Origin of the sequence: Geomonas paludis, from assembly GCF_014193585.1 — a bacterium.
In the GTDB taxonomy this organism is placed as follows: Bacteria; Desulfobacterota; Desulfuromonadia; order Geobacterales; family Geobacteraceae; genus Geomonas; species Geomonas paludis.
The window spans coordinates 1-41,011 of the sequence record NZ_BLXY01000020.1 but is presented as its reverse complement, the minus strand read 5'-3'; the positions used below and the strand labels follow the sequence as shown (position 1 = coordinate 41,011).

At 62.5% G+C, this 41,011-nt stretch carries 44 protein-coding genes; 31 read left to right on the top strand and 13 right to left on the bottom strand.

The features are described 5' to 3' along the window. The first annotated feature begins 149 nt into the window (after positions 1 to 149). Entirely contained in the window at positions 150 to 899 is a 750-nt protein-coding gene (locus tag H7687_RS21070) for a tRNA1(Val) (adenine(37)-N6)-methyltransferase (protein WP_183351115.1), read from the top strand. A 103-nt stretch (positions 900 to 1,002) separates the two neighbouring features. On the opposite strand, the gene H7687_RS21065 is transcribed toward H7687_RS21070, so the two are convergent. After that, positions 1,003 to 1,485, bottom strand: a complete 483-nt coding sequence (locus tag H7687_RS21065; RefSeq protein WP_246405049.1) for a DciA family protein — start codon at positions 1,483 to 1,485, stop codon at positions 1,003 to 1,005. After that, positions 1,472 to 1,735 carry a hypothetical protein gene (locus tag H7687_RS21060; RefSeq protein ID WP_183351113.1) on the bottom strand — a complete coding sequence of 88 codons (264 nt, stop codon included), beginning with the start codon at positions 1,733 to 1,735 and terminating at the stop codon, positions 1,472 to 1,474. The genes H7687_RS21065 and H7687_RS21060 overlap by 14 nt, the downstream gene beginning before the upstream one ends. A 93-nt stretch (positions 1,736 to 1,828) precedes the next feature. Between H7687_RS21060 and H7687_RS21055 the strand changes: the two genes are divergently transcribed. The 15 genes from H7687_RS21055 to rsmI all read left to right on the top strand — a co-directional run bounded on the left by H7687_RS21055 (position 1,829) and on the right by rsmI (position 12,292). Continuing rightward, on the top strand, positions 1,829 to 2,101 hold the full coding sequence (locus H7687_RS21055) for a putative Se/S carrier protein (RefSeq protein ID WP_183351111.1): 273 nt from the start codon (positions 1,829 to 1,831) through the stop codon (positions 2,099 to 2,101). Beyond that, positions 2,088 to 2,678 (top strand): sulfurtransferase-like selenium metabolism protein YedF, encoded by a 591-nt coding sequence (gene yedF, locus H7687_RS21050; protein WP_183351109.1) that lies wholly within the window; start codon positions 2,088 to 2,090, stop codon positions 2,676 to 2,678. The genes H7687_RS21055 and yedF overlap by 14 nt, the downstream gene beginning before the upstream one ends. Before the next feature lie 302 nt (positions 2,679 to 2,980). After that, positions 2,981 to 4,342 (top strand): signal recognition particle protein, encoded by a 1,362-nt coding sequence (gene ffh, locus H7687_RS21045; protein ID WP_183351107.1) that lies wholly within the window; start codon positions 2,981 to 2,983, stop codon positions 4,340 to 4,342. 106 nt (positions 4,343 to 4,448) lie between these two features. After that, positions 4,449 to 4,715: a 30S ribosomal protein S16 gene (rpsP, locus tag H7687_RS21040; protein ID WP_135869506.1), complete on the top strand. Its 267-nt coding sequence runs from the start codon at positions 4,449 to 4,451 to the stop codon at positions 4,713 to 4,715. A gap of 50 nt (positions 4,716 to 4,765) precedes the next feature. Further along, positions 4,766 to 4,996, top strand: coding sequence for a KH domain-containing protein (locus H7687_RS21035; protein WP_183351105.1), 231 nt, complete (start codon positions 4,766 to 4,768; stop codon positions 4,994 to 4,996). A gap of 3 nt (positions 4,997 to 4,999) precedes the next feature. Then, positions 5,000 to 5,518 (top strand): ribosome maturation factor RimM, encoded by a 519-nt coding sequence (gene rimM / locus H7687_RS21030; RefSeq protein ID WP_183351103.1) that lies wholly within the window; start codon positions 5,000 to 5,002, stop codon positions 5,516 to 5,518. Next, positions 5,515 to 6,342 carry a tRNA (guanosine(37)-N1)-methyltransferase TrmD gene (gene trmD, locus H7687_RS21025; protein WP_183351101.1) on the top strand — a complete coding sequence of 276 codons (828 nt, stop codon included), beginning with the start codon at positions 5,515 to 5,517 and terminating at the stop codon, positions 6,340 to 6,342. The genes rimM and trmD overlap by 4 nt, the downstream gene beginning before the upstream one ends. Next, a complete protein-coding gene (locus H7687_RS21020; protein ID WP_183351099.1) occupies positions 6,339 to 6,908 on the top strand; it encodes an RNA methyltransferase in 570 nt (189 codons plus the stop codon). The genes trmD and H7687_RS21020 overlap by 4 nt, the downstream gene beginning before the upstream one ends. Positions 6,909 to 7,004: 96 nt before the next feature. After that, a complete protein-coding gene (gene rplS / locus H7687_RS21015) occupies positions 7,005 to 7,361 on the top strand; it encodes a 50S ribosomal protein L19 (RefSeq protein ID WP_183351097.1) in 357 nt (118 codons plus the stop codon). Positions 7,362 to 7,563: 202 nt separating this feature from the next. Continuing rightward, positions 7,564 to 8,253, top strand: a complete 690-nt coding sequence (rnhB, locus tag H7687_RS21010) for a ribonuclease HII (protein WP_183351094.1) — start codon at positions 7,564 to 7,566, stop codon at positions 8,251 to 8,253. Between the two features lie 96 nt (positions 8,254 to 8,349). Then, positions 8,350 to 8,727, top strand: coding sequence for a YraN family protein (locus tag H7687_RS21005; RefSeq protein ID WP_183351092.1), 378 nt, complete (start codon positions 8,350 to 8,352; stop codon positions 8,725 to 8,727). Positions 8,728 to 9,090: 363 nt separating this feature from the next. Next, a complete protein-coding gene (locus tag H7687_RS21000) occupies positions 9,091 to 9,531 on the top strand; it encodes a DUF4149 domain-containing protein (protein WP_183351089.1) in 441 nt (146 codons plus the stop codon). A gap of 169 nt (positions 9,532 to 9,700) precedes the next feature. Further along, a complete protein-coding gene (locus tag H7687_RS20995) occupies positions 9,701 to 10,552 on the top strand; it encodes a nitrilase-related carbon-nitrogen hydrolase (RefSeq protein WP_183351087.1) in 852 nt (283 codons plus the stop codon). Further along, a complete protein-coding gene (locus H7687_RS20990; RefSeq protein WP_183351085.1) occupies positions 10,552 to 11,373 on the top strand; it encodes an NAD+ synthase in 822 nt (273 codons plus the stop codon). Before H7687_RS20995 ends, H7687_RS20990 begins: the two co-directional genes overlap by 1 nt. Before the next feature lie 88 nt (positions 11,374 to 11,461). After that, positions 11,462 to 12,292 carry a 16S rRNA (cytidine(1402)-2'-O)-methyltransferase gene (gene rsmI / locus H7687_RS20985; RefSeq protein ID WP_183351083.1) on the top strand — a complete coding sequence of 277 codons (831 nt, stop codon included), beginning with the start codon at positions 11,462 to 11,464 and terminating at the stop codon, positions 12,290 to 12,292. A 121-nt stretch (positions 12,293 to 12,413) separates the two neighbouring features. On the opposite strand, the gene H7687_RS20980 is transcribed toward rsmI, so the two are convergent. The 3 genes from H7687_RS20980 to H7687_RS20970 form a co-directional block, all read right to left on the bottom strand. Beyond that, positions 12,414 to 12,749 (bottom strand): tRNA-binding protein, encoded by a 336-nt coding sequence (locus tag H7687_RS20980; protein WP_183351081.1) that lies wholly within the window; start codon positions 12,747 to 12,749, stop codon positions 12,414 to 12,416. 1 nt (position 12,750) lies between these two features. Next, positions 12,751 to 13,770: a low-specificity L-threonine aldolase gene (gene ltaE, locus H7687_RS20975; RefSeq protein ID WP_183351079.1), complete on the bottom strand. Its 1,020-nt coding sequence runs from the start codon at positions 13,768 to 13,770 to the stop codon at positions 12,751 to 12,753. Positions 13,771 to 13,991: 221 nt separating this feature from the next. Then, positions 13,992 to 15,584 carry a glucose-6-phosphate isomerase gene (locus H7687_RS20970; RefSeq protein ID WP_183351077.1) on the bottom strand — a complete coding sequence of 531 codons (1,593 nt, stop codon included), beginning with the start codon at positions 15,582 to 15,584 and terminating at the stop codon, positions 13,992 to 13,994. Between the two features lie 383 nt (positions 15,585 to 15,967). Between H7687_RS20970 and H7687_RS20965 the strand changes: the two genes are divergently transcribed. The 7 genes from H7687_RS20965 (at position 15,968) to H7687_RS20935 (ending at position 21,598) form a co-directional block, all read left to right on the top strand. Beyond that, a complete protein-coding gene (locus H7687_RS20965) occupies positions 15,968 to 16,438 on the top strand; it encodes a hypothetical protein (protein ID WP_183351075.1) in 471 nt (156 codons plus the stop codon). 257 nt (positions 16,439 to 16,695) lie between these two features. Continuing rightward, complete coding sequence (locus H7687_RS20960; RefSeq protein WP_183351073.1) at positions 16,696 to 17,664, top strand: polyprenyl synthetase family protein; 969 nt, start codon at positions 16,696 to 16,698, stop codon at positions 17,662 to 17,664. Between the two features lie 237 nt (positions 17,665 to 17,901). Beyond that, positions 17,902 to 18,162 (top strand): hypothetical protein, encoded by a 261-nt coding sequence (locus tag H7687_RS20955; RefSeq protein WP_246405045.1) that lies wholly within the window; start codon positions 17,902 to 17,904, stop codon positions 18,160 to 18,162. A 384-nt stretch (positions 18,163 to 18,546) separates the two neighbouring features. Further along, positions 18,547 to 19,908, top strand: a complete 1,362-nt coding sequence (locus H7687_RS20950) for a sigma-54-dependent transcriptional regulator (RefSeq protein ID WP_183351072.1) — start codon at positions 18,547 to 18,549, stop codon at positions 19,906 to 19,908. Continuing rightward, positions 19,908 to 20,423: a TlpA disulfide reductase family protein gene (locus tag H7687_RS20945; protein ID WP_183351069.1), complete on the top strand. Its 516-nt coding sequence runs from the start codon at positions 19,908 to 19,910 to the stop codon at positions 20,421 to 20,423. The genes H7687_RS20950 and H7687_RS20945 overlap by 1 nt, the downstream gene beginning before the upstream one ends. Positions 20,424 to 20,483: 60 nt before the next feature. Next, complete coding sequence (locus tag H7687_RS20940; RefSeq protein WP_183351067.1) at positions 20,484 to 21,200, top strand: cytochrome c biogenesis CcdA family protein; 717 nt, start codon at positions 20,484 to 20,486, stop codon at positions 21,198 to 21,200. After that, positions 21,197 to 21,598 carry a VOC family protein gene (locus tag H7687_RS20935; RefSeq protein ID WP_183351066.1) on the top strand — a complete coding sequence of 134 codons (402 nt, stop codon included), beginning with the start codon at positions 21,197 to 21,199 and terminating at the stop codon, positions 21,596 to 21,598. The genes H7687_RS20940 and H7687_RS20935 overlap by 4 nt, the downstream gene beginning before the upstream one ends. 4 nt (positions 21,599 to 21,602) lie before the next feature. Here the strand turns inward: H7687_RS20935 and H7687_RS20930 are convergent, their stop codons facing one another. From H7687_RS20930 to lptF, 3 genes are all read right to left on the bottom strand, one after another. Continuing rightward, entirely contained in the window at positions 21,603 to 22,496 is an 894-nt protein-coding gene (locus tag H7687_RS20930; RefSeq protein WP_183351063.1) for a choice-of-anchor Z repeating domain-containing protein, read from the bottom strand. A 69-nt stretch (positions 22,497 to 22,565) separates the two neighbouring features. Further along, positions 22,566 to 23,648 (bottom strand): LPS export ABC transporter permease LptG, encoded by a 1,083-nt coding sequence (gene lptG / locus H7687_RS20925; protein WP_183351060.1) that lies wholly within the window; start codon positions 23,646 to 23,648, stop codon positions 22,566 to 22,568. Continuing rightward, on the bottom strand, positions 23,645 to 24,808 hold the full coding sequence (gene lptF, locus H7687_RS20920) for an LPS export ABC transporter permease LptF (protein ID WP_183351058.1): 1,164 nt from the start codon (positions 24,806 to 24,808) through the stop codon (positions 23,645 to 23,647). The genes lptG and lptF overlap by 4 nt, the downstream gene beginning before the upstream one ends. A gap of 98 nt (positions 24,809 to 24,906) precedes the next feature. Here lptF and H7687_RS20915 point away from each other — a divergent pair, with 98 nt between their 5' ends. The 7 genes from H7687_RS20915 to H7687_RS20885 all read left to right on the top strand — a co-directional run bounded on the left by H7687_RS20915 (position 24,907) and on the right by H7687_RS20885 (position 34,508). Next, entirely contained in the window at positions 24,907 to 25,590 is a 684-nt protein-coding gene (locus H7687_RS20915; protein ID WP_183351056.1) for a Crp/Fnr family transcriptional regulator, read from the top strand. Positions 25,591 to 25,901: 311 nt separating this feature from the next. Continuing rightward, a complete protein-coding gene (locus H7687_RS20910) occupies positions 25,902 to 27,524 on the top strand; it encodes a GAF domain-containing sensor histidine kinase (protein ID WP_183351054.1) in 1,623 nt (540 codons plus the stop codon). 1 nt (position 27,525) lies between these two features. After that, complete coding sequence (locus H7687_RS20905) at positions 27,526 to 27,900, top strand: response regulator (RefSeq protein ID WP_183351052.1); 375 nt, start codon at positions 27,526 to 27,528, stop codon at positions 27,898 to 27,900. 132 nt (positions 27,901 to 28,032) lie between these two features. Continuing rightward, entirely contained in the window at positions 28,033 to 30,543 is a 2,511-nt protein-coding gene (locus tag H7687_RS20900) for a mannose-1-phosphate guanyltransferase (protein ID WP_183351050.1), read from the top strand. Positions 30,544 to 30,579: 36 nt separating this feature from the next. Continuing rightward, positions 30,580 to 32,796 (top strand): glycoside hydrolase family 57 protein, encoded by a 2,217-nt coding sequence (locus tag H7687_RS20895; RefSeq protein WP_183351047.1) that lies wholly within the window; start codon positions 30,580 to 30,582, stop codon positions 32,794 to 32,796. An 83-nt stretch (positions 32,797 to 32,879) separates the two neighbouring features. Further along, the gene (gene glgA / locus H7687_RS20890; RefSeq protein ID WP_183351046.1) at positions 32,880 to 34,340 is read left to right on the top strand and encodes a glycogen synthase GlgA; all 1,461 of its coding nucleotides are present in this window, start codon (positions 32,880 to 32,882) and stop codon (positions 34,338 to 34,340) included. Positions 34,341 to 34,343: 3 nt separating this feature from the next. Beyond that, positions 34,344 to 34,508: a hypothetical protein gene (locus H7687_RS20885; RefSeq protein ID WP_183351043.1), complete on the top strand. Its 165-nt coding sequence runs from the start codon at positions 34,344 to 34,346 to the stop codon at positions 34,506 to 34,508. Between the two features lie 330 nt (positions 34,509 to 34,838). Here the strand turns inward: H7687_RS20885 and H7687_RS20880 are convergent, their stop codons facing one another. The 5 genes from H7687_RS20880 to H7687_RS20860 all read right to left on the bottom strand — a co-directional run bounded on the left by H7687_RS20880 (position 34,839) and on the right by H7687_RS20860 (position 39,605). Beyond that, positions 34,839 to 35,882 (bottom strand): hypothetical protein, encoded by a 1,044-nt coding sequence (locus tag H7687_RS20880; RefSeq protein WP_183351039.1) that lies wholly within the window; start codon positions 35,880 to 35,882, stop codon positions 34,839 to 34,841. A 73-nt stretch (positions 35,883 to 35,955) separates the two neighbouring features. Beyond that, positions 35,956 to 36,753, bottom strand: coding sequence for a peptidoglycan editing factor PgeF (gene pgeF / locus H7687_RS20875; RefSeq protein WP_183351037.1), 798 nt, complete (start codon positions 36,751 to 36,753; stop codon positions 35,956 to 35,958). Between the two features lie 32 nt (positions 36,754 to 36,785). Continuing rightward, entirely contained in the window at positions 36,786 to 37,745 is a 960-nt protein-coding gene (locus H7687_RS20870; protein WP_183351034.1) for an RluA family pseudouridine synthase, read from the bottom strand. A gap of 103 nt (positions 37,746 to 37,848) precedes the next feature. Beyond that, positions 37,849 to 38,112, bottom strand: a complete 264-nt coding sequence (locus H7687_RS20865) for a hypothetical protein (protein ID WP_183351032.1) — start codon at positions 38,110 to 38,112, stop codon at positions 37,849 to 37,851. A 59-nt stretch (positions 38,113 to 38,171) separates the two neighbouring features. Continuing rightward, positions 38,172 to 39,605 (bottom strand): DegQ family serine endoprotease, encoded by a 1,434-nt coding sequence (locus tag H7687_RS20860; protein WP_183351030.1) that lies wholly within the window; start codon positions 39,603 to 39,605, stop codon positions 38,172 to 38,174. 144 nt (positions 39,606 to 39,749) lie between these two features. On the opposite strand from H7687_RS20860, the gene H7687_RS20855 reads away from it, so the two are divergent. Further along, positions 39,750 to 40,370 (top strand): helix-turn-helix domain-containing protein, encoded by a 621-nt coding sequence (locus tag H7687_RS20855; RefSeq protein ID WP_183351029.1) that lies wholly within the window; start codon positions 39,750 to 39,752, stop codon positions 40,368 to 40,370. Positions 40,371 to 41,011: the final 641 nt, after the last annotated feature.

The following is a 41,011-nucleotide window of genomic DNA, read 5'->3' as shown; positions in this document are numbered from 1 at the left end:
GTGGCTATAACCGCTACGATGCGAAAGCTCCTGGTCATACTGAATGCAATGCTCAGAGATAACCAGCCTTGGAGCGATAGCCACGCTTTTGCTTGACAGAGAACACGGTTGCTTTGCGGCTTTGCGTGAGCAACTGGTTTGGACTTTAAATGCAGAACCTCAATTCTGATCTAGAAACCCTGGACGAATTGTCTGGGTATGACTTGCGCATCATACAGCCGCGGCATGGGTACCGGTTCTCGGTGGACCCGCTGCTTCTGGCGGACTTCGCCGGGGTGCGGGACGGCGAGTCCTGCGCGGACCTCGGCACCGGCTGCGGGGTGATCGCACTGCTCCTGGCACGCCTGGGTCAAAACTCATCGGTGACGGCGATCGAGTTCCAACAGGTGATGGCGGACATCGCCGCCCGCAATGTTGTGCTGAACGGCCTCACGGAACGGGTATGCATCGTCGAGGATGACGTCTTGTCGCTGAAGACGCATTTCCCGGTGGACAGCTTCGACCTCGTGGTCTCCAATCCTCCCTACCGCCGCCCGGGCACCGGCAAGATCAGTCCCCGCGCCGGGCGCGACGAGGCCCGCCACGAAACGAGCGCCACACTGGCAGATTTCCTGGCGGCGGCTAAGTACCTGGTGAAACCTTCGGGACGCATCTGCCTCATCTACCATACCTGCCGGCTGGCGGAGCTGATGGCGCAGGCAGCCGTGCAAAAGCTCGCGCCGCTGAGACTGCGCATGGTGCATGGCAACAGCTCGATGGATGCCAGGATGTTCATGATCGAGTTGGCGAAAGGGAGAGCGGGAGAGTTGAAGGTGGAGCCGCCCTTGATGGTCAGAGGCGAGGATGGCGGGTACAGCAGCGAGAAGTTGAGAATTTACCGTAAAGTCGAAGAGCATTAAACCGTTAACAAGGAGTTGGGGAGGAAATCTGAGAAAACCGTAAAACGGGGGTGAAACTCCTGCACTTCTCAGAAGTCCTCAGATGTTCTCCTTGTTAAAGGTTTTAGTCTTTTTTCTGGTGTTCCCGATCCTTCCGGATCAGACTCTCGAAGATGGCGCGCAGTTCGGGGTCGGCGGCGGACTCGGCCTGCTCCTTGGCCCAAGCCTGTTCCTCCGCACTCAATTCACGCCGCGCTGGCTTGTTTATCACGGTGCCGGAGGGCTTTCTGACTTTGCCGCTCTTGAGCTGGATCTCTTTTACCAGTTCCTGGTCGAGGGCCTCGTTCACCTTGGAGATCAACTCTTTCTTCAGGTAGGTGAGTTGCTGCAGCCAAGGAGGACTGTCGACGTGGAGGGTGAGGGTGCCTTCGCGGAAGGTGGCGGGCTGGGCATGGGCGGCGATCTTGTCGCCGACGGCCTCGTCCCAGACTTCCCAGATGCGCCCCTCCTTGAGCCTCAGCTCTGCCGGGGTGCCGCGCAACAGGGCGGTGAGGAGGTCGGTGACCGGCGCCGGCCTTTTCATCTTGGGGCGCTTATTGCTCGTCAACCGGGTGTCTCTTGCGGTACATCCTGCCGCCGATGATCTGGCCCAATACGGCGCTGGATATGCTGAAGGGGATGAAGCCCCAGCCGAGGCCGGTCTTGATCCTGAAGTAGATGATGGCGGGGATGGAGATGTGGACGTAGAAGTACCAGCCGAAGGAGAACTTCGGGTAGGACTGTCTCTGGTACCCCAGGGGGATGTTGATCAACGTGGCCAGAACTACGAGTGCCGCTGCGTAAAGCACTGTTTCCATGTTTACCTCTCGGGTGGGTAATACTATGGGTTTGACCTCTCTTTGTCAATGTGCTTCTATGGCTTTGCTTTTCAACGAGGATAAGGAGTTGCTGTGATAAAAGACGGTGATTTCGTGGCCATCTTCAATTCCATCCACCGCGTGATGGAGGCGGAGCGGCTCTTAAAGGATAAGCAGCTCAAAATACAACTCATCCCGGCGCCGCGCGCGCTCGCCGCCGACTGTGGCCTGGCCATCAGGTACGCGGAAGATGTCAGGGGCGAGGTGGAAGGGGCGCTTGCCGAGGCGGGGCTCTTGCCGGGCGACCTGTACAGAAAAAACGGAGACAGCTTCGTGAAGATAGGAGATGACAATGAACAAGCTTGACGTTAGGGGTATGGCCTGCCCGCTGCCGGTAGTGCAGGTGAAACGGGCGCTCGAGTCGGCGCAGGGTGAGTTGCACGTGCTTCTGGATGACGGCGCACCGCGCGAGAACGTGAAGCGCTTCGCCCAGGGGCGCGGCTACCAGGTGCACGAGGAGCCGCTGGAAGACGGCTTCGCCTTCACCATCACCGGCCCCGGCGCCACGGCCGCCAGGGAGGCGACACCCGCCCCTGCCGCTGTCGCCGGTCCGACCGTGATGCTGATCGGTTCCGACCGGATGGGGGACGGGCCGGAGGAGTTGGGGCGGCTTTTGATGAAGAACTTCATCATGACGCTTCTCGATATGAGCGAGCTGCCGGACCGGATCTTCTTCGTCAATACCGGCGTCCTCCTTGCCGCCGAGGGGTCCGAGGTGGTGGAGACCCTGAACGAGTTGGGCAACCGCGGCGTGGAGGTGCTCTCCTGCGGCATCTGCCTCGACTTCTTCAAGAAGAAGGAGACCCTGGCGGCGGGAGGGGTGACCAACATGTTCACCATCGCCGAAACCATGCTCACGGCACGCTCGGTGGTGCGGCTGTAACACGTATCCCCCCTCTCCCTCCGGGAGAGGGCCGGGGTGAGGGGCTTGCCCGATGCAACATGCCCCTTCGGTCCACCGCCCTCACCCGCCCTTCGGGCACCCTCTCCCGGAGGGCGAGGGGATATGAGAAACCTTGCTGGTGCGGCTGTAACTGACGTTGTCACCGATAATTTCGCTTGACAATTTGCGACTATATCCACTAAAGTGACTCTCTTGCCGCGGGATACCTGTGCGCTTTTGCCGGCCCGCGTGTTTTTTCTGCGAAAATAAACTCGTCATTTCGATGACTTATAGGTTCATAGATGTTCGCGACTCTTTCCGATAAACTCGACCTGGTCTTCAAGAAGCTCCGCGGCCAGGGGGTAATGACCGAGGACAACGTCAAGGATGCGCTGCGCGAGGTGCGTCTTGCGCTGCTGGAAGCCGACGTTAATTTCAAGGTCGTCAAGGATTTTGTCGAAAAGGTACGCACCCGTGCCGTCGGCACCGAGGTGCTGCAGAGCCTCGCCCCCGGGCAGCAGGTGATCAAGATCGTCCACGACGAGCTGGTGCTCCTCATGGGCGGCAGCGAGGACAATTCGCTGGATCTGGCGGCCAAGCCGCCGGTGGCGATCATGCTGGTCGGTCTGCAGGGCGCCGGTAAGACGACGTCGTGCGGCAAGCTGGCCAAGTACCTCAAGGCGCAGAGGAAGAAGCCGCTCCTGGTCCCGGCCGACGTGTACCGTCCGGCCGCTATCGAGCAGTTGAAGGTGCTCGGCCGCCAGCTCGACATCGAGGTGTTCGGCTCGGAGGCCACCCAGAAGCCTCTGGATATCTGCCGCGATGCGCACCGCTACGCGACCCTGAACGGTTTCGACGTCGTCATTTTCGATACCGCCGGCCGTCACCAGATCGACGACTACCTGATGGAGGAGCTGGAAGGTATCCGCGACGAGCTCGCCCCGCGCGAGATCCTGTTCGTGGCCGACGCCATGACCGGCCAGGAAGCGGTTAACGTGGCCCAGGGCTTCAACGACCGCCTCGGCATCACCGGCGTCATCCTGACCAAGCTCGACGGCGACGCCAAGGGTGGCGCGGCGCTTTCCATCAAGGCGGTCACCGGAAAACCTGTTAAATTTGTTGGCTTGGGCGAGAAACTGGACGCGCTGGACGTGTTCCACGCCGACCGCCTGGTCTCCCGCATCCTCGGCATGGGCGACGTGCTCACCCTGATCGAGAAGGCGCAGGCCACCTTCGACGAAAAGGAAGCTGAGCGGCTGCAGCAGAAGATGAAGAAGAGCGGGCAGTTCGACCTCGAGGACTTCCGCGCCCAGCTGCAGCAGATCAAGAAGATGGGCTCGCTGGAATCGATCATGAACCTGATCCCCGGCATGGGCAAGGCGATGAAGCAGATGCAAGGCGCCCAGCCTTCCGAGAAGGAGCTGAAGAGGATCGAGGCGATCATCGATTCCATGACTCCCAAGGAGCGCGCCAACCACACCATCATCAACGGCAGCCGCCGTTTGAGGATCGCCAAGGGTAGCGGCACCAGCATCCAGGAAGTGAACCAGCTCTTGAAGCGTTTCACTGAAGCTCAGAAGGTGGTCAAGCAGTTGCAGAAGATGGGGCCGAAGGGCCTTATGAAAGGAATGAAAGGCATGGGTAAAGGGATGCTCCCCTTTTAAGCGTTTGCCTTTGACTATTGCACCAACTCAGATACAGTTACCAGAATCGTAAACACAATACACGCAATGGCGGATCTCAAGGATCCGAGAACACCAGGAGGAAGAAATGGCAATAAAGATCAGACTTGCACGTGCGGGCGCTAAGAAGAAACCCTTTTACCAGGTAGTGGTTGCTGACTGCCGTAGCCGCAGGGACGGGCGCTTCATCGAGAACGTCGGTACCTACGACCCGAACAAAAACCCGGCGGTTTACAACCTGGAAGAAGGGAAGACTCTGGAGTGGCTCGGCAAGGGCGCTCAGCCGACCGACACCGTCAAGCAGATCCTGAAGAAGACCGGCATCTGGGAGAAGTTCGTCGCCCCTGCCGCTTAATATCTCTTAGTACCGGCCAGCCGGCATCCCACACTACAGAGGATAGCGACATGAAAGAGCTTGTTGAGACCATCGCCAGGGCACTCGTAGACGATCCCACCCAGGTGAGAGCAACAGAGGAGTTGGAAGAAGAGACCAACGTAATCAAGCTGACCGTCGCAAAAGAGGACATGGGGCGTATCATCGGCAAGGAGGGTCGCACGGCAAAAGCGATCCGTACTTTGCTCAACGCTGTCTCAACAAAGGATAACAAGAAAGCCATCCTTAAAATCGTAGAGTGATAGATGCCTGGTAGTAAAAAGTTATTGATTGGCAAGATCCAGGGTACACACGGGATCAGGGGACAGTTGCGGGTCATTCCCTTTGCGGGGGATGCCTCGAGTATCTCGCAGTTAACGTGCGTTTTCATCAAGTCTCCGAAAGGGGCCATGGAAGAGTACTCCGTGGTTTCCGCCAAGCCCAACGGCAAAAGGATCATCCTGACCCTGAAGCCGTTTGACAACATCAACCAGGTGCTGCACCTGGTCGGCAGCGAGATCTACGCCGACCGGGTGGCGCTCCCGGAACTCCCCGACGACGAGTTCTACTGGTCCGACCTCCTGGGGCTCCAGGTGGTAACGTCGGACGGGGAAGAGCTGGGCGAGCTGGTCGATATCATTGAAACCGGCAGCAACGACGTCTACGTGGTCAAACACGACGGGCGCGAGGTGCTCATCCCCGCGCTCGAGGACGTCGTATTGTCTGTTGACCTGGCGGCAGGTCGCATGACGGTCTCTCTTCCCGAGGGGCTGCTCGATCTATGAAGTTCGACATACTGACCCTGTTCCCGGCCATGTTCGAGGGACCGCTGACCGAGAGCATCCTGAAGCGCGCAAGCGACAAGGGGTTGATCGAGATCGGCCTGCACAACATCCGCGACTGGGCTTTCGACAAGCATGCCACGGCCGACGACTCGCCTTACGGCGGGGGCTCCGGGATGGTGATGAAGGTCGAGCCGCTTGCCGGCGCCATCGAGGCGGTCAAGGAAAAGCGGCCCGGCTCGAAGGTGATCCTCACCACACCGGGGGGGCGACCTTTCACGCACCAGGTGGCGCAGGAGCTTTCCCGCGAGGAAGGGCTCATCATCATCTGCGGCCGCTACGAAGGGGTCGACGAGCGGGTACGCACCCTGTTCGTGGATGACGAGATCTCCCTGGGCGATTTCGTCCTGACCGGCGGAGAGATCGCCGCCATGGTGATCGTCGACGCGGTCTCCCGGCTGGTGCCGGGGGTACTGGGGCACGAAGAGTCGGCCCAGTACGATTCATTTGCAGACGGGCTTCTGGAGTACCCGCAGTACACCAGGCCCCCCGAATTCAGGGGCGAGAAGGTTCCCGACATCCTCCTTTCCGGCAACCATGCCGAGATCGCCAAGTGGCGCAGGAAGGAGCAGATCAGGAGAACGCTCGCCTCCCGTCCCGAGCTCCTCGACGGCATCGAGTGGAGCAAGCAGGACAAGAAACTTCTGAAGGAGCTGGGGCTGGATCCCCACGTGAAGGCGAAGCCGGCGAACCTGTCCGCCGACAAGTCCACCGAAACTTCAGTGAAGGTGGAAGCTTTAGCGAAGGCGGAAGGCGGAACGGCATGACCTCGGCGGCGAATTTCAGCATGGCGCTGATCCACTTCCCGGTGTACGACAAGCACAAGGACGTGGTGGCGACCTCGGTAACCAACCTGGACATCCACGACATGGCGCGGTTGACGCGGACCTTCGGTCTGGCCCGCTACTACATCGTGACCCCGGTTGAGGAGCAGATAAAGCTCGTTGAGAAGGTGCGGGAGCACTGGCTCACCGGTTGGGGCTCCACCTACAACCCCAAGCGGAAGATGGCGCTGGAAACGCTGCAGTGCGAAGAGTCGCTGGAGTCGACCATCGCCGACATCGAGAGCCGTACCGGGCGCAGGCCCAAGGTCGTCGTCACCGGCGCCTCCGGCAGGCCCAACAGCGTGAGCTTCGCCGAACTGAAGGGGCTCATCGACGCCGACCCCGAGCAGCCATACCTGCTGCTTCTGGGGACCGGATGGGGGCTCATCGAGCAGGTGTTCAACAAGAGCGATCTGGTGCTGGAGCCGATCAAGGGGGCGGGTGAGTACAACCACCTCTCGGTGCGGTCAGCGGCATCGATCATGCTGGACAGGCTTTTCGGGCGCTAGGCGCCAGGCGGATAGATTGGTAGTCGAGGTAACGCAGGTTCACTGTCAGTATTAAGTCTTATGACTAGAGGTTCCAGATAAGGGAGGAAGTACCAAATGAACAAGATTGACGCAATTGAAATGGCACAGATGAAGAAGAACATCCCGGTTTTCGTTCCGGGCGACACCATCAAGGTGCAGGTAAAGATCGTCGAGGGTGACAAGAGCCGTATCCAGGCTTTCCAGGGCGTGTGCCTGGGCCGTCAGAACGGCGGTATCCGTGAGTCCTTCACCGTGAGGAAGATCTCCAACGGCGTCGGCGTCGAGAGGGTGTTCCCGCTGCACTCGCCGTCCATCGAGGCGATCGAAGTTGTGACCCGCGGCCAGGTTCGTCGTGCGAAGCTGTACTACCTGCGCAAGCTGCGCGGCAAGGCTTCCAGGATCAAGGAAAGGAAGTACGTCGCCGCTCAGTAGTCGGCACGCAGTATCAAAAAGCCCCGGTCCGGCGACCGGGGCTTTTTTTTTAAAAGCCAAAGGCAAACCATTAACAAGGAGAACATCTGAGGAAATCTGAGAAAGGAAAAGGCTTTCAGGGGGTAACCCAAAAGTCTTTTCTCCTGTTTTTGGTTTCTCAGACGTCCTCAGATTTCCTCCTTGTTAAAGGTTTTAGGTTTTTATGACCGGTCTTTTCCCCGACAACCCGGATGCCGTAATCGACATGCTCGCCCTGGAAGGACAGGCCTTGCGGCGCGGTTACGCGCGCATCGCCGGCGTGGACGAGGCCGGGCGCGGGCCGCTCGCCGGTCCGGTGGTGGCCGCCGCGGTCATCCTCCCCACGGGGATGCTTCTCCCCGAGGTGAACGACTCCAAGCAGCTTACCGAAGAGAAACGGGAAGAGCTGTTCGACGTCATCTACCGCGAAGCACTGGCGGTGGGCGTCGGCATCGGCGATCACGCCCTCATCGACCGCATCAACATCCTCCAGGCCACCCTCACCGCGATGAGCGAGGCGGTGCGCGGCCTGAGCATCACACCGGATTTCCTCCTCATCGACGGCATCTCCAGCGTTCCCATGAACATCCCGCAGCGCACCGTGAAGAAAGGCGATTCCCTGAGCCTTTCCATCGCGGCAGCGTCCATCATCGCCAAGGTCACCCGTGACCGCATGATGGTGGAGTACGACGCCCGTTTCCCCGGTTACGGCTTCGCCAGCCACAAGGGGTACGGCGCGGCGTCGCACTTGGCCGCCATCGCCGAGCTCGGTCCCTGCCCAATCCACCGTAGAAGCTTCAGCGGCGTCAAGGAACACTGTCCCGCCGAGCCGGGTGCAGCCTCGGACGCATCCAGCGGCCTTTTCTCCTTCTAACACCACTATTTTCCCATTCTCAGCTATCCGCTCACTGGACTTGCTGTTACACTGTTGTCTTGTTCACCGGACGGCACTATCTCTGCGGGGGCGGCTATGCCAGTCAACAACAGCAACGGCTCTGTCGGCGGCACCGGCGAATCCATCGCGGCCACCTACCTCAAAGGGCAGGGCTTCAAGATAGTCGAATGCAACTTTCGCTGTACCTGCGGGGAGATCGACATCGTCGCCCGTGACGGGCGCACCATCGTCTTCGTCGAGGTGAAGTGCCGCAAGAACGACAACTACGGCCCGCCGCAACTGGCGGTGACGCCCTTCAAGCAGCGCCAGATCTCCAAGGCGGCGCTGGTGTGGCTCTCCAGGAAAAAGCTCTACGACGCCGAGGCGCGCTTCGACGTGGTCGCCATCATGCTGCATGACCACGACCTGCCGGACATCGAGCATATCCGCAACGCGTTCGATCTCGCCTACTAGGTGCTCCCGCTGCTCTCGATGCGTTGGCAGCGTCGGAACATGTCCCCTCTCCCCACGGGAGAGGGTGGCCGGAGGCCGGGTGAGGGCGACGCCACCAAGGGTGATCTTGCTCATTGCAGCGCCCTCACCCCGACCCTCTCCCGGAGGGCGAGGGGGGAGTCATCGTCGACACTGTAGGGGCGAATAATCATTCGCCCGCCTTTACCGCATCTGTCACCTCGGCGTCTCTCGCCATCTCTGTGACCGGGGAACGTTGCCGGGCAAATAATTATTTGCCCCTACAAGCTCACGACCACAGGAAGATACACGGGGTGATAATCATTCGCCCTGCTGTTTCAATTGGACCACCAAGGAGGATACGTAATGCAGGTTGTCGCAGCAATCTACCGTCTGGCTATCTCCCTCTGGCTGGGAGGCGCCGCCCTCTTCACCTTCGTCCTTACCCCCATCCTGTTCCGCTCGGAGAGCCGGGACGTCGCGGGCCGCATCGTCGGGCTCTTCTTTCCCGGTTACTTCCGCTGGGGCGTCGCCTGCGGCCTCGTCGCCATCATCTGTCGCGTGGTAATGGCCGGCAAGGGGACGGTCCCGGCCGCGGTCATCATCGCCGTCATGCTGACCCTCTCCTCGATTCAGGCCTTCTACATCGAGCCCAAGGCCGCCGAGATCAAGAGACATATTCCCTCTTTCGAGACCACGCCCAAGGAAGACCCCATGCGCCGCCAGTTCTCCAAACTGCACGGCATCTCCGCGGTCTGCAACCTCTCGGTCATCGCCGGCGGCGTGGTGCTGGTAATCCTGCTGTAAGTCATCAGCTGCGAGCGGCGGTGCCGGGGACATGGAGGGATGCTTCCCATTAAGAAAGGCCTTTCTCCGAACTTCTCAGATTTTCTCCGTGGCAAATGGTTTATCTCATTCGAGTTTGCAAACACAGGCCCGCTGTGCTAGTAATGAGAAAAAAATTGCGGAGAAGCTCATGGATTTTACCGTTGCCCTGGCCCAGATAAAGCCTAAGCTGGGCTGCCTGGACGACAACATGGCGCTGGCCGAGGCCGCCATCGAGAAGGGTATCGCCGCAGGCGCCGACCTAGTCGTTTTTCCCGAGTTGGCCCTGACCGGTTACTTCCTGAAGGACCTGGTTCCCGAAGTCGCGCTGCGCCTGGATTCCCCCCAGATAGAGAGGCTGAAGAAACTTTCCGAGCGGATCTCGATCGCCATCGGCTTCGTCGAGGTTTCGGCCGACTTCCGTTTCTTCAACTCCGCGGTCTACCTCGAGGACGGCGAAATCCGCCACGTGCACCGCAAGGTCTATCTGCCCACCTACGGCCTGTTCGACGAGCAGCGCTACATGGCCCGCGGGGAGCGCTTCCGCGCCTTCGATACCCGCTTCGGCCGGATCGGCATGCTCATCTGCGAAGACATGTGGCACTTATCCGCGCCCTACATCCTGGCCATGGACGGCGCCATGACCCTCATCTGCCTCTCCTCCAGCCCCGGCCGTGGGGTCACCGAATCCGAGGGGCTCGGCTCCGCCGCGGCGTGGCAGAAGCTCACCACGACCACCGCCATGTTCCTCAACTGCCGGGTCTTCTACTGCAACCGTGTCGGCTACGAGGACGGCATCAACTTCTGGGGCGGTTCCGAGGCGATCTCACCCTCCGGCGAGATGACCGACCGCGGCGCCATCCTCGAGGAGGATTTCGTGCTGGCCAAGGTGGACGGCGGCGCGCTTAGGCGTGAGCGGATCTTCTCCCCCATGATGCGGGACGAGAACCTGGCCATCACCGTGAAAGAGTTGAAACGCATCGATAGGGAGAAAGACTGCTAATGGGCGGGTTGACTGTTAATACGAAGCTGTTGCGCCAGATCCTGGTGGGATTCGTGCGCGACGAGGTCTACAAGGTCGGGGTGCGCAAGGGGGTGCTCGGCCTTTCCGGCGGCATCGACTCCGCGCTGGTCGCCTACATCGCCGCCGAAGCGCTCGGGCCGGAGAACGTCCACGCCTACTGTATGCCGTACCGCACCAGCAACCCGGAGAGCGAGGCTCACGCAAGGCTGGTCGCCGAGAGCCTGGGGATCAACTTCAAGGTCATCGAGATCACCCCGATGATCGACGCCTACTTCAGCCAGACCCCGGATGCCGACAACATGCGGCGCGGCAACAAGATGGCCCGCGAGCGCATGACCATCCTGTACGACCACTCCGCGGCCGTCGGCGGCCTGGTCCTCGGCACCAGCAACAAGACCGAGCTCCTTTTAGGCTACGGCACGCTGCACGGCGACATGGCGAGCGCCTTGAACCCGATCGGCGACATCTACAAGAGTCAGGTCTGGGCCCTGTCCGAAGCGATGGGGGTGCCGAGCGAGGTTATCGAGAAGAAGCCCTCCGCCGATCTCTGGGCCGGGCAAACCGACGAGCAGGAGCTTGGTTTCACCTACCGCGAGGCGGACGAGCTTTTGTACCGGATGGTGGACCAGCGCATGAGCCGGGAGGAATTGATTGCCGCCGGTTTCGACGCCGCCTTCATCGACAACGTTGCCCGCAAGGTGCAGGGAAGCCACTTCAAGCGCCGCCTGCCCATCATCGCCAAGGTCTCCAACCGCACCATTGACCGCGACTTCCGCTACGCGCGGGATTGGGGGAAATAAAGAACCCGTTCAACGTTCAACGTTCGACGTTTGAAACCCATGCCCGGTTTTAACATTGAACGTTGAACGTTGAACGTGTTTTGCCGTTATGCCCGGAACTCTCTACATAGTCGCCACTCCGATCGGGAACCTCGAGGACATCACGTTGCGCGCACTGCGCATCCTCAAAGAGGTGGACCTGATCGCCGCCGAGGATACGCGCCACTCGCGCAAGCTCCTCACCCACTTCGGTATCTCCAAGCCGCTTACCTCTTACTTCGACCACAACAAGGAACTGAAAGGGGACCAGATCCTGGACCGCCTGCGGGAAGGGCAGAGTGTCGCCCTCATCACCGACGCGGGCACCCCCTGCATCTCCGACCCTGGCTACCAGTTGGTGCGCGACGCGGTGGCCGAGGGCATCGCCGTCGTTCCCATCCCCGGCGCCTGCGCCGCTGTCACCGCGCTCTCGGCCTCCGGACTCCCCACCGACTACTTCAGCTTCGCAGGCTTTCTCCCCAACAAGCAGGGGAAGAGGCGGGAGCGGCTGCAGACGCTTGCTAACGAGCGGGCGGTGCTGATCTTCTACGAATCTCCCAAGCGGCTCTTGGCGACGCTGGAGGATATGCTGGAGACGCTCGGGGACCGTGAGGTGGTGGTGGCGCGGGAACTGACCAAGATGTACGAGGAGTTTCTGCGCGGCAGGCTGTCGGTGCTGGTGGAAGACGTGCGCGGGCGTGAGGTTCGCGGCGAGGTGGCCATACTGGTGAGCCCAGCCCAGGAACCGGAGGCCGACGACGGGCCGGGCATGGAAGAGCTGCTGCAGAAATACCTGGGATCGGGGGAGATGTCGCTGAAGGACGCCGTGAAACGGGTGACCCTGGAAACGGGCCTGCACAAGAGCGCGGTCTACGCGGAGGCGTTGAGGATCAAGGGGTAGGGGGAGCGGAAGGGACTGGCTCCGTTAGGTGCCTGTCCCTCTAGCGGAACGCTCCTTTTCAGCTCAGCCAGCCTCCCCAAGAAGCAAGGGGACAGGCACCTGGCGGAGCCAGTCCCCTCTTTTAGCAGAGCCTGCTGCCGTTGGGGACTTTACGCTCCGGCGCGGCCAGGACGATGTCGCCGTTCTCGTCGGCGAAACCGGTGATGAGCACCTCGGAAAAGAAGCGCCCGATCTGCTTCCTGGGGAAGTTGCACACCCCGATCACCTGCCTTCCCACCAGTTCTTCACGGGTGTAGTGCCTGGTAATCTGGGCGCTCGACCTTCTCACGCCGGCCTCACCGAAATCAACCACCAGCTTGTAGGCGGGCTTTCTCGCCTCGGGAAACTCCTCCACCTCCAGCACGGTCCCCACCCTGAGCTCCACCTGCTCGAAATCGTTCCAGGTTATCTCGGCCATGTCACTTCCCCCGGTTCGCGAAGAAGCGCTTGAAGGCGGCCACGGTGCGCTCGACTCCGGCGCCGTCCACGTCCAGATGGGTAACGAGACGGATCACGTCGCCTCCCCCGATCAGGATCCCCTCGGCGGCTAAGGCCTGGCGCAGTGCGGGGGCGGTGCCGGCCGGCGGGGTGACGAAGAGAATATTGGTCCGGGCCTGGCTCACCAGGAGCTCCTCGATGTGGCCGAGACCGCTGGAGAGGAGTTCCGCGTTTTCGTGGTCCTCGGCAAGCCGCTCCACGTTGTGCTGCAGGGCATAGATGCACGCCGCGGCCAGGAGCCCCGCCTGCCTCATGCCGCCGCCGGCGACCTTGCGCCAGCGGTGCGCGCGGTTGATCAGGTCGGCGCTGCCGCACAACACGGAGCCGACCGGGGCGCCCAGTCCCTTGGAGAGGCAGACCGACACCGAGTCGAAGTGGCGGGCGATCTCCCGTACCGGCACCTGAAGGTACACGGCGGCGTTGAAGACGCGCGCGCCGTCAAGGTGCAGGGCAAGGCCCAGTTCCCTGGCCACCCCCGCCGCTTCTTCCAGGTAGGGGAGGGGGAGCACCCGTCCCCCGTGGGTGTTCTCCAGGCAGAGCAGCCTGGTCACGGCGTGATGGTGGTCCGCCGGCTTCACGGCGCGGCGCACCTTGTCCAGGTTCAGCGTGCCGTCTTCGTCGAAGTCCAGGGGCTGGGGCTGGATGCCGCCGAAGATGGCACCGCCGCCCCCCTCCCAGCGATAGATGTGCGCGTCCTGCCCGGCGATGTACTCGTCGCCGCGCCCGCAGTGGGAAAGGAGCGCGGTCAGGTTGCTCATGGTGCCGCTGGGAACGAAGATCGCCTTCTCCTTGCCCAGCAGTTCGGCCGCCATCGCCTCCAATTTGTTTACCGTCGGGTCCTCGCCGTAAACGTCGTCCCCCACCTCGGCGCCTGCCATTACGCGGCGCATCGCCTCGGAAGGGCGTGTTACCGTGTCGCTTCTCAGGTCTACTGTCTTCATCTGCTCCTCTGTATCCGGTGTTTGAAGGTGCGTGTTGATAAAAGTCCCCCTTCGCGAAGGGGGATTGAGGGGGATTTGCTTTGGGTTCGGAGAGGCAAATCCCCCCTGTCCCCCCTTCGCAAAGGGGGGGACGTTTTAGCATCGGTTTCGTCGTTCCTTTGCGTCTTGGCGCCTTTGCGCCTGCGTTAAGGATTGCGCCTTGTGCTGCTCGATAGATGCTGTTATTTGCCGGCGCTGAACCTGTTCTCCCAGACTTTCTCTCCGGCGGTAACGCTCACCCCGTGGCTGGGGTTGGCGGCCAGGTGCCGCAGGATGATGAATACCGTCTCCACCTCTTCGGGGCGCGCCAGGGTCATGGCCATGTCCGCACAGGTGAAGTCGCGCTCCGGCTGGCGGCGCAGCATCTCCAGGATTTCCCCCTGCAGCTTGAGCACCGTCCCGGCGGCCTTCTTGCCCGCCTCGACGCCCGGCTGGTGGTACGCGTTCACGTTGATGAGCGAGGCGTACAACCCGACCGCCCGCTCGTAGAGGGCAATCAGCGCGCCGATGCTGGCGGGCGAGATTTCGCGGATGGTGATAGTAACCGATTCGCGATCCTTTTCATAGAGAGCTGACCTCGTGCCCTGGAAAAAGCCGGAAAGGTAATCCCCGGAGGTGGCGCCCGGCTCGACCAGCATGGATGCCCCCTCGCGGTCCTTAAGTACTTCGATGAAGGTGACGAAGAAGTTGGGAACCCCTTCGCGCAGCTGCTGCACGTAGGCGTGCTGGTCGGTGGACCCCTTGTTGCCGTAGACCGTGATCCCCTGCAGCACCTTCTTGCCGTCCCGGTCCAGTTCCTTGCCCAGTGACTCCATGATGAGCTGCTGCAGGTAGCGGGAAAAGAGGAGCAGCCGGTCCTTGTAGGGGAGCAGCACCATGTCGCGCTCACCCTTGCCGGCGGTGGCGTGGAACCAGGACAGGGCGAGGAGCGCCGCGGGGTTGTCGCGGGTGCTGCGGCTGCGGGTCGCCTGGTCGCAGATCCTCGCGCCGGCCAGCAGCCGGTCGATGTCGATCCCCTGGAGTGCGGCGGGGAGGAGGCCCACCGCGGAGGTGACCGAGGTGCGGCCGCCGACCCAGTCCCACATGGGGAGGGTGCCCAGCCACCCCTCCTGCGATGCGGTGCGGTCCAGTTCGCTGTCGCTGCCGGTCACGGCGACCGCGTGGGCGGCGAAGTGCAGCCCCGCTTGCTCGAAAGCCTGGCGCGCCTCCAGCATGCCGTTGCGGGTTTCCTTGGTGCCGCCGCTTTTGGAGATGACCACGGTCAGTGTCCGCTTGAGACCGGAACCGATTTCGGCCAGGACCTTATCCATGCCGTCGGGGTCGGTGTTGTCGAAGAAGAAGACTTTCATGCGGTCCTGCGCGCTCCCCAGGCTGTCCGCGATGAACTGCGGCCCCAAGGCCGAGCCGCCGATGCCGACGACCAGAAGGTTCTCGAAGCGGTGCCCGTCGGGTGCCGCGATATTGCCCTGGTGTACCGAGGAGGCAAAGGCCTTTACCGAGGCCAGCGTCGCCTTGATCTCCTCGGCAAGCTCCGCCGTGGGCGCCAGTTGCGGCGCGCGCAGCCAGTAGTGACCAACCATGCGCTGCTCATCGGGGTTCGCTATGGCACCGGCCTCCAGATCGGCCATCTCCTCGAACGCCTTCTGCAGGCGCGGTTCCATCTCCTCGAGGTAGGAGTCGGGAAAGTTCATCCGGCTGGTGTCGACGCTAAGATCGAGTTCGGCATTGTGGTAGAGCCGGTTTTTGTAGCGCTCCCAAAGCTGCAGCTTTTGCATGTTGCCTCCTGCGTTGATTAGGGCGTTGCCCCCTTCATTCTCATGTGCGTCGGGGCATGATACCATAGATTAATTTTTATTCAAGTACGAGGCGGCGCCAGCCTTGGTCTTTAGGTCCGGCCCGCTATCGGCAGTAACACAGCCTCTCTGGGTGTGATGTGCACAGTCGGGCGCGCACTGTGCAACTTGTGAACAAAAAGTCCGGTCACGAATAGGTCACGGCTGCGGTGTCGTGGTGTTAAAATATGCGGCGAAACGATTACTTACAGCCTGTTGCGGCAGGTGCGTGGAGTTGGTACGGCAGTTGTATTGGAAAAGGTGCCATCAAAAAGAACAGGGGGCGCGTTGGCCGCTCGGTTCGTACCGCAACTGGGAGGTGGGGCATGGTAACCAATCATAGAGGGGCTTGTACGGCGAAGGACGGGTTCGGGGCGATGGAGGTGGTGCTGGTGAAGCGGCAACAGCCTCCCAGCGCCGAACGGGTAGCCGTGGTGTTGACCGTGGCCTACGATCCGGATGTCTGGCAGCTGGTAAACGAGGAGATGGACCAGATAGCAGCGAACGTGATGAGGGTGAAGACCATGAAGAAGGAGCGCAAGATACACGTAGACGAGAGTGCACAGCTTTTCGAAAGAAGCCTGGAGCCGTTTTTCACCTTGATCTCCGCGACCTCGAAGGAGCACGTCATGGACAAGCTCTCGGTCTCGCTTCGAAAGGCGTTGCTGCTCATGGCCATGGAGCGCTACGACTGCAACCGCGAGAGAATGTGCCGTGCCTTGGGGTTGACCAAGGCGAAGCTGGAAAAGGAACTGAAGCTTTGCGGCCTGCTAACCCAGGAGCAGCGTGCCGCCTGACACCGGGGGCGGGGCCGGAGGGCCCCGCCCCTTTCTCATTCTTCTGAGCGCCCCCGTCCCCCCTGTTTCCCCCGCTGCCGCCTCATCTGCGTAGACGAAATGCCTTGAATAATGAATACGGATTTGCTAGAGTGCTCCGTCGTTTCCCATTAAAATTTCCAGCCTGGCTGGTGCGAAAAAACGGCGCGATTTCGTGCCGTTAATAATTTCTAAGCGTAACACTGCCCTAGTGCGAGTCGCAGAACCGAGGCCTTATTATGGATGCAGCGCTTGCCCTGATCGGGGAAGATCTTAAAAACGTGGAACTGCAGTTCAAGAAGGACCTGCAGTCGGATGTCCCGCTGATTCGCAAGGTGGGCGAGTACGTGCTCTCCAGCGGCGGCAAGAGGATCCGCCCGGCGCTGGTGCTGCTGGCGGCCAAGCTGTGCGGTTACCAGGGGAGCCGTTCCGTGCCGCTGGCCAGCGTGGTCGAGTTCATCCACACCGCAACGCTGTTGCACGACGACGTGGTGGACAACGCCAACCTGCGCCGCGGTCTCGCCTCCGCCAACACCCTCTGGGGCAACGAGGCGTCCGTCCTCGTCGGCGACTTCCTTTTCTCCAAGTCCTTCTCGCTCATGGTGGCCGACGGCGACCTGGGCATCCTCAAGGTCCTCGCCGACGCCACCACCATGATCGCGGAAGGCGAGGTGCTGCAGCTGGTCTGCACCAGCGACCTGGAAATCACCGTGGAGCGCTACATCGAGGTGGTGCGCAGCAAGACCGCCATCCTGCTCTCCGCGGCCTGCGAGGTCGGCGCCATCCTCGGGGGCGTGGCACCGGAGCTACGCCAGGCGGTCGCGGACTACGGCATGGACCTCGGCATCGCCTTCCAGCTCATGGACGACACCCTGGACTACACCGCCAGCGAAGAGCAGTTCGGCAAGAGCATCGGGCATGACCTCGAGGAGGGGAAGATCACCCTGCCGCTGATCCATACCCTGAAGCTGTGCAGCGACGCGGAGCGGGACTTCATCGCCTCGGTGGTGGAGAAGGACCTCCTCTCGGACGAGGACTTCGGTCAGGTGCTGGCCCTGGTGCAACGCTACGGCGGCATCGAGCACACGGTGGCCTCCGCCGGCGAGCACGTTGCCCTCTGCAAGAAGCACCTGGAGAAATTCCCGGCCTCGGCCGCGAGGGACGCCCTCGCCGAACTCGCCGACTACGTGGTGACCCGGTCCAAGTAGCCCGGGCTCGCCGCCATTTAGCGGCCTTGACGTCAATATTTCGGAAAAGGACAGACTTTTGTCGTTTTTCCCTCCCCTTAATGAGCGCCGCTTATACGGCGCTCATTTGTTTTCTTCAAGCCAAATGGCACCTTGCCGCGTTCGGCGAGCCCACCCGCACCGCTTCCCCTTTCCTTGGTCCAGTTTTTGCTTTTTTAACCCCGTCTTCAAATTCAATGTCATGTCCCGGGGGGAGCTGTGGACGAAGAGATGCTGTTGCACTCGTCTGAACTGGAAGTGAACGGAGAGGTTTTTAGCATAAACATCTTCTGCAGCGCCGCCGGGCGCTTCTTCGCCAAGACCTGTCTGGGCGAGGACGACTTCATCATCACGGACGGGCCCTCGCTGCCGGAGACGCTGAAACGGCACGAAGATCTGCTGCCCCTGGCGGTGGGCACCCGGGAGCTCACCCAAAGCTACTTCGGCGGACCACGCAGACCCCGGGGGCGCCGCCCCTAGCGTTACCGGTCCCGTGGCGTAGCTCCCCGCCCGGCACAGTGCCCAGGGCGGACCGTGGTGTCGCTCAGGCGAGCGTCACCAGCCGTCCCCGTTTTCCCCTCAGCCTTCTGTCTTGTCCTCGTGTCCGTTTCGTTCCCGTCCCGTTTCCAACCCGTTGCCGTTTTCCGCCATCTCCCTTAGCACCTGCCGTCTTCTCATGTGCGTCCGCCGCCTGGTACCGGCGTGCTCCTCCGCTCCCCGCGCCGCGGCTGGCTTTGTGATTGCCGCCCAGGCCGGGGGGCGCGAGATTAGGTTCATTATAAAAAGGGTTGCCCTGCGTGGGTAAATCGGTTAAAAATTGAGCTGTCTCCTTATACGACCCCTTTCGTCCTCATTCAGGAAACCATGCCCCCAAAGATACTGATCATAGACGATGACAGCTCGCTCAGGCGCGTGCTCGAGTACAACCTGCAGCAGGAAGGGTACGACGTGTACACCGCCGCGGACGGCTCGGCCGGGCTGCAGCTCTTCGAGGAGAAGTCGCCGCAGCTGGTGATCACCGACCTCAAGATGCCGGGGGTGACCGGGTTCGAGGTGCTCTCCACGGTCAAGGAGCGCGCTCCCTCCACCGTGGTCATCGTCCTGACCGCCTTCGGCGCCATCGACACCGCCGTCGAGGCGATGAAGCTGGGCGCCTTCCACTACCTCACCAAGCCCTTCAACAGGGAAGAGCTCAAGGTGACCGTGCTCAAGGGGCTCCAGCTGCAGGGACTCTCCGAGGAGAACCGCCTGCTCAAGGAGGAGCTCTCCGGGCGCACCGAGTTCAAGAGCATCGTCGGGACCTCACGCGCCATGGAAGGGGTCTTCTCCGTGGTGCGCAAGGTGGCGGACACCGAGGCCACGGTCCTCATCACCGGGGAGTCCGGCACCGGCAAGGAACTGGTGGCGCGCGCCATCCACTCCGGGAGTTCGCGCCGGGCCGCCCCCTTCGTGGCGGTCAACTGCGCCGCCATCCCCCGGGACCTTTTGGAAAGCGAACTGTTCGGCCACGTCAAGGGGGCCTTCACCGGCGCCATCCGTGACAAGGAGGGAAAGTTCCAGCTGGCGGACGGCGGCACCATCTTCCTGGACGAGGTGGGGGACCTTCCCCTGGAGCTGCAGCCCAAGCTGCTGCGGGTACTGCAGGAGCGGGTCGTGGAGCCGGTCGGCGGCACCTCGCTGCAAAAGATCGACCTCAGGGTGGTGGCGGCGACCAACGCCGACCTCGAGCGCTGGATCGCCGAGGGGAAGTTCCGTGAGGACCTCTACTACCGGCTCTCGGTGATCCCGATCCAGCTCCCGCCGCTGCGGGAAAGGGTCGAGGACGTGCCGCTGTTGATCCGCTACTTCTGCACCAAGTTCGGCGCCGAAGGGGTGACCTTCACCAAGGAGGCGCTGGCAAGGCTCAAGGAATACGCCTGGCCGGGCAACGTGCGCGAGCTGGAGAACACGGTGGAGCGGCTTTTGATCATGCGCGAGGGAGACCAGATCGGGGTCGACGACCTCCCCGCCAAGATATCGGCGGCGGCGCCTCCCCCCGAAGGCGGGGTGCTCAGGCTGCCGGCGGGCGGGTACTCGCTGGAGCAGCTCGAAATGGAGGTGGTACTGGAGGCGCTCAACCGCTGCGACTGGAACCAGACCGCCGCGGCGCGCTTTCTGCGCATCCCGCGCCACACGCTGATTTACCGGATGGAAAAGTACAACATAAATCAACCGGGGAGGAAATGATGAAACGCTTGATCGCTGCCGTGCTGCTGTTAGCCGCGCTGGCCGCCGCGGGGTGCGCCAAGAAACAGGCTGAACTGCCTGCCGCCGAGGGGAACGCCGCCCCGGATTTCACCCTGAAGGATCTCTCCGGCAAGCCGGTGCAGCTGTCGACCTTGAAGGGCAAGCTGGTGCTGGTCAACTTCTGGGCCACCTGGTGCCCTCCCTGCCGCGAGGAGATCCCGTCCATGGTCAAGCTGAACCAGGCCATGCAGGGGAAGAACTTCCAGATGCTGGCCATCTCCATCGACGAGGGTGGCAAGGGCGCCGTCGAAGACTTCTTCAAGCGCGGCGGCGTCACGCTCCCCGCCCTGCTCGACACCGACGGCCAGGTCGCCAGGCGTTACGGCACCACCGGCGTCCCCGAGACCTTCGTGGTCGATCCCAAGGGGGTGATCAGGAAGAAGGTGGTAGGGGGGCTGGACTGGAGCCACCCCGAGGTGATCCAGGCCCTGCAGGAACTGATGAACGGCAAGTAACGACCCACGCCCGCCCCCGCAACCTGCGGGGGCACAACCGCTAAACGCCAGGAGGAAGGTATGGAAACGCACAACATCAGCATGATCGGCGCTTTCGTGGCGGGGCTGCTGTCGTTTCTCTCCCCTTGCGTGCTGCCGCTCATCCCCTCCTATATCACCTACATCACCGGGCTTTCCTTCGCCGACCTGAACGCGGAGCACCCAAGCCACAAGGTCCGGCAGCAGACCATCATCCACTCCCTGCTCTTCATCGCCGGCTTCACCTGCGTCTTCGTGCTCCTGGGCGCTTCGGCGACCCTGGTGGGGGACTTCCTGCACGAGCACAAGACGGCCATCCGGCGCGTGGGCGGGATCCTGATCGTCATCTTCGGGATCCACGTCTCCGGACTGTTCGATATCACCATGCTCCTGGGTGAGAAGAAGCTGACCCTGCACAGAAAGCCGGCCGGCTACCTGGGGAGCTTCGCGGTGGGGGTCGTTTTCGCCGCCGGCTGGACCCCCTGCATCGGGCCCATCCTGGCCACCATCCTCGCCGTCGCCGCCACCGAGGGGCGCGGGGTGTGGCTGTTGTTGTCCTACTCCATGGGGCTTGCCATCCCGTTCTTCATCGCATCGCTGGCGCTGCACCAGTTCCTGATCTTCTTCCGCCGCTTCAAGCGGCACATCCGGCTCTTCGAGATCGTCACGGGGGCCTTCATGGTGGTGGTCGGCATCCTGATCTTCACCAACTCCATGGTGCTGATCAGCAGGTACACCAGCGCCTGGTTCGGCGAGTGACGGCGGCCCTGACCGTACAGCTGTGCGTGTCGGACCTCATGACCACCGAGGCCTTCTACGCCGGGATCCTGGGGCTGCCGCTGCAGCGCCCCATCACGACGCTGGGCGCGCCGGAGCACCTGCTCCTGGAGACGGAGGAGGTCCAGTTCATCTTCGTGGAGGACGCGGCGGTGGCGCAGCTGCACCCCATCCTGCAGGCGCGCCTGGAGGGGTTCCCGCGCGGGGTGGGGGTGACGCTGCATCTCGTGGTGGAGGGGATCGAGGATATCTACCAGGAGCTGCAGGAGGAGGATCTGGAGATCCTCTATCCCCTGGAGCGCAAGCCGTACGGGACCTACGAGCTGTGGTGCTTCGATCCCGACGGCTACCTGGTTGTCTTGGAAGAGCCGGTCGACTGACCGGTCAGGGGGCGCTGATGGTGAAGAGGCCGCTCTCCTCGCCGTTTTGGTTCACCACCTGCAAGGTGATCTCCTTCGGGGTCGGGTCGTAGGGGAACCTCAGGTAGGTCAACTGGTTGCACCCGCCGTACACGAGCTGCTCCCGCTCGCCCACCAACTGCTTCCCTGTCGCCAGCCGCTTGCCGTCCACGACCAGCATCGAATTCTGGTGGAAGTTCCTTCCGGTCACGATCAATTCGTAGTAGTTCACGAATTCCCTGCCTACCGATACGCTGGCGATCTCGGGCTTGGCGTCGATGAAGAGCGCCAGCACGGTCGAGGACGTGTCGGTCGGGTTTTTCACCTGCACCTGGTGCACCCCGGCGGCAAGGGTCGGTGCGGTGAAGGCCAGCATGACCGGGGAGATGAAGCGGGTGGTGACCACGGCGCCGTCGAGAAGGATCCGGGTGCCGGTGCGGAAGTTGGCGCCGTTGACCAGCACCTCGCGCTCCCTTCCGGTGGCGCAGCTGGTGACCGTATCGGGGATGAGGGAGGAGGCGACCGGCTTCTGCGCCTGCAGCACGAAGTTGAAGGGGCGGGTGGTGGCGCCGTCGTCGCGCTTGAGGGTGAGGGCGTAGGCGCCCGGCGGCAGTTCCGGCAGTTCGAAGGTCATGATGCGCCCACCGACGACCTGGGCGGGCAGTTCCCGGCTCCCCAGCACGACGGTGGTGGCGGGGGTGAACCCGGTGCCGTTGAGGGTGACCGTGGTGCCCGGCTCGCCCTGGGCGGGAAGGATGCTGAGCACACTCAGTTGCGCCTGCCGGCCTGCCTCGGCCGGCGGCGGGGGCGTCTGCTGCGCCGGCGCCGCCACGGCGCAGATCAGCAGAAGCAGTACGGTTATGGTCAAGTTGCGGATCATGGCTGTCCCTCCTAAACCTCGATGAGATATCAGTACCTGCAGGCGCGGACCATTTTCGGTCCGCGCCGGTCAATTGTCAATGGTGAGAGCGAGCCATCCCCCTGCGGCCAGGAAGATGAAGTTGGTGGCCCAGGCGGCGACCATGGGGGGGAGCAGGCCGACCTGCCCCACCGAGATGATCACCGAGTTGATGATGACGTAGAGAAAGCCCACCCCGATGGAAAGTCCCACCCCGAAGGCGATGCCGCTCGACCTCCCGCCGCGCAGCGCGAAGGGGATCCCCAGGAAGGCCATGACGGCGCAGCCGAAGGGGAGCGAGATCCTGCTGTGGAACTGGGTGATGTAGCGGGTGGCGTCGTACCCCCCGGCCTGGATCTTCTTGCAGTAACGGCTGAGCTGCCTGAGCGTCATGCTGTCCGAGTATTTCCCCAGCACCTTCAGGTCGGCAGGCTTCAGTTTCAGGGGGAGCGCCAGTTCCGGGTACTTCCTGGTCCCGGTGACTTCGCCGTCCCGGAAGTCCCGCACCGTCACCTCCTTGAAGGTCCACCCCCCCGTCCCCAGCTGCCCAAGCGTCGCGTCCGCCCGCCTGAGCGGCAGCCCGGTTTTCGGCTGCATCTCCCAGAGGGTCACCCCCTTGAGCTGGTTCTGGCTCGGCTCGAACAGGCTCGCCCGCAGCACGGTCTCCCCCTCCCGGTACCAGATGTTGTGCTGCCGGAAATACATGGACGGGCTCTTCTTCTGGATCAGCACCTCCTGGATGTAGAGGCGCTGGGCGTAGCTCTTCGGGATCACGAACTCCCCCAGCATCAGGACCACCAGGCTCATCATGAGCGATATGGCGAGGATGGGGGCGCTGATGCGGACCAGGCTGACGCCGCAACTGCGCATGGCGGTCAGTTCGGAGCTGAGCGAGAAGGCGCCCAGGGTGAGCAGGGTGGCCATGAGCACGGCCAGCGGCGCGGAGTCGTTGACCATCTCCGGGATCTTGGTGATGAAGAACAGGGCCAGGTGTTGCCAGGAGGCGCCCGTGCGGGTGAAGCGGCCGATCTTCTCCATGAAGTCGACCACGAGGTAGATGGTGACGAAGGAGCCAAGGCACAGCCCCAGCATCCTCAGGTACGCCTTGGCCACGTAGCGGGTCAGGATCCTCATGCCTTGGCCCCCTTCCGGGTGCGGGAAAGCACCGCTTCCTTCATGCGCAGGTACAGCGCGGTGAGCGGCAGGGGCTCCTCCGCCGCGGTCTTCATGAACAGGTAGCCCCCGGCCAGCAGGAACAGCAGGTTGGGCCCCCAGCCGGAGAGCACCGGCGGCAGGATCGCCTTCTCACCCAGCGTGTCGAAGCCGGAGAGGGCGATGTAGTAGCAGAGGATGACGGCGATGCTGAGCGAGAAACCGGAGGCCTTGCCGGAACGGCGGTTCTGGATCCCCAGCGGCACCCCCACGAAGGCGAACACGATGCAGGAGAAGGGGAGCGCGAGCCTGCTGTGCAGTTCCTGGCGCCGCAGCAGCACCTCCTTCTTGGGGGTCCCGGCAGTGGGGTGGCGCAGCTCGTCCATGGTCATCTCGCTGGTCTTCTTGGGACCCTTGGGGGCGCTTTCGTTCAGGGCGACCCGCAGGATGTACTCCTGGAACTGGACCATGCGGTAGCCGGCGCCCGCCTCGTTGCGGTGGATGGAGCCGTTTTTGAGCTGGAACTCCATGGAGTGGGTGCGCGGGTCGGAGAAGAGCGTGCCGCTCGCCGCGAAGATGGTGGTGGGGGCCTTGGAGTCGCGCTCGTCGTGGACGATCACCCCGGTCATGCTCTCCCCCTTGGGGGTGAGGCCGTCGGCGTAGATCACCATGTCGGGAAAGGCGTTGTTGAACACCTTCTCCTTGATGGAAACGCCGGCGCTGCTCTGGGCGATGTCCAGCATCAGCTTCTTGAAGGAGCTGTTGCCCCAGGGGACGGCGTAGACCTGGACCCAGAGGCAGGCCACGGTGGCCAGCACCGAAAAGAGCAGCGGCGGAGGGAACAGCCCGTACAGGCTGATGCCGCAGCTCTTCATGGCGGTCACCTCGCTGTCGCCGGAGAGGCGCCCGAAGGCGAGCAGTATGGAGAGCAGCAGGGCCATGGGGATGGTGAAGAGCCAGAACGAGGGGAGCAGGTAGCTCACCATGCGCAGCACGTCGGCGAAGGGGACTCCCTTCTCGACCACCATCTCGGCCAGCTTAAGGAAACGCCCCATGAGCAGCACGAAGGTGAAGGTCACCATGCCTACCAGGAAAGGGGGCGGTATCTCGTTGAAAATGTAGCGGTACAGGGTCCTTTTCATGAACTGCCGATCTTACATGAGATGGCCGGGGAAGTAAAGGAGGGACACGGTCCAACTACTCCTTGACCTCGGTTTTCATTTTGGGTAAAAAGGTGGGCATGGAAAACAAGGACATCATCAGGAAAGCCCTGCTGTTTTCGGGCCTGGAAGAGGAATATCTGGTCGAGCTCGCCGAGATCGCGGTGCGGCGCCCCTTCGCCAAGGGGGAGACCCTGTTTACCGAGGGGGAGAAGGCGGAAGGCTTCTACCTGCTCGCCTCGGGGGCGCTCAAGCTGTGCAAGATCTCGCCGGACGGACGCGAGAAGGTGCTGCACATGGTGCACCCGGTGGAGACCTTCGCCGAGGCCGCCTTCTTCGGGGACGGCAAGTACCCCGCCGAGGCGCGCGGGGTGGAGCGGGGCGAGGTGCTCTTCTTCCCGCGCGGCGCCTTCATGGGGCTCTTGGAGCGCAACCCGCGTTTTTCCATGAACCTGATCGCCTCACTGTCGCTTCTGCTGCGCCGCTTCGCCCGGCAGATCGAGGAGCTCTCCTTCGCCGACGCTCCGTCCCGGCTCGCCTCCTACCTTTTGGACCTGGCCGCGCGCAAGAGCACCAGCTACCAGGGCAAGACCTACCTCGAGCTCGACATGCGCAAGGGGGAGCTCGCCTCGCGCCTGGGCACGGTCAGCGAGACCCTGTCCCGGACCTTCAAGAAGATGAAGGACGAGGGGGTCATCGAACTGGACGGCAACAAGATAACCATCATGCAGATGGAAAAGCTGAAGATGATCGCCGGCAGGTAGAGGCCGGCGCACGGATAGATGGCACAGAAGGGCCCCCGGTTAGAACCGCGGGGCCCTTTGCGTTAATGTCACTTTACATCGTTTTCCCCCCGCCTTGCTCCCCCTGTTACCGCTCCTTTTTGCACCGCGTTACGCCAACCCTTGCGCCGCCTGCACCCCTGCTAGGGGACACCGGCCGTGCAACCGTTTGAAACTAAATTATTAATTAATATTTTTAAGTAAACTGTGAATTTGCACTTGCTATGGCGGAAGTGGCTGCTATACTTTGGCACGTTTCGTCCTGTCATTTACTGTGCTGCACCGGAGGGAGCTTGGATTGGGAATGCTGTTGGAGCAGGGAGCAGATCGAGCCCGAGAGTTGCCCGTACATAGGCGAGGGGGAAGAGGACCTTCTGGTTTCCCAGCGCCGCAGGATCGTGGAAAAGTGCGTTGAGTGTCCCCGCTTCAAGAACGACCTGGCCCGGATGAAGGGGTCGGGTTACCCGCTTTCGGACGTACTCCCGTACATACTGACCGAGTTCCAGGAACAAAAGGCCCAGATGGGGGCCATGCTGAGCTTTTTGAACAGCAAGACGCGCGAGATCAAGTTCCTGCGCGAGGTGGGGCTCGTGCTGCAGACCTCGCTGGACCTGGACGAGGTCCTCTCCATCGCCATGACCGCCATCACCGCCGGCAAGGGGTTCGGCATGAACCGCGCCTTCCTGCTCATGACCGACAAGGACCGGCGCCACATCCGCGGCTACCTCGGCGTCGGCCCCAGGGACTACGAGGAGGCCTGGCGCACCTGGGAGGACATCGGGCGCAGCAACTTCACCCTGAGGCAACTGGCCCGGGACTTCCAGAAGACCAAGCTCACCTCGGAGAAGGTGAAGTTCCACGACATCCTGAACCAGCTCACCGTCCCGCTGGCGGACCAGGGGCACATCTTCAACCGGGCCCTCACCGGGAAGAAGCCGATCCTGGTGGAGAACGCGCTCAACAACCCGGACCTGGACCGGGGGCTGGCCCGCATCCTCGGGGTCGACACCTTCCTGGTCATGCCGCTCATCTCAAGGAACCGCCGCATCGGCGTCATCATCGCCGACAACTGCATCACCCACAAGCCGATCACCCTGCAGGACATGCAGTCGCTGGAGACCTTCGCCTTCCCGGTCGCCTTCGCCCTGGAGCGCGCCTCGTTGTACGAGCGCCTGCAGGAGGAGGTGGCCAAGCAGAAGGCGGCCAACGTGAAGCTGCGCGAACAGCAGGAGTTGATCGTGAAGATGGAGAAGATGGCGCTGGTGGGCAAGATCACCTCCAGCATCGCCCACTCCATCCGCAACCCGCTCATGGTGATCGGCGGTTTTGCCCGGACCCTGTTGAAGGGGACCCCGGACGATGACGACAAGCGCGGCTACCTGGAATCGATCGTGCGCGAGACCCGGCAGCTCGAGGATGTGCTGAGCGAGGTGCTCGACTACTCGGAGTCGCTGTTCCCGGTCACCGACTTCTGGGATCTGAACGAACTGGTGGGAAAGGCGATGGGGGAGTTGGAGGGGACGCTGGAGCAGGCCGGCGTGACCTCTCGCCTGGAACTGGCCCCGGAGCTCCCCATGGTGCGCATCGACTACAAGCAGATCAGCTACTGCCTGAAGACCATCACCACCACCGCGCTGGCCTGCATGGAGCCGGGCGGGGAGCTGCGCATCGAGAGTGTCCTGGACGGGGACGGGGTGCTGTTGCGCATCAGCGACGACGGCAAGCCGCTCACCCAGACCGCGCAGGAGGCGCTCATCGCCCCCTTCTTCCAGACCCAGGAGCTCGGCGAGGGGGTGGGGCTTTCGCTGTGCAAGTCCATCCTGGAGCGACAGGGAAATTCCTTGACCATAATCAGCCGCCCCGGGGGGGGCAACACGTACAGCATCAGGCTTTTGACCAGAAAGGAGAACATCTGAGATGGCGAAACTGTTGGTGGTAGACGACGAGGCGAATATCAGGCTGCTGTACTCGCAGGAACTGAGCGACGAGGGGTACCAGGTGGTGACGGCGGGGAGCGCCCTGGAGGCGGTGGAGAAGCTCGAGTCGGAGAGCTTCGACTTGGCCGTGATCGACATAAAGCTGAAGAACGAGAGCGGCATCGAGCTGTTGCAGCGCATCGTCAAGGAGCGCCACACCATCCCGGTGATCCTGTGCACCGCCTTCTCCTGCTACAAGGACGATTTTTCGGCGTGGCTCGCCGACGGCTACGTGGTGAAGTCGAGCGACCTGCAGGAGCTCAAAGACGAGATCGCCCGCGTGCTGGCCAAGAGGCAGCGGGGGGCGTACGTGTGAGGAGCAGATACAGATAAAGATTAAGACTAAGTTTTGCAGTTGAAGCTCGTCTTAACCTTCGTCTTTCCTTGCTCTTAATCTAACTCTTAATCTTAGTCTTAATCTAAATCTGTTTCTCGGAGGCTTGTACCTATGAAGGCAGTAATTATGGCGGGTGGCTTTGGTACCCGCATGCAACCGCTCACCTGCAACATCCCCAAGCCGATGGTTCCGCTCATGAACCGTCCCATCATGCTGCACATCGTGGAACTCCTGAAGAAGTACGGGGTCACCGACCTGGTCATGCTCCTGTACCATCAGCCCAGCGTGATCAAGAACTTCTTCCGCGACGGCGCCGACCTGGGGGTGCGCATCACCTACGTGACGCCGCTGGAGGACATGGGCACCGCCGGTGCGGTGAAGTGCGCCGAGAAGTACCTGGACGAGCGCTTCCTGATCATCTCGGGCGACCTCCTGACCGACTTCAACCTGCAGAAGGTGATCGACTTCCACGAGTCCAACAAGGCGCTGGCCACCATCACCCTCACCTCGGTGAAGGATCCGCTCCAGTTCGGCGTGGTGATCACCGACAAGGAGAAGCGCATCACCCAGTTCCTGGAGAAGCCCGGCTGGGGCGAGGTGATCTCCGACACCATCAACACCGGCATCTACGTGCTCGAGCCGGAGATCTTCAAGTTCATCCCGGAGGGGGAGAACTTCGACTTCTCCCAGGACCTCTTCCCGCTTCTTTTGAAGAAGAAGTCGGCGCTGTTCGGCTTCCCGGTCAAGGGGTACTGGCGCGACATCGGCAACACCGATTCCTACCGCGAGGCGCACCACGACATCCTCAAGGGGAAGGTGGCGGTCAAGGTGGACGAGCCGCGCCGCGAGATGGCCGGCGTCGACCTCAGGGTCGGCGTGGACGTGAGGCTGGGCGAGGGGACCGTGGTGGAAGGGACGGTCGTGGTGGGGGACAACTCCCAGGTCCAGGGGGGAGCGGAGATCAAGGACTCGGTGATCGGCCGCAACTGCATCATCGAGCCGGGGGTGAAGCTGACCCGGGCCGTGGTCTGGGACAACGTCTACATCAAGAAGAGCGCCAAGATCAACGACTGCGTCATCTGCAACAACGTGAGCGTGGGACCGGCGACCGTGATGGAAGAGGGGGGGGTGGTGGCCGACGACACCGCCATCGGCGAGGAGAGCTACATCAAGCGGGACGTGAAGATCTGGCCCCGCAAGCTGATCGAGGCGGGCTCCACTGTCACCGGCAACCTGATCTGGGGGGAGCGCTGGAAGAAGTCCCTGTTCGAGGGGGAGATGATCAAGGGGCTCACCAACATCGAGCTCACCCCGGAGTTCGTGGCGAAACTGGGCTGCGCCTACGGCACCTCGCTCCCCAAGGGGAGCCACGTCCTGGTCGGGCGCGACACGACCCTCTCCTCGCGCATGCTCAAGCGCAGCTTCCTCGGGGGCATCCTCTCCGCCGGCGTCAACGTGCGCGACATCAGGATGGTGTCGCTCCCCGTCCTGCGCTACAAGCTGCGCACCTTCGGCGAGGTGGGCGGCGTGCACTTCCGCCAGTCGCTCGAGGACCCGGCCACCACCGAGATCGTCTTTCTCGACGCCGACGGCCTCGATTTCTCCTCCTCCATGGGCAAGAACATCGAACGCATCTTCTACAAGGAGAACTTCAGGCGCGCCCACCACATGGAGCCGGGGGGGATCACCGAGCTGCCCCAGGTGATGGACTTCTACCGCGAGGGATTCTTCAGGGGGGTGGACCAGCAGCTGATCCGCAGTGCCAAGGCCAAGGTGGTGGTCGACTTCAACCACTCGCCGGCCGGCCAGATCCTCCCCCAGATCCTCAACGACCTGGGGTGCGAGGTGATCGGCCTCAACACTTACCTGGACGAACAGCGCGGCTCGAAGACGGTGGACGAGAAGCCCAACTCCCTGCAGCAGCTCTCCAAGATCGTGATGACGCTGGAGGCGCGCGCGGGTTTCTGGCTCGACCCCACGGTCGAGGAGGTGGTGCTGGTGGACGAGACCGGAAAGATCTACCAGCCCGAGGAGTTCCTCGCGCTCATGACCACGCTCATGCTGAAAAGCGGCGCCAGGGGCGCCTTCGCGGTCCCGGTGTCGGCCCCGTCGGTGATCGACGAGATCGCACAGGAGAACGGCTCCTCGGTGCGCCGCACCAAGAGCATGGACCGCGCCATGATCGAGGCGGCCATCTCGCCGGAGGTGGTCATGGCCGGCTCCATGGCCGGGCGCTTCGCCTTCCCCAAGTTCCAGGCGGCCTTCGACGGCATGTTCACCATCGCCAAGACCATCGAGCTCTCCAGCGCCGCCGGGGTGCCCTTGTCGCGCGTCCTGAAGGAGGTCCCCAAGAGCTCCTTCCTGCAGGGGAAGGTTCCCTGCGTCTGGGAGAAGAAGGGGGGCATCATGCGCAAGATGAGCGAGGACAGCCTGGACAAGGAGGCCTCCTTCATCGACGGCATCAAGGTCTCCTTCGGCAACGACTGGGTGCTGGTGCTCCCCGACCAGTACCAGCCCGTGATCCACGTGGTGGCCGAGGCCAAGGATCCCAAGACGGCGCAGCGGCTCCTGGAGGAGTACATGCAGAAGGTGGAGCGCTGGAAAAAGGAGCTCGCCCAGTAAGAGGCGGCGCGGCCTGCGCCGCATCGAGGGGATAGGATGAGCGAACCACTGTACCTCACGCTGCTTTGGCACATGCACCAGCCCTTCTACAAGGATCCGGTCCGGGGGGAGTACCTGCTCCCCTGGGTCTACCTCCATGCGGTGAAGGACTACTACGACATGCCCGCCATCGTTGCTGAGAGCCCCGGCGCCAAGGTGGTCTTCAACCTGGTCCCCTCGCTTTTGGAGCAGATCCTCGACTACGCCTCCGGGGAAGCGGTGGATCCCTACCTGAGCCTGGCGCGCAAGGCGCCGGCCGAGTTGGACCAGGCGGAGCGGCTCTTTCTCCTGGAAAACTTCTTCTCCGCCAACAAGCGGCGCATGATCGAGCCCTACCCGCGCTACCTGGAGCTGTACCGGATGGCGGGGGACGGCGTACCAGGGACGGCCGCTTTGCGGGCGCCGCTCTTCACGGAGCGGGACCTCCTTGACCTGCAGGTCTGGTTCTACCTCGCCTGGACCGGGGAGGCGGCCAGACGGCGCTTCCCCGTCTTCGGCGAGCTGATCCGCAAGGGACGGGGCTTCGACGCCGCGGACAAGGCGCTGCTCTTCGACACCCAGCGCGAACTGATCGCCGAGATCATCCCGCTGTACCGCCGCCTGCACCAGGAGGGGAAGGTCGAGCTTTCGGTCACCCCGTATTTCCACCCGATCCTGCCGCTTCTGTGCGACTCGCGCATCGCGCGGGTGGCGCTGCCCGGCACGAGCCTCCCCAAGATCGAGATCCGCTACCCGGAGGACGCACGGGGGCAGGTGGCTCACGGCATCGAGAGCTTCGAGAAGCTGTTCGGCTTCAGGCCGCACGGCATGTGGCCCGCGGAGGGGGCGGTGAGCGACGAGGCGCTCGGCATCATGGCCCGGGAGGGACTGCGCTGGACCGCCTCCGACGAGCGGGTGCTGGCCCAGACCCTGCCCGGCGGGCTCGACGGCGAGCGGGAGGCGCTCTACCACCCCTACCTGTTCCAGCAGGGGGGGGAGGAGATCGCCCTCTTCTTCCGGGACCAGGTGCTCTCGGACCAGATCGGCTTCACCTACTCGCAGTGGGAGGCGGAGCGGGCCGTCGCGGACTTCGTGGGGCGGGTCAAGGAGATCCGGCAGCAGTGCCGCGCCCCCCGGGTGATCCCGGTGATCCTGGACGGCGAGAACGCCTGGGAGCACTACCACGACAACGGGCTTCCCTTTCTCTCCAGGCTCTACGCCGCGCTGGCGCAGATGTCGGGGGTGGAGCCGGCCACCTTCTCCGAGGTGCTGGAGCGGGTCCCGCAGCGCCGGGTGGTGCGCCACGTGCACCCGGGCTCCTGGATCAACGCCGACTACGGCATCTGGATCGGTCACCCCGAGGAGAACCTGGGGTGGGAGTACCTGGCCAAGGCGCGCCAGGCCGCGGTCCGCAACAGCGCCGAGGTGGCCCAGCTCCTCTCCGGTGGGGACAGCAGCGACGAAGCCGCCCGGCGCGCCTGCAAGGCCCTCTACGCCGCACAGGGGAGCGACTGGTTCTGGTGGTACGGCGACGACCACTTCTCCCCCCACTCCGGCAGTTTCGACCTGTTGTTCCGCAGCCACCTGATCAACGTCTACCGGCTGCTGGCGCTCGAGGTCCCGGGAGAGCTGCACGAGCCGATCAAGAAGCAGCGCCCCGCCGGCTTCGTCCGCGGGCCGGCGCGCCTGATCACCCCTGCCCTGGGCACCGCAGGGGAGGACTACTTCGAGTGGCTTGCCGCCGGGCTCTACGACCTGACCAGGCAGGAGGCGGCGATGCATGCCGCGGAGGCGGGGCTGCAGTCCTTCTTCTACGGCTACGACCTGGACTATTTCTACTTCAGGATCGACGGGGCGCAGCCGTTGGAAAAGCTCTTGCAGCCGGGGGACCTCCTGTCGCTGCACCTCATGGGGGGGGGCGAGTACCGCATCGAGATGCAGCCCGGAGACGGGGAGGGGGAACTGCAGCTCCTGCAGGAGGGGAAGTGGCAGCCGTCCGGCGGGGTGGCGCGCTACTGGGTCGGACGCAGCGCGCAGTTGCGCATCCCGCTCCCGGCGCTGCGGCTCGACGCGGGGGACCGGCTTTGCTGTTACCTGACCCACTCCCGCGGGGCGAACCTGCTCGGCCGCTGGCCCACCGAGGCGCCGCTCGCCCTCGCCTACGCGGGGCCCTGCCTGGGGATGGATCAGGGGGTGCTCAAGGACCTTTCCCCCGTGGAGCCGGAACCATCTTAAATTTTTCTTTTACAAAAAAACTTTACCCGCGGGCGCTCTTAATCTAGAATGTGCCTATAATTCCAGGGTGTTAGAGGTTTTACATGAAGATTTTGTTTGTTGCGTCGGAGGTCACTCCCTTCGCCAAGACCGGAGGTCTGGCGGATGTTGCCAGCGCGCTCCCGAAGACCCTCAAGACGCTCGGTCACGACGTGAGGATCATGATGCCCTTCTACTCCGTGGTCGAGAGGGGGGGGATGGCGGTCCGCAAGGGGCGCAAGAGCGCCTCGGTCATGGTGGACGGCGTCGAGAAGAAAGGGTTCCTGCGCCAGGCTTCGCTCGGGGAAATCCCGGTTTACCTCATCGAGAACAAGGAATACTTCGCCCGCGAAGAGCTCTACGGCACCCCCAGCGGCGACTATCCCGACAATGCCCAGCGCTTCTCCTTCTTCTGCCGCTGCGTCCTGGAACTGTTGAAGAAGATGGACTTCAGGCCGGACATCATCCACTGCCACGACTGGCAGACCGCGCTGATCCCGCATTACCTGAAGCACGAGCGCAAGAACGATCCCTTCTTTGCCAGGACCGGTGTCATCTTCACCATCCACAACCTCGCCTACCAGGGGCTCTTTCCGAAAGAGGAGCTCACCACCATGGGGCTCTCCAAGGAGTGCTTCACCATCGACGGGCTGGAATTCTACGGCAAGGTCAACCTCCTCAAGGGAGGCATCCTCACCGCCGACCTGGTGACCACCGTCTCCGAGGCCTACTGCCGCGAGATCCGCACCCCCGAGATGGGTTGCGGCCTGCACGGGGTGCTGCAGACCAGGAAGGACGACCTGGTGGGCATACTGAACGGGCTCGACTACGAGGAGTGGAACCCCGCCATGGACCGGGAGATCATGAAGAACTACAGCCATGCCTCCCTGTCCGGCAAGATGGTGGACAAGATCGGGCTGCAGCGGCTCATGGGGCTGGCCAGCGCCCCGGAGATCCCGGTCTTCGGCATGGTGTCGCGCATGGTGGCCCAGAAAGGGTTCGACCTGATCGCGGAACTGTTGCCCATGATCGCCAAGGCCCCGATGCAGCTGGTGCTGCTCGGCAACGGCGAGGAGCGCTACCTGAAGGCCTTCAACGACATCAAGGCCGCCGGCGCCCGCAACATCGCCTTCACCAGCGGCTTCGACCATTCCCTGGCCCCCAAGATCTACGCCGGCAGCGACATGTTCCTGATGCCGTCCTTCTTCGAGCCGTGCGGGCTGGGTCAGCTGATCGCGATGCGCTACGGTACGGTACCGGTGGTGCGCAGGACCGGCGGGCTCGCCGACAGCGTCTTCGACCCCCGGGACAACGACAAGACGCCCAACGGCTTCGTCTTCGACGAGTACACCGCCGAGGCGCTCTGGGAGGCGATCAACCGTGCGCTGACCGCCTACCAGGACAAGGCGTTCTGGAAGAAGCTGATGCGCCGCGGCATGAGCAGTGACTATTCCTGGCAGAACTCGGTGCACAAGTATCTGGAGTTGTATCGCAAGGCCTTGCTGCGCAAGGGAGGGGAGGCGTAAGCTGTGGAACACGAAGATCTCGACGAACTGGCCGGTGAGATCCGGAGGCTCATCGAAAGCAACAAGGAATTTCTGAAGCGCGTGGTCGAGGAGGATTACGACGACGAGGATGAGGTGGACGGCGAGGAGGAGACCCCGGAGGATCCTGAGGACTTCGAGGAATTGTAATCAAGGCCGTGCGGTTGCGGAAGCGGAATAAAGAAGGCGGCGCCGAGAGTTGATCTCGTGCGCCGCCTTTTTTTTGCCTGGCTAGCGATGATCTACCGCCAAGATGCCCATCCCCCTCTCCCTCCGGGAGAGGGCTGGGGTGAGGGCGCTGCAATAGGCAATGATCCCGCTTCGTGGCAACTCCCTCACCCGCCCTTTGGGCACCCTCTCCCGGAGGGAGAGGGGATTAGCGGAAGCCTCTCGCTAGTTATGTTTCTTTGTGGCCTTGCGGACGCTGCCGGAGGTCCCCCCCCCTTGCGGGAGTGGGCTAGGTGGCGGAGGCTGCCGCTACTACTTTGCGGCCGGCTGTTCCGGGACGATGTCCACCGAGGTGATGGGAGCCGGACCCGCCGGAGCCGTTGTCGTCGCCGGGGCCGGGGGCGCTGCCGCTGCGGGCTGGGGCGCCGGGGCCGCAGCCTGGGGCGTTGCCGGTGCAGGTGCAGCAGGTGCCGGCGCTGCCGGCGCCGCAGGCGGTGTGTAGTAGACCGGGGCCGAGGCCGGAGCGGGCTGGGGCTCCTTTTCTTTCTCCTTGGCGAAGAGCGGCTTGTAGGTCTTCATCAGCGCGAGCATCTCGTCGAACTGCTTCACGTACAGGGTGGAAACCTCGGGCCCGTTGGGGACCGTGGAAGGTTCGCTCTTGGCGAAGGCGGCGTTGACCCCCGCCACCGTCTTGAACTTCACGTCGACCTTCTCGGTCAGGTTCGCCGCCGCCTCGTCGAAGTCCGGGTACTGCAGCGAGAAGAACATCGGGTAGGAGGGGACGTCGCGGCGGAAGTTCGGGTACTCCCAGATGGTGGTCCCCTCGCGGTCCAGCATGACGGCGGACATGGAGAGGTAGTTGTAGTCCGTCTCCAGGTAGGAGAGGAAGTTGCTCGAATAGACCTTGCCCGGTTTGGTGAGGCCGCTCACGGTGACGAAGAGGACCGCGTCCAGGCCGTTCTCGGTCATGAGCTGTTTCAGGTCGTCCTTCTTGAAGAAGTACTTGTTGTAGATGATGCGGGCGTCGTCGCGTTTCTCGCGGTTCCAGACCAGGCTGCTGAAGAGCCGGTCCGGGTCTGCCGTCACCGGGCGCACCGCGTAGAAGATGCCGGTACTCCTGATCCGCGCCACCAGTTCCTTCTCGTTCCTGAGGTTGTAGCCGCGCACGATGGAAAGGATGGCGGCTTTCTCGGGGTGCCTGATGTCGCTGTCGGCATCGGTGAAGAACGGCGCCACGCCGACGGTGCGTACCTTCTTCTCCAGGGTTTCCTGGGGGATGCTGTAGTAGTTGTGGGCGCAGCCGAACAGCGCTCCGGTGACCACCATGAGCAGGGCAAGTCTGAACAAGATCCTCATCTGATGACGCCTCCTGTAAAGGATTCTAACTCTCCGCCGTCTTATATCAGAAGCTTAGCCGGAGCGCTACAGCTTATTGCTCACCTTCCAGCATGATGAAGCCCACCTGTCTGCCGGTGTCGCCTTCGTCGCGGCGGTAGGAGAAGAACAACTCCTGGTTGCAGCTGACGCAGTGCTCGCTGACCTGTACCTGGTCGGCGGCAAGGCCGGCGTCCAGAAGCAGTTGGCGGTTGGCCTTGCCCAGGTCGAGCATCCACTTTCCTTCCCCCTGCGCTGTGGCGCAGAGGTCCCAGGCCATGCCGGCCTGCTTGAAGGCGTCACGCACCGGGGCGTCCACCTCGTAGCAGCAGGCGCCGATGTGGGGGCCGATCGCGGCGCGGATGTCCTTCTTGGCGCAGCCGAACAGGTTTACCAGTGCCTCGACGCCCTTGGCGGCGATGTTGCCCGCGGTCCCCTGCCACCCGGCGTGCAGCGCGGCCACCACCTTCTGCACCGGATCGTGCAGCAGGACCGGTACGCAGTCGGCGACGCAGACGGCGATCATGATGCCGGGTTGGTTGGTGACGATGCCGTCGCACTCGAGCTTCAGGAAGTGGGACAGTTCCGGGTTGGGCGCATCGATCACCAGGAGGTCGGTGCCGTGCACCTGGCTCACGGTGAGGAAGCGGTCCAGGGTCGCGCCCAGGCTGCGGGCGAGCAGGCTGCGGTTCCCCTCCACGTTGTGCGAGGAGTCCAGGGTGTTGCTCCCCAGGTTCAGCGAGTTGTACGGGGGACGCGATACCCCTTCGTGGCGCGTGGTGAAGCCGGCGACGGCGCCAGCGGCGAGCCGCGGCTTCAGGTACTGGATCTTTCCTGCTTTCTGCATTTCCATGTATGACACCTCTTCTATGTATTAACTATTTCCTAGTCCCTGTTTTTCTCTTCCAGGTAGGCGATGATGCCGGCCATGTCGGGCGGCAGCTCCGTGTCGAACTCCAGGTACTCGCCGCTGACCGGGTGCAGGAAGCCGAGGGTCTTGGCGTGCAGCGCCTGGCGCCCCATGGTCTTGACCATCTGCTTGAGGACCGGGTCCTTCAACTGGGCCAGCCGGCTACCGCCGCCGTACACCTCGTCCGCCAACAGCGGGTGTCCCGCCTCGGAGAGGTGCACCCTGATCTGGTGCGTGCGCCCCGTCTCCAGCTTCAGGCGCACCAGGGAGATGCCCGGGTAGCGCGCCTCGACACGCCAGTGGGTGATGGCGTTCTTGCCGTGCCGCGCCTTGCCCGACATCTTCTTGCGCTCCACCGGGTGGCGTCCGATCACGGACTCGATGCGTCCCCGGTCCTCCTTGGGGCTGCCGTACACCAGCGCGAGGTAGATCCGCTTGATGGAGTGCACCTTGAACTGCTCGGCGAGGCCGTTGTGGGCCCGGTCGCTCTTGGCGATCACCAGGGTTCCCGAGGTGTCCTTGTCGATGCGGTGCACGATGCCCGGCCTGAGCTCCCCCCCGATCCCGGAGAGGTCCTTGCAGTGGGCGAGGAGCGCGTTCACCAGGGTCCCCTCGGCGTTGCCCGCGCCGGGGTGCACCACCATGCCCGCACCCTTGTTCACCACCACGACGTCGCTGTCTTCGTAGAGGATCTCGAGCGGGATCTCCTCCGGCTGCGGTTGGGCCGGCGCCGGCGGCGGGATGGTCACCGTTACCGCTTCGCCACCCTTGAGCTTGAGGGACGGCTTTTGCTGCTGGCCGTTCACCGTGGCCTGTCCGGTTTCGATGAGCCTCAGTGCGGCGGAACGGGTGATTTCGGGGACGCTGCGGGCGATGAAGCTGTCCAGCCGCTCGGGGTCGGCGTCGCAGGGGAAGGTGAGTTCAATTGGTTCCATCTTTACTTGGTTTCTCCTGGGAGAGTGACTCCCGTAAAAAAAGCGCGGGCGCGTTTCTGAATGGAAGCGCGCCCGGGACCTGTCAGTGTTGAAGTTGTACTGCCTACCAGATATTGGATTCGATCTTCCCGGCCCGCTTGATCAGTACGTCGACCACCGCGATGTCGAAGATGTTGGATTCCGCCAGCTCTTTGCTCACCCGGGACTGGAAGTGTTCCCGTCCTTCTGCCAGTTGCTCGTTGAGGAGCTCGAAGATGTTGTCTTCCTTGATCCCCTGCTCGACCTTCTCGCGGTTGTAAAGGGCTACGTCCGATACGATGGCCCTGGCCAGCCTTCTGGCCTGATCCTGGTTTTCTATGAGACTCATCGAAATCTCCCTGGCGGTCAAATATCAGGGCACACTATACGCAGTTTTGCAGCAAGATTCTATCTTAATTTTAAGGCGAAATAGATGCTGGCGTTTCCGCGCCTCACCAGGAGCGCCACCGCGCCCCTGGTGTCGGCGTCCTTCATCGCCTTTTGGTACTCCGCGAGGTTACGCACCTTCTTCTGGTTCACCGAAACGATGACGTCGCCGCGCTGGATGCCGCTCTCCTCAGCGACCCCCCCCGGCTCGAGATCGCTCACCACGACGCCGGTGATGCCGCGCCGGCGCATCTCCGGACCGACCTCCTCTACGGAGAGCCCGAGCAGCCCCGCCTCGCGCTCCGGTCGTTGCATCTGCGACTGCGCCGGGGCGTTGTCCGCCGGGGCCGTGGTGACGGACGCCTTGATCTCCTTGCCGTCGCGGTACAGGGTGATGTCGACCTTCCTGCCGATGGGGGTCTCGCCGACCAGGCGCTGCAGTTGCCGCACGTCCTTCACGTTCTCGCCGTTGAAGCCGGTGATGATGTCACCTTGCATGATGCCGGCCTTGGCGGCCGGGCCGCCGGGGACCACGTCGTTGACCAGGGCGCCGCCGGCCTTGGGAAGCCCGAACGACTTCGCCATCTCCTCGGTGACCGACTGGATCGAGACGCCGAGCCAGCCGCGGCTTACGTTCCCCTTGGTGATCAGCTGGGTGACCACCTGCTTGGCCATGTTGACCGGGATGGCGAAACCGATCCCCTGTCCGGCGGCGACGATGGCGGTGTTGATGCCGATAACCTCGCCGTAGATGTTGAGCAGGGGGCCGCCGGAGTTGCCGGGGTTGATGGAGGCGTCGGTCTGGATGAAGTCCTCGTAGGTCTCGATGCCCATGTTGGACCTGCCGGTGGCGGAAATGACGCCGACGGTAACGGTGCGGTCCAGGCCGAAGGGGTTGCCGATGGCGACCGCCCACTGTCCCACCTGCAGCTTGGTGGAATCACCCAGGACCGCCGCCGGCAGCGGTTCCTTGGCGTTGATCTTGATGACGGCGATGTCGGTCTTCGGGTCGGAACCGATCACCTTCCCGGTATAGACGCTTTCGTTGGAAAGCTTGACCTGGATCGTCTCCGCGTCCCTGACCACGTGGTCGTTGGTGACGATATACCCTTCCTTGTTCAGGATGAAGCCGGAGCCGAGGCTGCTTTCCCTGCGGTACTGCGGGCGTCCCATGTCCCCAAAGAAGTCTTCGAAGAAGGGGGATCCCTCGAAGAACGGGCGCACCAGTTTCTTCTTGCCGATGGTGGATATGTTTACTACTGAAGGAGTGACCTTCTTCACCAGGCTTGTGAAGGCTTGCTGCGTGTTAAGTATGTCTTTGGGAACTTCCTGGACCGGAGCTGGTACAGATTCTTTACGGTCCGATTCATAGAGCAGAGCGCCTTCTTTCTTTTTGCAGGAAGAAAGGATTGAGGAAAGGATCAGGAAGACAACGAGCAGTCGGACGCTTTTCATTTGTCGCTCCTTTAAATGAAAGGCTTAGCAGGGAGGAAAAAGCGTAGCCAAAAACCGGATTGATGTCAACCCCTTCGCCAGATTCAGCAACTCTCTCACGCTTGTGCAAATACCCCTTGACGGCTGATGGGTATTTGAATATATATGCAGAAACGGGGGTGCCGCGTGCAAGAGAAGATCAAGCAGGAAATAAGAGAGATGAAGCTGGGTGAGAAGGTGCGTGGTCTGCGCCAGGAACAACGGCTCACCCTCCAGGCCCTGGCCGACATGACCGGACTTTCCAAGCCGCTTCTGTCGCAGATCGAGAACGACCAGGTCACCCCGCCCATTGCCACGCTGCTCAAGATCGCCAAGGGGCTCAAGGTCGGCATCCACTACTTCTTCGAGGAGGCGGGCGACCGGCAGAAGTTCATGCTGACCCGCGGCGACCAGTCCCCGCTGGGCAGCCAGCGCCGTCCCGGCAAGGACGCCGTCCAGCAGGGCTATATGTACAAGCCCCTGGCGCCGGGCATGCGTCAGAAGAAGGTGGAGCCCTTCCTGATCGAGTTCGAGCAGCGCGAATGGGACACCAGTCTTTTCTACAGCCATGAGGGGGTCGAGTTTCTCTACCTGCTCGATGGCGAGCTGGAGTTCCACTACGCCGACGAGGTCATGCGACTCTACCCCGGTGACAGCATATACTATGAATCCTCCGAGCCGCACGGCTATGTCTCCGTCGGCGAGGTTCGTGCCCGTGCGGTCGCAGTTCTTTATACCAAGAGCTAAGGCCCGGATTGTCCCTTTAGGAACAAAGGAAAGCGTAACCCCAATCAGCCCTCGCGTATGAGTTTTTCGACGCTGGCACTTGAGGTTACGCTTTTTTAAGTTTGACAGTCTGCTGTCCGGCGGCTATCATTTAGCCTGGTTTCCCCATCCACCTGTGACAACTTGATACTTCCCGCACCGCTCCCTCCTCCCAACTGAATGGCGTATTGTCTTCTTTCGACTCCTGTCTGTGTGGTAGGTGTTTTTTCGGGATTTTCCGTCAATCGTTGTGAGGGGTTGAGTAACGTTAAGGAAATTTACTCATTAATTCGTTGACGCTCGGGATGCGCTTTGCTATAAAGCTGGACTCCGCAGCAACGACGTTCTTTGCAACCGAATAGATGAACCGGCAGGAAGAAGGGCCACAGGAGCACCTAGCGGTGCGCTGGCAGCCTTTCGGGCACGATCCCCGGATCCGGTCACTGCAAAAGCCTCGAAAAGTTTTTTGAAAAAAATCCTTGACGGGCGGCAGCGGTTCAGGTAGGGTGCTGAGTCTGTCGCAACACGGCGGCTTGGTCTTTGAAAACTAAATAGTAGACGAAACAGCATTTGCGAGTTTCAAAATGTAACAAGTCAGTTGTTTCAAACTAGAATCGGATTTT

Bases quoted from the DNA above. Each gene is read 5' to 3' on its own strand.
- H7687_RS21070 (WP_183351115.1), top strand. From the start codon at position 150: ATGCAGAACCTCAATTCTGATCTAGAAACCCTGGACGAATTGTCTGGG.
- H7687_RS21060 (WP_183351113.1), bottom strand. From the start codon at position 1,735: ATGGAAACAGTGCTTTACGCAGCGGCACTCGTAGTTCTGGCCACGTTG.
- yedF (WP_183351109.1), top strand. From the start codon at position 2,088: ATGAACAAGCTTGACGTTAGGGGTATGGCCTGCCCGCTGCCGGTAGTG.
- ffh (WP_183351107.1), top strand. From the start codon at position 2,981: ATGTTCGCGACTCTTTCCGATAAACTCGACCTGGTCTTCAAGAAGCTC.
- rpsP (WP_135869506.1), top strand. From the start codon at position 4,449: ATGGCAATAAAGATCAGACTTGCACGTGCGGGCGCTAAGAAGAAACCC.
- H7687_RS21035 (WP_183351105.1), top strand. From the start codon at position 4,766: ATGAAAGAGCTTGTTGAGACCATCGCCAGGGCACTCGTAGACGATCCC.
- rimM (WP_183351103.1), top strand. From the start codon at position 5,000: ATGCCTGGTAGTAAAAAGTTATTGATTGGCAAGATCCAGGGTACACAC.
- trmD (WP_183351101.1), top strand. From the start codon at position 5,515: ATGAAGTTCGACATACTGACCCTGTTCCCGGCCATGTTCGAGGGACCG.
- H7687_RS21020 (WP_183351099.1), top strand. From the start codon at position 6,339: ATGACCTCGGCGGCGAATTTCAGCATGGCGCTGATCCACTTCCCGGTG.
- rplS (WP_183351097.1), top strand. From the start codon at position 7,005: ATGAACAAGATTGACGCAATTGAAATGGCACAGATGAAGAAGAACATC.
- rnhB (WP_183351094.1), top strand. From the start codon at position 7,564: ATGACCGGTCTTTTCCCCGACAACCCGGATGCCGTAATCGACATGCTC.
- H7687_RS21005 (WP_183351092.1), top strand. From the start codon at position 8,350: ATGCCAGTCAACAACAGCAACGGCTCTGTCGGCGGCACCGGCGAATCC.
- H7687_RS21000 (WP_183351089.1), top strand. From the start codon at position 9,091: ATGCAGGTTGTCGCAGCAATCTACCGTCTGGCTATCTCCCTCTGGCTG.
- H7687_RS20995 (WP_183351087.1), top strand. From the start codon at position 9,701: ATGGATTTTACCGTTGCCCTGGCCCAGATAAAGCCTAAGCTGGGCTGC.
- H7687_RS20990 (WP_183351085.1), top strand. From the start codon at position 10,552: ATGGGCGGGTTGACTGTTAATACGAAGCTGTTGCGCCAGATCCTGGTG.
- rsmI (WP_183351083.1), top strand. From the start codon at position 11,462: ATGCCCGGAACTCTCTACATAGTCGCCACTCCGATCGGGAACCTCGAG.
- H7687_RS20980 (WP_183351081.1), bottom strand. From the start codon at position 12,749: ATGGCCGAGATAACCTGGAACGATTTCGAGCAGGTGGAGCTCAGGGTG.
- ltaE (WP_183351079.1), bottom strand. From the start codon at position 13,770: ATGAAGACAGTAGACCTGAGAAGCGACACGGTAACACGCCCTTCCGAG.
- H7687_RS20970 (WP_183351077.1), bottom strand. From the start codon at position 15,584: ATGCAAAAGCTGCAGCTTTGGGAGCGCTACAAAAACCGGCTCTACCAC.
- H7687_RS20965 (WP_183351075.1), top strand. From the start codon at position 15,968: ATGGTAACCAATCATAGAGGGGCTTGTACGGCGAAGGACGGGTTCGGG.
- H7687_RS20960 (WP_183351073.1), top strand. From the start codon at position 16,696: ATGGATGCAGCGCTTGCCCTGATCGGGGAAGATCTTAAAAACGTGGAA.
- H7687_RS20950 (WP_183351072.1), top strand. From the start codon at position 18,547: ATGCCCCCAAAGATACTGATCATAGACGATGACAGCTCGCTCAGGCGC.
- H7687_RS20945 (WP_183351069.1), top strand. From the start codon at position 19,908: ATGAAACGCTTGATCGCTGCCGTGCTGCTGTTAGCCGCGCTGGCCGCC.
- H7687_RS20940 (WP_183351067.1), top strand. From the start codon at position 20,484: ATGGAAACGCACAACATCAGCATGATCGGCGCTTTCGTGGCGGGGCTG.
- H7687_RS20930 (WP_183351063.1), bottom strand. From the start codon at position 22,496: ATGATCCGCAACTTGACCATAACCGTACTGCTTCTGCTGATCTGCGCC.
- lptG (WP_183351060.1), bottom strand. From the start codon at position 23,648: ATGAGGATCCTGACCCGCTACGTGGCCAAGGCGTACCTGAGGATGCTG.
- lptF (WP_183351058.1), bottom strand. From the start codon at position 24,808: ATGAAAAGGACCCTGTACCGCTACATTTTCAACGAGATACCGCCCCCT.
- H7687_RS20915 (WP_183351056.1), top strand. From the start codon at position 24,907: ATGGAAAACAAGGACATCATCAGGAAAGCCCTGCTGTTTTCGGGCCTG.
- H7687_RS20905 (WP_183351052.1), top strand. From the start codon at position 27,526: ATGGCGAAACTGTTGGTGGTAGACGACGAGGCGAATATCAGGCTGCTG.
- H7687_RS20900 (WP_183351050.1), top strand. From the start codon at position 28,033: ATGAAGGCAGTAATTATGGCGGGTGGCTTTGGTACCCGCATGCAACCG.
- H7687_RS20895 (WP_183351047.1), top strand. From the start codon at position 30,580: ATGAGCGAACCACTGTACCTCACGCTGCTTTGGCACATGCACCAGCCC.
- glgA (WP_183351046.1), top strand. From the start codon at position 32,880: ATGAAGATTTTGTTTGTTGCGTCGGAGGTCACTCCCTTCGCCAAGACC.
- H7687_RS20880 (WP_183351039.1), bottom strand. From the start codon at position 35,882: ATGAGGATCTTGTTCAGACTTGCCCTGCTCATGGTGGTCACCGGAGCG.
- pgeF (WP_183351037.1), bottom strand. From the start codon at position 36,753: ATGGAAATGCAGAAAGCAGGAAAGATCCAGTACCTGAAGCCGCGGCTC.
- H7687_RS20870 (WP_183351034.1), bottom strand. From the start codon at position 37,745: ATGGAACCAATTGAACTCACCTTCCCCTGCGACGCCGACCCCGAGCGG.
- H7687_RS20865 (WP_183351032.1), bottom strand. From the start codon at position 38,112: ATGAGTCTCATAGAAAACCAGGATCAGGCCAGAAGGCTGGCCAGGGCC.
- H7687_RS20860 (WP_183351030.1), bottom strand. From the start codon at position 39,605: ATGAAAAGCGTCCGACTGCTCGTTGTCTTCCTGATCCTTTCCTCAATC.
- H7687_RS20855 (WP_183351029.1), top strand. From the start codon at position 39,750: ATGCAGAAACGGGGGTGCCGCGTGCAAGAGAAGATCAAGCAGGAAATA.